General features: G+C 72.0%; 47 protein-coding genes (1 of these 47 running past the window's edge). 25 read left to right on the plus strand and 22 right to left on the minus strand.

All coding sequences use genetic code 11. The annotated features are described in order from the left end of the window. Positions 1–441 precede the first annotated feature (441 nt). Positions 442–1224: a hypothetical protein gene (locus ACGFRF_RS14725; RefSeq protein WP_393739760.1), complete on the plus strand. Its 783-nt coding sequence runs from the start codon at positions 442–444 to the stop codon at positions 1222–1224. 72 nt (positions 1225–1296) lie between these two features. Here ACGFRF_RS14725 and ACGFRF_RS14730 read toward each other — a convergent pair whose 3' ends face one another. After that, positions 1297–2643 (minus strand): tetratricopeptide repeat protein, encoded by a 1347-nt coding sequence (locus tag ACGFRF_RS14730; protein WP_393739762.1) that lies wholly within the window; start codon positions 2641–2643, stop codon positions 1297–1299. A 111-nt stretch (positions 2644–2754) separates the two neighbouring features. Between ACGFRF_RS14730 and ACGFRF_RS14735 the strand changes: the two genes are divergently transcribed. Next, positions 2755–2964, plus strand: a complete 210-nt coding sequence (locus ACGFRF_RS14735; protein ID WP_393740163.1) for a hypothetical protein — start codon at positions 2755–2757, stop codon at positions 2962–2964. A gap of 247 nt (positions 2965–3211) precedes the next feature. Then, positions 3212–5203, plus strand: coding sequence for an Ig-like domain repeat protein (locus tag ACGFRF_RS14740; RefSeq protein WP_393739764.1), 1992 nt, complete (start codon positions 3212–3214; stop codon positions 5201–5203). 14 nt (positions 5204–5217) lie between these two features. On the opposite strand, the gene ACGFRF_RS14745 is transcribed toward ACGFRF_RS14740, so the two are convergent. After that, entirely contained in the window at positions 5218–6297 is a 1080-nt protein-coding gene (locus ACGFRF_RS14745) for a hypothetical protein (protein ID WP_393739765.1), read from the minus strand. A 92-nt stretch (positions 6298–6389) separates the two neighbouring features. Further along, positions 6390–7541, minus strand: coding sequence for a PP2C family protein-serine/threonine phosphatase (locus ACGFRF_RS14750; protein WP_393740144.1), 1152 nt, complete (start codon positions 7539–7541; stop codon positions 6390–6392). 151 nt (positions 7542–7692) lie between these two features. Between ACGFRF_RS14750 and ACGFRF_RS14755 the strand changes: the two genes are divergently transcribed. Both ACGFRF_RS14755 and ACGFRF_RS14760 read left to right on the plus strand, forming a co-directional pair. After that, positions 7693–8175 carry a hypothetical protein gene (locus tag ACGFRF_RS14755; protein ID WP_393739766.1) on the plus strand — a complete coding sequence of 161 codons (483 nt, stop codon included), beginning with the start codon at positions 7693–7695 and terminating at the stop codon, positions 8173–8175. A gap of 242 nt (positions 8176–8417) precedes the next feature. Then, entirely contained in the window at positions 8418–9341 is a 924-nt protein-coding gene (locus ACGFRF_RS14760) for a hypothetical protein (protein ID WP_393739767.1), read from the plus strand. Here ACGFRF_RS14760 and ACGFRF_RS14765 read toward each other — a convergent pair. Beyond that, complete coding sequence (locus tag ACGFRF_RS14765) at positions 9241–10587, minus strand: PLP-dependent aminotransferase family protein (RefSeq protein WP_393740145.1); 1347 nt, start codon at positions 10585–10587, stop codon at positions 9241–9243. The two genes, ACGFRF_RS14760 and ACGFRF_RS14765, sit on opposite strands and share 101 nt — an antisense overlap. A gap of 88 nt (positions 10588–10675) precedes the next feature. Here ACGFRF_RS14765 and ACGFRF_RS14770 point away from each other — a divergent pair, with 88 nt between their 5' ends. The 6 genes from ACGFRF_RS14770 to metG (ACGFRF_RS14795) all read left to right on the plus strand — a co-directional run bounded on the left by ACGFRF_RS14770 (position 10676) and on the right by metG (ACGFRF_RS14795) (position 19685). Continuing rightward, a complete protein-coding gene (locus ACGFRF_RS14770) occupies positions 10676–11458 on the plus strand; it encodes an alpha/beta fold hydrolase (protein ID WP_393739768.1) in 783 nt (260 codons plus the stop codon). Positions 11459–11474: 16 nt separating this feature from the next. Then, positions 11475–12431 (plus strand): endonuclease/exonuclease/phosphatase family protein, encoded by a 957-nt coding sequence (locus tag ACGFRF_RS14775; protein WP_393739769.1) that lies wholly within the window; start codon positions 11475–11477, stop codon positions 12429–12431. A 60-nt stretch (positions 12432–12491) separates the two neighbouring features. After that, positions 12492–14435, plus strand: coding sequence for an FUSC family protein (locus ACGFRF_RS14780; protein ID WP_393739770.1), 1944 nt, complete (start codon positions 12492–12494; stop codon positions 14433–14435). Positions 14436–14506: 71 nt separating this feature from the next. After that, entirely contained in the window at positions 14507–16246 is a 1740-nt protein-coding gene (locus ACGFRF_RS14785) for a VWA domain-containing protein (protein ID WP_393739771.1), read from the plus strand. 129 nt (positions 16247–16375) lie between these two features. Further along, positions 16376–18091, plus strand: a complete 1716-nt coding sequence (metG, locus tag ACGFRF_RS14790; protein ID WP_393739772.1) for a methionine--tRNA ligase — start codon at positions 16376–16378, stop codon at positions 18089–18091. Positions 18092–18098: 7 nt separating this feature from the next. Further along, on the plus strand, positions 18099–19685 hold the full coding sequence (gene metG / locus ACGFRF_RS14795; protein WP_393739773.1) for a methionine--tRNA ligase: 1587 nt from the start codon (positions 18099–18101) through the stop codon (positions 19683–19685). Positions 19686–19794: 109 nt separating this feature from the next. On the opposite strand, the gene ACGFRF_RS14800 is transcribed toward metG (ACGFRF_RS14795), so the two are convergent. Continuing rightward, the gene (locus ACGFRF_RS14800; protein ID WP_393739774.1) at positions 19795–20142 is read right to left on the minus strand and encodes a DoxX family protein; all 348 of its coding nucleotides are present in this window, start codon (positions 20140–20142) and stop codon (positions 19795–19797) included. Between the two features lie 194 nt (positions 20143–20336). Here ACGFRF_RS14800 and ACGFRF_RS14805 point away from each other — a divergent pair, with 194 nt between their 5' ends. Both ACGFRF_RS14805 and ACGFRF_RS14810 read left to right on the plus strand, forming a co-directional pair. Further along, positions 20337–21032, plus strand: a complete 696-nt coding sequence (locus ACGFRF_RS14805; RefSeq protein ID WP_393739775.1) for a nucleotidyl transferase AbiEii/AbiGii toxin family protein — start codon at positions 20337–20339, stop codon at positions 21030–21032. An 89-nt stretch (positions 21033–21121) separates the two neighbouring features. Continuing rightward, the gene (locus ACGFRF_RS14810; RefSeq protein ID WP_393739776.1) at positions 21122–24238 is read left to right on the plus strand and encodes an FG-GAP-like repeat-containing protein; all 3117 of its coding nucleotides are present in this window, start codon (positions 21122–21124) and stop codon (positions 24236–24238) included. Positions 24239–24307: 69 nt separating this feature from the next. Here the strand turns inward: ACGFRF_RS14810 and aspS are convergent, their stop codons facing one another. Continuing rightward, a complete protein-coding gene (aspS, locus tag ACGFRF_RS14815) occupies positions 24308–26071 on the minus strand; it encodes an aspartate--tRNA ligase (protein ID WP_393739777.1) in 1764 nt (587 codons plus the stop codon). 171 nt (positions 26072–26242) lie between these two features. Here aspS and ACGFRF_RS14820 point away from each other — a divergent pair, with 171 nt between their 5' ends. Further along, entirely contained in the window at positions 26243–28450 is a 2208-nt protein-coding gene (locus ACGFRF_RS14820) for a SpoIIE family protein phosphatase (RefSeq protein ID WP_393739778.1), read from the plus strand. On the opposite strand, the gene ACGFRF_RS14825 is transcribed toward ACGFRF_RS14820, so the two are convergent. The 4 genes from ACGFRF_RS14825 to ACGFRF_RS14840 form a co-directional block, all read right to left on the minus strand. Further along, positions 28345–29466 carry an AI-2E family transporter gene (locus tag ACGFRF_RS14825; protein ID WP_393739780.1) on the minus strand — a complete coding sequence of 374 codons (1122 nt, stop codon included), beginning with the start codon at positions 29464–29466 and terminating at the stop codon, positions 28345–28347. The two genes, ACGFRF_RS14820 and ACGFRF_RS14825, sit on opposite strands and share 106 nt — an antisense overlap. Before the next feature lie 80 nt (positions 29467–29546). Further along, positions 29547–30524, minus strand: coding sequence for a pirin family protein (locus ACGFRF_RS14830; protein ID WP_393739782.1), 978 nt, complete (start codon positions 30522–30524; stop codon positions 29547–29549). A gap of 123 nt (positions 30525–30647) precedes the next feature. Continuing rightward, positions 30648–31136: an SseB family protein gene (locus tag ACGFRF_RS14835; RefSeq protein WP_059250115.1), complete on the minus strand. Its 489-nt coding sequence runs from the start codon at positions 31134–31136 to the stop codon at positions 30648–30650. Between the two features lie 47 nt (positions 31137–31183). Continuing rightward, on the minus strand, positions 31184–31612 hold the full coding sequence (locus tag ACGFRF_RS14840) for a calmodulin-binding protein (protein WP_393739784.1): 429 nt from the start codon (positions 31610–31612) through the stop codon (positions 31184–31186). A 300-nt stretch (positions 31613–31912) separates the two neighbouring features. Here ACGFRF_RS14840 and ACGFRF_RS14845 point away from each other — a divergent pair, with 300 nt between their 5' ends. From ACGFRF_RS14845 to ACGFRF_RS14855, 3 genes are all read left to right on the plus strand, one after another. Beyond that, positions 31913–33739, plus strand: a complete 1827-nt coding sequence (locus ACGFRF_RS14845) for an acyl-CoA dehydrogenase (RefSeq protein WP_393740147.1) — start codon at positions 31913–31915, stop codon at positions 33737–33739. A gap of 86 nt (positions 33740–33825) precedes the next feature. Further along, positions 33826–35124, plus strand: coding sequence for a M18 family aminopeptidase (locus tag ACGFRF_RS14850; RefSeq protein WP_393739786.1), 1299 nt, complete (start codon positions 33826–33828; stop codon positions 35122–35124). Between the two features lie 66 nt (positions 35125–35190). Continuing rightward, the gene (locus ACGFRF_RS14855; RefSeq protein ID WP_393739788.1) at positions 35191–35445 is read left to right on the plus strand and encodes a DUF6458 family protein; all 255 of its coding nucleotides are present in this window, start codon (positions 35191–35193) and stop codon (positions 35443–35445) included. A 12-nt stretch (positions 35446–35457) separates the two neighbouring features. On the opposite strand, the gene ACGFRF_RS14860 is transcribed toward ACGFRF_RS14855, so the two are convergent. After that, positions 35458–37281, minus strand: a complete 1824-nt coding sequence (locus ACGFRF_RS14860; protein WP_393739790.1) for a thioredoxin-like domain-containing protein — start codon at positions 37279–37281, stop codon at positions 35458–35460. Between the two features lie 19 nt (positions 37282–37300). Next, positions 37301–37687 carry a cupin domain-containing protein gene (locus ACGFRF_RS14865; protein WP_393739791.1) on the minus strand — a complete coding sequence of 129 codons (387 nt, stop codon included), beginning with the start codon at positions 37685–37687 and terminating at the stop codon, positions 37301–37303. A 51-nt stretch (positions 37688–37738) separates the two neighbouring features. Here ACGFRF_RS14865 and ACGFRF_RS14870 point away from each other — a divergent pair, with 51 nt between their 5' ends. Next, entirely contained in the window at positions 37739–38749 is a 1011-nt protein-coding gene (locus ACGFRF_RS14870; protein WP_393739793.1) for a GlxA family transcriptional regulator, read from the plus strand. Here ACGFRF_RS14870 and ACGFRF_RS14875 read toward each other — a convergent pair. Next, on the minus strand, positions 38726–39238 hold the full coding sequence (locus tag ACGFRF_RS14875; RefSeq protein WP_393739795.1) for a hypothetical protein: 513 nt from the start codon (positions 39236–39238) through the stop codon (positions 38726–38728). The genes ACGFRF_RS14870 and ACGFRF_RS14875 overlap by 24 nt on opposite strands. A gap of 55 nt (positions 39239–39293) precedes the next feature. Between ACGFRF_RS14875 and ACGFRF_RS14880 the strand changes: the two genes are divergently transcribed. Beyond that, positions 39294–39788 carry an LURP-one-related/scramblase family protein gene (locus ACGFRF_RS14880; RefSeq protein ID WP_393739797.1) on the plus strand — a complete coding sequence of 165 codons (495 nt, stop codon included), beginning with the start codon at positions 39294–39296 and terminating at the stop codon, positions 39786–39788. Here ACGFRF_RS14880 and ACGFRF_RS14885 read toward each other — a convergent pair. Then, positions 39785–40609 (minus strand): carbon-nitrogen family hydrolase, encoded by an 825-nt coding sequence (locus ACGFRF_RS14885; protein WP_393739799.1) that lies wholly within the window; start codon positions 40607–40609, stop codon positions 39785–39787. The genes ACGFRF_RS14880 and ACGFRF_RS14885 overlap by 4 nt on opposite strands. A 223-nt stretch (positions 40610–40832) precedes the next feature. Here ACGFRF_RS14885 and ACGFRF_RS14890 point away from each other — a divergent pair, with 223 nt between their 5' ends. Further along, complete coding sequence (locus tag ACGFRF_RS14890; RefSeq protein WP_393739801.1) at positions 40833–41657, plus strand: maleylpyruvate isomerase family mycothiol-dependent enzyme; 825 nt, start codon at positions 40833–40835, stop codon at positions 41655–41657. A 213-nt stretch (positions 41658–41870) separates the two neighbouring features. Then, a complete protein-coding gene (locus ACGFRF_RS14895) occupies positions 41871–42629 on the plus strand; it encodes an SAM-dependent methyltransferase (protein ID WP_393739803.1) in 759 nt (252 codons plus the stop codon). 159 nt (positions 42630–42788) lie between these two features. Here the strand turns inward: ACGFRF_RS14895 and ACGFRF_RS14900 are convergent, their stop codons facing one another. Continuing rightward, positions 42789–44087, minus strand: a complete 1299-nt coding sequence (locus ACGFRF_RS14900; RefSeq protein ID WP_393739805.1) for a nitrate/nitrite transporter — start codon at positions 44085–44087, stop codon at positions 42789–42791. After that, positions 44084–44758, minus strand: coding sequence for a GntR family transcriptional regulator (locus tag ACGFRF_RS14905; RefSeq protein ID WP_393739807.1), 675 nt, complete (start codon positions 44756–44758; stop codon positions 44084–44086). The genes ACGFRF_RS14900 and ACGFRF_RS14905 overlap by 4 nt, the downstream gene beginning before the upstream one ends. Positions 44759–44945: 187 nt before the next feature. Here ACGFRF_RS14905 and ACGFRF_RS14910 point away from each other — a divergent pair, with 187 nt between their 5' ends. Next, positions 44946–45848 (plus strand): D-alanyl-D-alanine carboxypeptidase family protein, encoded by a 903-nt coding sequence (locus ACGFRF_RS14910; protein ID WP_393739809.1) that lies wholly within the window; start codon positions 44946–44948, stop codon positions 45846–45848. A 429-nt stretch (positions 45849–46277) separates the two neighbouring features. Here ACGFRF_RS14910 and ACGFRF_RS14915 read toward each other — a convergent pair whose 3' ends face one another. From ACGFRF_RS14915 to pdhA, 3 genes are read right to left on the minus strand one after another with little or no spacing between them, the layout of a single operon-like run. Beyond that, a complete protein-coding gene (locus ACGFRF_RS14915; RefSeq protein WP_393739811.1) occupies positions 46278–47681 on the minus strand; it encodes a dihydrolipoamide acetyltransferase family protein in 1404 nt (467 codons plus the stop codon). Between the two features lie 10 nt (positions 47682–47691). Then, a complete protein-coding gene (locus ACGFRF_RS14920) occupies positions 47692–48669 on the minus strand; it encodes an alpha-ketoacid dehydrogenase subunit beta (protein WP_393739813.1) in 978 nt (325 codons plus the stop codon). Between the two features lies 1 nt (position 48670). Further along, positions 48671–49912: a pyruvate dehydrogenase (acetyl-transferring) E1 component subunit alpha gene (gene pdhA, locus ACGFRF_RS14925; RefSeq protein WP_393739815.1), complete on the minus strand. Its 1242-nt coding sequence runs from the start codon at positions 49910–49912 to the stop codon at positions 48671–48673. A gap of 581 nt (positions 49913–50493) precedes the next feature. Here pdhA and ACGFRF_RS14930 point away from each other — a divergent pair. Further along, positions 50494–51510 carry a phosphotransferase gene (locus tag ACGFRF_RS14930; protein WP_393739817.1) on the plus strand — a complete coding sequence of 339 codons (1017 nt, stop codon included), beginning with the start codon at positions 50494–50496 and terminating at the stop codon, positions 51508–51510. 69 nt (positions 51511–51579) lie between these two features. On the opposite strand, the gene ACGFRF_RS14935 is transcribed toward ACGFRF_RS14930, so the two are convergent. Beyond that, positions 51580–53211 (minus strand): protein kinase, encoded by a 1632-nt coding sequence (locus tag ACGFRF_RS14935; RefSeq protein ID WP_393739819.1) that lies wholly within the window; start codon positions 53209–53211, stop codon positions 51580–51582. A 343-nt stretch (positions 53212–53554) separates the two neighbouring features. Here ACGFRF_RS14935 and ACGFRF_RS14940 point away from each other — a divergent pair, with 343 nt between their 5' ends. Then, entirely contained in the window at positions 53555–55177 is a 1623-nt protein-coding gene (locus ACGFRF_RS14940) for a protein kinase (protein ID WP_393739821.1), read from the plus strand. A gap of 185 nt (positions 55178–55362) precedes the next feature. On the opposite strand, the gene ACGFRF_RS14945 is transcribed toward ACGFRF_RS14940, so the two are convergent. Continuing rightward, complete coding sequence (locus ACGFRF_RS14945; protein WP_393739823.1) at positions 55363–55902, minus strand: bacterial proteasome activator family protein; 540 nt, start codon at positions 55900–55902, stop codon at positions 55363–55365. A gap of 174 nt (positions 55903–56076) precedes the next feature. On the opposite strand from ACGFRF_RS14945, the gene ACGFRF_RS14950 reads away from it, so the two are divergent. After that, positions 56077–56808, plus strand: coding sequence for a hypothetical protein (locus tag ACGFRF_RS14950; protein ID WP_393739825.1), 732 nt, complete (start codon positions 56077–56079; stop codon positions 56806–56808). A gap of 16 nt (positions 56809–56824) precedes the next feature. Here the strand turns inward: ACGFRF_RS14950 and ACGFRF_RS14955 are convergent, their stop codons facing one another. Continuing rightward, positions 56825–57671, minus strand: the 3' portion of a protein-coding gene (locus ACGFRF_RS14955) for an NAD(P)H-quinone oxidoreductase (RefSeq protein WP_393739827.1). Its footprint extends 134 nt past the window's final position; only the last 847 of its 981 coding nucleotides appear in the window; the start codon falls outside the window, past its right edge; it ends in the stop codon at positions 56825–56827.

Raw genomic sequence — 57671 nt, forward strand, 5'->3', positions numbered from 1 at the left:
CGGCACGGGCGGGCCGTCCACCATCCACAGGGCGGGGCGTCCGACACCGGCACGGGCGGGCCGTCCACCATCCACAGGGCGGGGCGTCCGACACCGACACGGGCGGGCCGTCCACCATCCACAGGGCGGGGCGTCCGACACCGGCACGGGCGGGCCGTCCACCATCCACAGGGCGGGGCGTCCGACACCGGCGGTAGTGCAGGTCGAAACGGGCGGGCTGGTGGAAGTCGATCTGCACGGTGGACGGGGTGGACTCGGCGGGTCCGCGATCTGGACGTCGATCTCGGGGCCGTAGAAGGCGGCCTTCCGCGTTCTCCGCAGCGGCTCACCCGGACGGACCCGAGCGCTGGTGAGGCGGTCGGGGCGGTGGTGCCGTGAGAGGCAGGCATCCCACCGGCCCCCACCGGCCCTCACCGGTACGCAGCCCAGGAGGCACCCCCCATGACCGCCGCGATACGCCCCCGTGGCCTCCTCCTCTCCCTGATCGCCGCCGGCCTGCTCGCCGTCGGCGGTTGCGCGGCCCTCGGTCTCCGGCATCCGGCGACCGCGCCGCACCCGCTCCCGACGATCGACCGGCCGAGCCCGACGCCCAAGGCGTCCGCGCGGCCCGACGGTTCCTCGCTCAGCGACGAACAGGCGCAGGCCGCGCTCATCACCGAGTCCGACCTGGGCGCCCCCTGGACCGCGACGCGCGGTGCGGCGACCTGGCGGGACGGGCTGCTGAAGGCGGCCACCACGGCCGGGGAGTGCCAGCGGCTGCTGGACGCCCTCTACAGCGACGAACTCCTCGGCGGCCCCGCCCGTGCGGCCGTCGGCCTGGACGACGCCGACACCGACGCCCAGCTGCGCTACCAGATCGGCGCGCGCCGTCCGGTGGACGTCGACGCCGCGCTGTCCTGGCTGCGGACGATGCCCGTGCAGTGCGCCCGGTTCACGGCCACCACCGAGACCGGGATGGAGGAGGACGTGCAGGTCGTCGACGCCCCGCTGCCCGAGGTCGGGGACGCGCGCCAGGGTCTGCGCATCAGTATCGCCACCATGACGTCCGACGGGGACGAGTACCTGCTCACGATGGACCTGGCCGCCGTCCGGGTCGGTGACGACTCCTTCGCCCTGACCAACGCCGGCCTCGGCGACGTGCGAAACGAGGCGACCCAGGCCGCCGTCCAGATCGGCGCGCTACGCCTGACCGACATCCGCAAGCAGGGCCGGGCCCAGGTCTGACACGAGGGGCCGCACCGGCGCGGCCCCGCGCCGCGGCAGGGGTTGCCCGCACGGCGCGAGCCGGCGGCCGGTTCAGGTCAGGGGTGGCTGGGCCGGGGCCGGGCCCAGGGTGGTGGTGCCCGGGGCCGTGCGGTGGCCGAGGCCGGTGCGGTAGGCGTCCAGGGCCGCCTCGACACGGCCGGTGCGGCGCAGCAGGTCGCCCAGGAGGCGGCACAGGTCGGCCAGGTCCCCGGCGGCGCCCGCGCGTTCCAGGAGGCTGAGCGCGCGGACGTAGTGCTCCTCGGCCGCCTCGGTGTCCCGGGTGTCCTCGGCGATGATGCCGAGGAGCCGGTGGGCGGCGGCGGCGTGCACCGCGCCGCGTTCGGAGGAGAAGTCGCCCAGGACGCCCTCCAGCAGTTCGGCGGCCTCGGCGGACTTGCCCCGGCGGTGCAGTACGTCGGCCAGTTCGACCGCGGCCTGGCTGCGGTAGAGGGCGGCCCGGGTCTCCGAGAGCATGGCGAGCGCCTGGCGCAGCTCGTCCTCCGCACGCTCCAGCTCGCCGTCCTGGGCGTAGACGTAACCGCGCATCCAGTGGCAGTTGGCCAGCTCGGTCCGCAGCTGGAGCTGGCGGTACAGCTCGGCCGCCTTGGCGAGGGAGGCGTCGGCCTCGGCGACCCGGCCCTCGGCGAGCAGGGTGCGGGCGACCGAGCGGTGCATCCGGGCGATCAGCGCGGGATCGGCGGCCCGCGGGGCGAGCGCGAGGGCGAACTCGGCCGCCTGGGCGGCGCGCGCGTGGGCGCCCATGTCCATGTACGGGCCGATGACGCTGGCGTAGAGCAGCAGGAGGGCGTCGGGGTCGTGCAGGCCGCCGCGGTTGAGTTCGTCGAGGGTGGACTCGAGCAGGTAGACGGCGTAGCGGAGTTCACCGGCCAGGTAGTGGGAGACCGCCCGGCCGCGCACCGCGGGCACGCGCACCGGCAGCGACTCGCCGGCCAGGCGTTCCTCGGCCCGCTCGAAGCACTCGCGCGCCCTTCCCAACTCGCCGGTCTCCAGGGCGCATTCGCCGAGGCCGAGCAACGCGCCGGCCTGCTCGCCGCCGAGCCCATGCGTCTCGGCCTCCGTGAGCAGCGCCGTGTACTGCGCGGCGGCCTCCTCGGCCCTGCCGTCGGCGAGGACGCGCTGCGCCTCGGTGAGCCGCAGCCGCAGGTCGGTGGCGAGGTGGGCGGGCCGGCCCACGGCCAGTTCCTCGAAGGCCACCCCGAGCCGGCCGGCGATGTGCCGGAGCGCCTCGTCGGAGGCCCGCACCCGGCCCGCCTCCAGAGTGGAGATGTAGGCCGGTGTGTACGCGGGTTCCGCGAGTTGCCGCTGGGTGAGCCCGCGCTGGGCGCGCAAGCGCTGCACGCGCCGCCCGATGACCTCCGGATCGTCCCGTTCCCGCATCCCATGGCTCCCAACTCGCCTGGCGCCTCTTGCCGTTCGGCGCGCGCAGCCCCTAGGTTAAACGGCGGATTAAGCCTGCTTAATACGCCGCTGTCGTATTGCGAGGTCGCCGTGCCCGGACGTACATCCGCACCCTACGGACGCCCCACCCCCGAACTGGCCCCTTCCCGACTTCGCGCGGGCGGGGGCACCCCCGCCGCCCGGGGCGTCGCCGCGGCCGTGATCGCCGCGGCGGCCCTGATCCTCGCGGCGAACGCCGGCCCGGCCCGCGCGGCGGACACCATGCCCGCGACCACGGCCGTCCAGCACGTCCACCGCTGACCCGATCCCCCGAGACGCTCTCGGCCGTCCGAGCGCCCCCCTTCGCGCCCGATCCGTCCGCCGTTGCCCCGGGTGTCCGCACGCCCGGTCTCGGGGGCACTCGCCTTTTTGTCAGTGGCATGACTTAGTCTTCCGGATCTAGTCTTCACTCATCCGCCACAGACGGCTCACAGGGGACTCACGCATCGACGTGCCCGCGTGGCGCTCATCTCTTCATTCGTTCCTGGGGGTTCGAATCAGCGTGCGTATGCGCACTCTCACGGCTGCCACCACCCTGGCGGTCCTCTTCAGCTCGGCCGCCCTCACCGCCACTCCGGCGTTCGCCGACACCAGCAGGACCCTGCCGGTCAAGTCGGCGGGCGACATCGTGGTGGACGGCGTCCACCAGCGGGTCTTCGTCAGCGACCCGTACCAGGGCAAGGTCGTGGCCACGGACTACAGCGGCGCCGTGGTCGGCTCGGTGATGTCCCTGCCGGGCGTCACCGGCCTCCAGTTGTCCGCCGACTCGGGCACGGTGTACGCGGCCTCGCCGGGCGCGGACGCGATCGTGGCCATCGACACGACGACGGTGACGGAATCCACCCGGTACGCGACCGGCGACGGCACGGACCCGGCCCACCTCGCCCTGGCCGGCGGCAAGCTCTGGTTCGGCTACGGCACCACCGAGCACGGCCACATCGGTTCGCTGGACCTGTCGGGCCCCGAGCCGGTGGTGAGCCTGGACCAGGACCCCGACACCGACTATCCCGGCGCCCCGCTGCTCGCCGCCACGCCCGGCGCCCCGAACACGCTGGCCGCTGCGGCCCCGGAGTACTACGGCTCCTGGCTCGGCGTGTACGACGTCGCCAACGGCACCGCCACGCGCACCGCCCGCTACGGCGGCGGGGGTGCCGGCCTCGGCTCGACGTCCGACCTCGCCCTCACGCCCGACGGGAGCCGCCTGATCACGGCCAACCCCGGCAACCAGCACCACGTGTGGCAGACCTCGGACCTCACCCCGCTGAGCGGCTACACCACCGAGTACCACCCCAGTTCGGTGGCGATCGCGGGCGACGGCACGCTCGCCGCGGGTACCAACGCCCCGTACGACCCGTCGCTGTACATGTTCAACCCGGGCACCACGAAACCGGTCCGCGAGTACACCTGGCCCGACACCGACGACATCAGCGGCTACGACGAGCTGGGGAACGCCAACCTCGCCTGGGAGCCGGGCACGGGCGCGGGCCGGCTGTTCGCACTGACCCACAACTACAACAGCGTGTACACGCTCCGGGTCCTGACGGACTCCACCAAGTCCAAGCCGGTGCTGACGGTCGACGCCCCCACCACCGCCACTCGCGCCAAGTCGCTCACCGTCAAGGGCACGCTCACCGCGACGTTGCCGCTCCCGGCCGGCACAGCCCTGCGGGTCACCCGCACCGACCTGGAGTCGCCGAAGGGCAAGTCGCTCGGCACCAAGCCCCTGGGCAGCGGTGGGAAGTTCTCCTTCACCGACACCCCGCCGGCCGGCGGCAAGGTCAGGTACACGGTGACGTACGCCGGCGACGCCCGGCACACCACCGCCCAGGCGTCCGACTCCGTGGACGTCTCGCGCGCCAAGGCGACGCTCACGGTCAACAACAACGGAAAGGTCTACTCGTACGGCCAGGACGTGAAGTTCACGGCCCACCTCGGGAAGACCTACAAGAACCGCACGGTGGAGATCTGGGCCGACCCGTTCGGCTCCGACAAGCCGAACAAGCTGGTGAAGTCCGGCAAGGTCAACTCCGACGGCAACCTGTCCGTCACCCTGGACCTGAAGCGGGACACCAAGGTCACCGCGAAGTTCGCCGGCGACTCCCGCTACAAGCCCGCCTCCGCCGCCGCCACGGCCGGCGCCAAGGTGAGCGTGTCCACGTCGGTCGGCAACCACTACAAGTCGACGTACACGTGGGGCCACACGTACTACTTCTTCCACAAGTCCAAGAACCCGCTGATCACGACGAAGATGTCGTACTACAAGGGCCGCAAGCAGAAGTTCGAGTACGAGGTGTACTACCAGGGCAGCTGGTACCCCGGCGACCCGGCCTGGTTCGCGCTGGGCTCCGACGGCGTCTCGAGGGTGCAGATCACCGGCGACCACGGCCAGGACGTCGGCTGGCGCTTCCGGGTCCGCTCGTCGTACGTCAACAGCTCCTCCGGTGACATCGTGAACTCCACGACGCACGGCGCCTGGAAGTACTTCACCTTCACCAAGTAGAGCCCGGCAAAGGCCTACTGAGCGGCCTGGAGCTGCCGCAGCTGCCGCTGGACGTTCTCCAGCGCGCCGCTGCGGCGCCCCGGCACCCTGAGTCTCAACTCCGCGAGTGCAGGCCCGAGTTCACGGGCCCGCGCCGCGTCCTCGATACGGCCCCACTGGTGGTGGGCACGGTCCACGGCCGCCTCCACGGCGGGCGCGTCCGTGGCCTGACCCGCGGCCAGCCGCACGCCGGCGACCCCCAGCCAGGCCCGGCAGCTGCGCACCGCGTCCCCCGCGAACATCGCGAGGTCAGCCCGGACCTCGGTCCAGTGCAGGGCGTCCTCGGAGGCGGGCCCGTGCGCCTGTACGGCGGCCAGCTCGTAGCGGGCGGCGATCGTGTCCGCCTCGGCATGCCGCCCGGCCTGGACGGCGGCACTGATGGCGGCGTGCGGATCGACCGCCGCGGGACCGGGGGTGAAGCCCCCGCGGTGGGACAGCAGCAGGTTCCCCGCGGCTTCCTCCGGGATCCGGGCCAGCGCCTGCTGGTGCACCACCTCCAGCGGCGGCCGGTGCCCGCTCCTGAGCAGCGTCGCCACGGCCTTCATGTACGACGGTTCGGCGGGGCCCCGCCGGCCGGTCGCCCGCGCGGGAGCGATGCGACCGTGAACGGCGGTGGTGGGGCCGCAGTCCAGCCCGCGCTCGGCGACGTACCGCCAGGCCTCCGCGTCCGCGTGCAGGTCCACCACGAGCGCGGTCTGCGCGGCGGAACGCAACCGCAGCTCCTCGCGGATCCAGTGCCAGGGCAGCGCGGTGTAGCGGACCGTGGCCGCGGTGGTGCGGGCCAGCGCCAGGTGCGGCAGCCGCTGGCGGCGGTCCAGGTGGAGCTGTCCGGTGACGTACACGGTGAGCGGGCCCGGGGCGGCCGCGGCGGCACGCAGCCGGGTGAGGACGGCCTGCGGCTCCAGCGGATCGGCCAGTTCCACCACGTTGGCCGTGTCGGTGCCGGACAGCACGGCCGGGGCGACGGCGGCGAGCACCGGCAGCACACCGGCCGCGTCCACCAGGCGCCCCCGGCCCAGCGGCGCGGCCGCGAGCAGCAGCACGGTTCCGGGCATCGGTCCTCCCCCTGTAGGCCCCGCGGGTCCGTGGACCCCGTGGATCCGCTCTCCAGCCAGCACCGTAGCCGCTGCTGCTGCAAAGCCGCGCCTCAGGTCTGCAAACGTCCCCGTTCGAGGGCTTCGCCCGCCTCCCGCATCCGCCGCACCGCGAAGACCGTGGTGTCGTCCTCCAGCCGGCCGCCGCTGTGCCGCAGCACGCCGTCGCGGACCCGGCGGACCAGGCGCCGGGGTTCGGCGCCGCGCGGGTCGGCGGTGACGGCGCGGTCGATGTCCCGGACGAGCGGGTAGAAGACGCCGGGCCCGTCGCGGGCCTCGGTCACCCCGTCGGTGACCAGCAGCAGGGTCTCGTCCGCTCCGAGCGGCAGGCGGTGCACCGGCGGCAGGCCGCCCGCCAGCTCGGCGAGGCCGAGCGGGACCCCGTCGCCGCTGGGCAGCTCGCGGACCCCGTGCGGGCCGACGGCGAGCGGGGGTTCGTGGCCGAAGTTGACGACCTCGATCGTGTCCAGGGCGTCCTCGGGGAAGCCGATCAGGACGGCGGTGGCGAAGCGGTCGCCGTCGTGCCGGCCGAGCGCGGTGGAGTGCAGGCGGTGCCGGAGCATCCGTGTCTCCAGGCGTTCGGCGACGGTCGCGAGGGCCGGCTCGTGGTAGCCGGCCTCGCGGAAGGTGCCGAGCAGCGCGGCGGCGGTCTCCACGGCGCCCAGGCCCTTGCCCTGCACATCGCCGACGAGGACGCGGGCGCCGTGCGGGCTGGGCTGGATGTCGTAGAAGTCGCCGCCTACCCGGGCGTCGACGTCGGCGGCCAGGTACACCCCCGCGTGCTCCAGACCCGCCCAGGGGGCCGGCAGCGGGCGCAGCACGGTACGGCGGGTGGTCTCGGCGATGTCCCGGATGTGCAGCGTCTGCCGTTCGAAGCGCACCCGCACGACGGCGGCGAGGGTGGCCAGCAGACCGCCGACGGCCACCAGGACGAAGTCGGCGAGGCCGGCCTGGTACTGCTCGGGCCAGGCGCTGTCCACGGCGACGTACGTCACGACCGACACCAGGCTGAAGGCGGCCGTCGTCCACACCCCGCAGATCGCGGCGGCGATGCCCGGGACCAGGACGATCCAGGTGATGATCCGGAACCGCTCCGGGGTGCTGAAGTCGACCAGCACGACGCCGGCGAGCAGCAGCAGGGGCACCAGCCAGGCGATGCTCCGGCCGCGCACCCGCAGCAGCCGGCGCCGCCGCGCGTACTCCATCTCCGTCACGGCGGGCAGCCCTCCATGTCCATCAGAGAAGCACGGGAGAGAACGGCACGCATCCGGGCACTCGTCACTCTCCTGGCCGACTTGCCAGGCCGTGCCCCCCGGTGTGCCCTGGAAGCGGGGGCAAGGAGAGAGGAGTGCTCTCATGTCCCGAACGGCACCCGCCTCCGGCGGTATGCCCCGACCCGGCCGCACGCCCGTGGCGGAGGGCCGGGCGACCGATGTGAGCCGCCGTACGCCCGACGTCTTCGACGCCCGCACCCACGCGATGGCCCGGATCGGCGTCCCCGTCGTGCTGGGCCTGGTCTACGGCTTCTGGGTCGCGGCCAACAACCGCGGCGGCGACGCCATCACCGGCTGGAACCTGCTGCTCGGGTTCGGCAGCGCGCTGGTGTTCGCGGTGGTCTGCATGGCGCTGCTGATGCTGGCCCCGCGGATGTCGCGGGAACTGCACGCGCTGCTGTGGACGGCGTTCGTCGGCTGCGCGTTCGGCTTCGCCTACAGCCAGACCGACAAGACGGTCCTCAGGTCCGTACTGATGTCGCTGGTGGTGTCGGGAGCCACGTTCGTCGTGTTCTTCTACCGCTATTACACGCGCGAGGACGCGTTCGGGCGCCGGATCCGCTGAGCGTGACGGTGCGCGCGTGGGCCCCGGCCGCTTCGGCCGGGGCCCACGCGCTCCCCTGTTCCCTGCACCTCACCAATCCCCCCAGCACCAGGAAACACCCGTTCGGGTGATCCCTCCACCGGAGACCGGGGTCCCCGGCGGCGCCACGGGGCGGGGCCCGCTGTCACCCGTTCGGCACGGAATTCCGCCCGGTTGCACTCCTTCCGGTCGCAGGACGGCCCCGGGCGCCCTTGCCTGGAAGCGTGTCCCCACGCCTCAGGAGCGCCCTGTCGGCCGTACTCATCGCCCTGTCCTGCCTTCTCGTGCCGTTCGGCGCGCTGGCTGCCTGGGCGGCGTACGGGCTCGCCGACACGGGCCGGTACGTGACCACCATGGCCCCGCTCGCCACCGACCCGGACGTGCGGGAGGCCGTCGCGGACACGGTCGGTGAGGGCATCCTGCGCGCGGTGGACCAGCACCTGGACGTCCGCCCGCTGCGCGGGTCCGTCCGTCCGTTCGTGCACGACGCGGTGCGCTCCTTCACCCATACCGAGGCGTTCCGGGTCGCCTGGGACACCGGCAACCGGGTCACACACGACGCGGTCCTGCGCGCGCTGCACGGGGAGGACACGCGTGATGTCACCGTCGACCTGGCGCCCGTCACCGCCCAGGTCAAGCGCCAGCTCACCCTCGATCATGTGCCGCTCGCCCAGCGCATCTCGGTGGAGCACACCGCGGTCGCCGTGCTGCCGGCGGACGACCTGGTCAGGCTCCGGAAGGGGTTTCACGTGCTCGAAGTCGCCGGCTTCTGGCTTCCGGTGGCGGCCGTCGCGTTCGCCACCGCCGGGATCGGCCTGGCCGTCCACCGCCGCCGGGCCGTCGTAGCGACCGCGCTGGGCACGGCCCTCGGCGGCGCCCTGCTCGTCCTGGCCCTCGCCGTCGGCCGCCGGCTGACCCTCGCCGACCTGCCCGCCGACATGCCCCACCCGGCCGTGGGCGCCGTCTACGACGCCCTCACCGGCACCCTGCGCACGGTCGCCTGGATCCTGCTCGGCCTCGGGCTCACCGTCGCCCTCACCACCTGGCTCACCCGCCGTCTGCGGCCGGCCCGCTCCGCGCGACGGCGGCGAGGGTCGCCAGCGCCCGCCTCAACGCCGGCTCAAGCACCGACGCGAGCCCGAGCCTGACCGCGTCCGGCGTCCGGGCGGAGCCGACCGAGAAGGCCGTGCCCGGAGTGACCGCGATCCCGTGCGCCCGCGCGGCGGCCGTGAAGGTGTCCGCCCGCCACGGCGCGGGCAGCTCCCACCAGGCGAAGTAGGCCGCCGGATCGGACCGTACGGCGAACCCGGCCAGTTCCTCGGCGACCAGCCGCTGCCGGTGCCGCGCGTCCCGCCGCTTGGCCGCCACCAGCCGGTCCACGGTCCCGTCCGCGATCCACCGCACGGCCGCCTCCAGCGCGAACCCGCCCGCGCTCCACCCGCCGGACCGGACGGCCCGCGCCACCTCCTGGTCACGTCCCTGCGGTACGACGACGAAGCCGACCGTCAGCCCCGGAGCGACCCGCTTGGACAGCCCGTCGACGAGGTGGACGAGCCCCGGCGCGAGCGCGGCGAGGGGGGGTGTGCCGCCCCCGTGCAGAAAGGACCAGATCCGGTCCTCGACCACCGGTATCCCCAGCCTGTGGACGGCATCGGCCAGACGCTCGAGCCGCTCGGCGCCGATCGTCCGGGAGGTGGGGTTGTGCAGGGTCGGCTGGAGATAGAGGGCGGACAGGGGGGCGGTGCGGTGGACGGCGGCGACGGACTCGGGCAGCGGGCCCTCCTCGTCCGTCGCGAGCGGGACCAGGACGATGCCCAGGCGGCCCGCGATCTCCTTGACCAGGGGATACGTCAGCGGCTCCACCCCCACCCGGCCGCCGGGCCGTACCAGGGAAGCCAGGGTCGCGGCGATCGCCTGGCGGGCGTTGCCGGTGAACAGGACCCGCCCGGCACCGGAGCGCAGACCGCCCTGGGCCAGCAGGGAGGCCACCGCCTCGCGGGCGGCCTGGGTGCCCGCGGCCGCGGCCGGCCGCAGCGCCTGCCCCAGCGCGTCCGGCCGCAGCAGCGGCGCGAGGGCCGGGGCCAGCAGCTCCGGCTGGCCCGCCGCGGTGGGGTAGTTGAGTTCCAGGTTCACGGGCGCGGCACCGGCCGCCTCGGCCAGCGTGTGCCCCGGTTGCCCGTCCGGCTCGGTGGCCCGCACGAACGTGCCGCGCCCCACCTCGCCCACCACCAGCCCCCGGCGGACGAGTTCGGCGTACACCCGCCCGGCCGTCGAGGGCGCGATCCCGTGCCGCCGGGCGAACGCCCGCTGCGGTGGCAGCCGTTGGCCCGGCGGTAGCCGCCCGCCGCTGATGTCGTCGGCGATCCGGTCGGCGATACGCCGGTAGTCGTCCATCTGCCCCCTGTCCGTACCGGTGCCCACGATTGCACCGAGAGCAAAGATCTTATTGCACCGAGGAGTTGGGGGACCTAGGGTCTCTTCCATGCCCCCCTTCCTCGCATACGAGGACAAAAGCCCCGGAACATCGAACCGGGTCCCCCTCGTCCTCGTCCACGGCCACCCCTTCGACCGCACGATGTGGCACCCGCAGCTGACGGAGTTCTCCACCGGCCGCCGCGTGATCGCCCCCGACCTGCGCGGCTACGGCGCCTCCCCCGTCACCCCCGGCACGGTCCCGCTCTCCCGCCACGCCCGGGACATCGCCGCCCTCCTGGACTTCCTGGAGGTGGACACCTTCGCCCTCGCCGGCCTGTCCATGGGCGGCCAGATCGCCATGGAGTGCTACGACCGCTTCGGCGACCGGATCCGCGGCCTGGTCCTCGCCGACACCTTCCCGGCCGCGGAGACCCCCGAGGGCAAGCGGGGCCGCAACGCGATGGCCGACCGGCTGCTCACCGAAGGCATGCGGGGCTACGCCGACGAGGTGCTGGAGAAGATGGTCGCCCCCTACGCGCACCCCGACGTCAAGGCACACGTCCACCGCATGATGACGGCCACGTCCCCCGAGGGTGCCGCGGCCGCCCTGCGCGGCCGGGCCGAACGCCCCGACTACCGGGACCTGTTGACCAGGGTGCGGGTGCCGGCCCTGGTCGTGGTCGGCGCCGACGACACCTACACACCCGTCCGTGACGCCGAGGCGATGCACGCGGCCCTGCCCGACTCGCGGCTGCACGTCGTCGAGGGCGCCGCCCACCTGCCCAACCTGGAGCGGCCGCAGGAGTTCAACCGGGTGCTGACCGATTTCCTGGCGCGGCTGGACGGGTGATCGTAGGCTCGCTCCCGTGACCCGACACGGCGGACGCAGGCTCGGCGCCTGGTGTGCCGGACTGCCGCTGGCCGCCGTGAGCGCGGTCGTCGGCTGCCGGGTGGCCGACACCGACGGCATCACCCCCGTACCCCAGCTCCTCGCCTTCCTGCCCTGGCTGCTCCTGCCGACCGGCTTCGCCCTGCTCTGCGCGCTGCTCGCCCGGTGGTGGACGGGCCTGGTGTGGGGCGTCGTCGTCCTCGGCCTGCTCGCCTGGTACCTGGAGCCGTACGGCACCACCACCGAGCCCGGCGGTCCGCCCCTCGCCGCCGTCCGTGTGCTCACCTCGAACGTCGAGTTCGGCCGGGGCACCCCCGCCCTGATGCCGGTCATCCGCGACCGGCGTCCGGACGTGGTGTTCGTGCAGGAGTGCGAGTACACCTGCCAGACCACCCTGGAGAGCGGCTACGCGGACGCCTACCCGTACCGGCAGGCGGTGCGCGCGGCCGGCTCCCACGGCTCCCTGATCCTCAGCCGCTTCCCGCTCCAGCCGGCCGAGGGCGTCGACGGCACCATGGGCATGCCCGGCGCCGTCGCCGACGTGCGCGGCCATGCCGTACGCCTCCAGCTCGCCCACCCCATGCCCCCGCTGCCCAGCCAGCTCGGCCTGTGGCGCCGCGAACTCGGCCGGCTCCGCGCCTTCGCCGCGGCGGACAAGGACAGGCCCACCATCGTCGCGGGCGACTTCAACGCCTCCCAGGACCACGCGGCCTTCCGCCGCATCCTGGACACCGGCCTGACCGACGCGGCCCGCCTGGCCGGCCACGACCGCGCCCCCAGTTGGCCCTCGCGCACCGCCTCCGTCATCGGCGCCCAGATCGACCACGTCCTGCTCTCCCCGGACTTCACCGCGACCGGCGCCCACTTCCTGCGCCTGACCGGCACTGACCACCGCGCCCTCATCGTCGATCTCACGCTCCACCAGCGCGAATGAGCCGGACCGGCCACCTCCGCACCCCGGGGCCGGCCGGACCGAAGCCGTCATAATGGGCACATGCCCCGAGAGTTCCCGATCGGCCTCACCCCTCCCGACTGGCTGGTCCGGAACCTCCAACCCCAGCAGGCGCCCGTCAACCGGGCCGCCGTCGCCCGCGCCGCCGTCGCCATGGCCCTGCCCCTGGCGATCGGCCTCGCGGCCGGCCGCCCGGCCTACGGCGCGCTCGCCTCCATAGGCGCCCTGTCCGGTGTCATCGGCGACACCGCCGACGCCTACCGCATGCGCATCCTCAACATCGCCGTCCCCCAGTTCTTCGGCGCCGTCGGCGTGACGCTGGGCACCCTGGCGTACGGGCACGGCTGGTACGCGGTCGCCGCCCTCACCGGGGTCGCGCTGCTGTCCGGCATGATCTCCACGATCGGCGCGGTCGCCTCCGTCTCCGGCCTGCTCCTGCTGCTGAACTGCGTGATCGGCGCGGGCCTCCCGCTCCCGTCCCCCTGGTGGCTGGCCCCGGCCCTCACGACCGGCGGCGGCCTCCTCGTCCTCCTGCTCGCCCTGCTGGCCTGGCCGTTGCGCTCGGGCGTCCCCGAACGCGCGGCGGTCGCCGCCACCTACCGCACGGCCGCGGCCCTCCTCTCCGTCTCCGGCACGGACCACACCGAGGAATACGACGAGGCCCGCCGCGCCGTCACCCAGTCCCTGAACCAGTCCTACGACCTGATCCTGGCCCGGCGCGCCCGCCACCACGGCCGCAGCCGCGAACTCACCCGCCTGCTGGCCCAGTTGAACGCGATCATCCCGGTGGTCGAGGCGGCCCCCGCGGCCCACCTGGCGGGCCGGCCCCTTCCCCCGCAGATCCCCGAGTCCGTCCACCACCTGGCCGGGGCCGTCGAGACGGGCTTCACCGGCCCGATAGCCCTGGACCTCCCCCTCCCCACCACGGAGACGGCCCGAGCGGTGGACCACGCCCTGCGCCACACGGCCGAGGTCGTCACGGCCCCCGACGTCGACCCGCGCGGCATCGACGACCGCCTCGGCCGCCCTGCCGCCCTCGGCGTCCGCACGGCCCGCGCCGCCCGCAACGTGACCCTCTCCGCCAACTCCTGGCGCTACGGCCTGCGCCTCGCGGTCTGCATCGGCATCGCCCAGGCCCTCGTCTCCCTGATCCCCGTACCGCGCTCCTACTGGGTGGCCCTGACCATCACCTTCGTCCTGAAACCCGACTTCGGCTCGGTCTTCTCCCGCGCCCTGCTGCGCGCCCTGGGCACGGTGGCCGGCCTGCTGATCGCGGCGGTGGTCCTGGCGGAGGTGCCCCACGGCTGGTGGGACGTCGCGGTCATGTTCGTGCTGGCCCCCCTGATCCCGGCGCTGACCCCGCGGGGCTACGGCTACCAGACGGCGGCCATCACCCCGGTGATCCTGCTGCTCTCCGACATCCTCAACCGCCAGGGCACGGCACTGCTGCTCCCCAGGCTGACCGACTCCCTCCTCGGCTGCGCGATCGCCCTGACCGCCGGATACCTGCTGTGGCCGGAGAGCTGGCACACCCGCGTCGGCGACCGGCTGGCGGATGCGGTGGCGGACACGGCGGCGTACGTGGAGACGGCCTTCGCCACCGGCTCCGACCCGGCCGCCCGGGCCCGCATGCGCCGGCGCCTCTACCGCGACCTCTCCGCCATCCGCACCGAGTTCCAGCGGGCCCTGACCGAACCGCCGCCGACCGGTCGGCGCGCCGCCGCCTGGTGGCCGCTGGTCGTCGCCGTGGAACGCATCGTGGACGCCACGACAGCGGCCCACGTCCGCGTCCGGCACGGAGCCGCGCCCCCGTCCACGGCCGAGACCGCCCAGGTCACCCTGCAACTGCGGGAACTGTCGGAGGGGGTACGGAACGCGGAAACGCTGATCGCCGTGCGCACCGACCTCACCGGTCCGGCGGGCAGCGTCCTTGAGCCGCTGCGCCAGGAGGTGGCGGCGGCCCGGTCTATCGCGTCGCCACGCTGAGCGCTTCGCTAACCTTACGTGTCCGTCCTGGCCAGGGATTGACGGGCATCAACTCACGAAGGGTTGCGCACATGGGCATTCTCACTCTCCTGCGGAACGCATTCGGCCGCTCACGCAAGGCACGAGCCACCGAGCCGGAGGGTACGGACGTCCTCCCCACGCAGCCCGCGGCCGGGGAAACCCCGACGACCACCGGGGAAACCCCGACGACCCCGGAAGGCGCGGCCCCGGAGCCCTCCGTCTCGGCAACCCCCACCACGGAACACGCCGTCTCCCCCGAGCCCCGCCCGGAGATCCCCGAGCCCCGCCAGGCGACCCCCGGGGAACACGACCTCGTGGCAGCGGCCTTCAACAACGTGAAGGTCCCCCGCCCCTCGGAACCGACAGACCCGAACACCCCCACCCCCGAGCCGAAGACAGAGGCAGAGACCGGGGCAGAGGCAGAGACCGGGGCTGAGTCAGAGACCGGGGCTGAGTCGGAGACCGGGGCAGAGGCAGAGACCGGGGCAGAGTCGGAGACCGGGGCAGAGGCAGAGACCGGGGCTGAGTCGGAGACCAAGGCCGAGGCTGAGCCCAAGACTGAAGCCGAGGCGGAGCCCGAGGTGAGGCCCGAGGCTGAGGCCAAGGCGGAGCCCGAGGCGGAGGCCAAGGCGAACGCTGAGGCCGAGGCGGAGAAGAAGTCTGAGGCTGAGCCCAAGACTGAAGCCGAGGCGGAGGCCAAGGCTGAGCCCGAGGCGGCGCCCGAGGCTGAGGTCGAGAGCGAGTCCGTGCCGAAGGCCGAGGAGAGCGTTTCGGTCGAGGAGGTCGAAGAGAAGGCCGAGCCGACGACGGAACCGGAGCCGACCGAGACCGTGGCGGCGGAGCCGGCACAGCCGGTGACGGAGCCCGAGCCGACGGCCGACGAGTCCGCCGCACCGGCGGCCGAGGAAACAGCCGTCCCGCAAGCCGCCGACGGCGAGGACGCCCCACAGGGGCCACCCGCAGCCGACGACGAGACCCGCACGGGTGGTGCGGGTGGGAACACGGACGCCGAAGGCGAAGCCGAGGCGACACCGGCACAGAAGCCGGAGGCAACCGCACAGAAGCCGGAGGCAGACGTACCGGCGACGCTCAAGCCCGCCACCACCCTCGCCAAGGTCAAGTCCCACGCCCCCTCCCTCGCCGCCGCCTACAAGGCCGCCGCAGCCGCCCTCAAGAAGACCGACCTCACCGGCACCCGAGCCAAGCTCTACCTCGTGCTCGACCGCTCCGCGAGCATGCGCCCGTACTACAAGGACGGCTCCGCCCAGGCCCTCGCCGACCAGACTCTCGCCCTCGCCACCCACCTGGACCCGGAGGCCACGGTCCACGTCGTCTTCTTCTCCACGGAGGTGGACGGCACCACGGACCTCACCCTCACCCCGGACCACGAGACGAAGATCGACGACGTCCACGCCGGCCTCGGCCGCATGGGCCGTACCAGCTACCACGCCGCCGTAGAGGCCGTAGTCACGCACTACGAGAAGCACGAGAAGAACGAGGACCCCCGCACCAAGGACGAAACCCCCCGCACCCCCGCCCTCGTGATCTTCCAGACCGACGGCGCCCCGGACGCGAAGACCCCCGCCACCCAGGCCCTCACGGCGGCAGCCGAGTCGCACCCCGCCCTCTTCTTCTCCTTCGTCGCCTTCGGTGAGCACGACAACAAGGCCTTCGACTACCTCCGCAAGCTGAAGACCGGCAACACGTCCTTCTTCCACGCGGGCCCCACCCCCCGCGAGCTGACGGACGCGGAGCTGTACGAGGGCGTACTCGCCACCTGGCGCCCGTAGCGGAGCACAACGGCCCGTGACCACCCCCGGCCGCCCCTTCCCACACTGCAGAACGGGAAGCGGGCGGCCCACCCGTCTCCGCTACCATTTCAAGGTTCGTAAAACAACCCGACCTGGGAGCAGCCCGCGATGGCTCGACACCTCATCACCAGCGCCCTTCCGTACATCAACGGGATCAAGCACCTGGGCAACATGGTGGGGTCCATGCTCCCGGCGGACGTGTACTCCCGGTACCTCCGCCAGCGCGGCCACGACGTCCTGTACATCTGCGCCACCGACGAGCACGGCACCCCCGCCGAGCTGGCCGCCAAGGAGCGGGGCCTCGCGGTGGACGAGTTCTGCGCCCAGGCCCACGACGCCCAGAAGACGGTCTACGACGGCTTCGCGCTGGCCTTCGACTACTTCGGCCGCAGCTCCTCCCCGGAGAACCGCGAGATCACCCAGCACTTCGCCCGCAAGCTCCACGAGAACGGCTTCATCGAGGAGCGGGCGATCCGCCAGGTGTACTCCCCGGCCGACGGCCGCTTCCTCCCGGACCGCTATGTCGAGGGCACCTGCCCCCACTGCGGCTACGACAAGGCCCGCGGCGACCAGTGCGAGAACTGCACCCGCGTCCTGGACCCGACCGACCTGATCGACCCGCGCTCCGCGATCTCCGGCTCCACGGATCTCGAGGTCCGCGAGACCAAGCACCTCTTCCTGCTCCAGTCGAAGCTGCAGCACGAGGTCGAGGCGTGGGTGGCCCGGCACGAGGAGGACTGGCCGCAGCTCGCCTCCTCCATCGCCCGCAAGTGGCTGAACGAGGGCCTGCACGACCGCGCGATCACCCGTGACCTGGACTGGGGCGTCCCGGTGCCCGCGGACACCTGGCCGGAGCTGGCGGCCGAGGGCAAGGTCTTCTACGTCTGGTTCGACGCCCCGATCGAGTACATCGGCGCGACGAAGGAATGGGCGGACCAGGACCCGGAGAACCGCGACTGGAAGTCCTGGTGGTACGACGTCGACAACGACGTCCGCTACACGGAGTTCATGGCGAAGGACAATGTCCCCTTCCACACCGTGATGTTCCCGGCCACCGAGCTGGGCGTGCGCGAGCCGTGGAAGAAGGTCGACTACGTCAAGGCGTTCAACTGGCTGACGTACTACGGCGGCAAGTTCTCCACCTCGCAGAAGCGGGGCGTCTTCACCGACCAGGCCCTGGACGTCCTGCCCGCCGACTACTGGCGCTACTTCCTGATCGCCAACGCCCCCGAGTCGGACGACGCGTCCTTCACCTGGGAGCACTTCACCGCCACGGTGAACAAGGACCTGGCCGACACCCTCGGCAACTTCGTCAACCGGGTGCTGTCCTTCTCCCGCAAGCGCTTCGGCGACGAGGTGCCTGCCGGCGGCGAGCCCGGCGAGGCGGAGGCGAGGCTCGGCGAGGAGATCGCGGCGCTCCTCGCGGAGTACGAGTCCCACCTGGAGTCCCTCCAGTTCCGCAAGGCCGCGGCCGCCCTGCGCGCCCTGTGGTCGGCCGGCAACTCCTACCTGGAGGAGAAGGCCCCTTGGCTGGAGATCAAGACCGACAAGGACGGCGCGGCCCTCACCCTGCGTACGGCGATGAACCTGATCCACCTGTACGCGGTGGTCTCCGAGCCCCTGATCCCGGCCACGGCGGCGGCGATGCGCGGCGTTTTCGAGCAGGTGGACGACACCGCGACCTGGGTCACCGCGGACGCGGCGAAGGCCCTGGCCGCGGTCCCGGCCGGCACCCCGTTCACGGTCCCGCCGGTGCTGTTCGCCAAGCTCACCGACGAGGATCTGGCCGCTTACAAGGAGCGCTTCGGCGGCGAGGAAGGCTGACCGCACCATGTCGTCGTACTACGTCACCACCCCGATCTACTACGTCAACGACGCACCCCACCTCGGCCACGCGTACACCACCGTGGCCGGGGACGTGCTCTCCCGCTGGCACCGCCAGCGCGGCGAGCGCGTGTGGTTCCTGACCGGCACCGACGAGCACGGGCAGAAGATCCTGCGCACGGCCGAGGCGAACGGAGTCTCCCCGCAGGAGTGGGCGGACCGGCTCGTCACCGAGTCCTGGCGGCCGCTCTGGGAGCACCTGGAGATCGCCAACGACGACTTCATCCGCACCACCGAGGCCCGGCACACCGCCCGCGTCCAGGAGTTCGTGCAGGACCTGTACGACAAGGGACAGATCTACAAGGGCGGGTACGAGGGCCCGTACTGCGTGGGCTGCGAGGAGTACAAGCTCCCCGGTGAACTCATCGACGGGGAGGGCGAGTTCGCGGGGCAGAAGCTGTGCCCGATCCACCGGAGGCCGGTGGAGATCCTCAGCGAGGAGAACTACTTCTTCCGGCTGAGCGAGTACGGCGAGAAGCTCCTCGCCCACTATGAGGCCCACCCGGAGTTCATCCAGCCCGAGTCGGCGCGCAACGAGGTCGTGAACTTCGTCCGCCAGGGGCTGACCGACCTCTCCATCTCCCGCTCGACCTTCGACTGGGGCGTCCCGGTGCCGTGGGACGAGAAGCACGTCATCTATGTGTGGGTGGACGCGCTGCTCAACTACGCCACGGCCGTCGGCTACAACGAGAACCCGGAGAAGTTCCAGGCCACCTTCCCGGCCGATGTGCACCTGGTCGGCAAGGACATCCTCCGCTTCCACGCGGTGATCTGGCCCGCGATGCTGATGGCGCAGGGGCTGCCGCTGCCCGGGCGGATCGCGGCCAACGGCTGGCTGATGGTCGGCGGCGAGAAGATGTCCAAGTCCAATCTGACCGGCATCAAGCCGCAGGACCTCACCTCGCACTTCGGCGTGGACGCCTACCGCTGGTACTTCCTGCGCGCCATCGCCTTCGGCCAGGACGGCTCCTTCTCCTGGGAGGACTTCACCGCCCGCTACACCAGCGAACTCGCCAACGACTACGGCAACCTGGCCTCCCGGGTGGCGGCCATGGTCGGCAAGTACTTCGGCGGCACCCTGCCGCAGGCCACGGCCGTCGGGGAGGCGGAGAACGCCGTCCACGAGGGCCTGGCGAAGGCGGTCGCGGAGGCGGACCGGCGCATCGGTGACGAACTCGACTTCCAGGGCGGCATCCTGGCCGTCTTCGACTTCGTCAAGCAGGTCAACGGCTATCTCACCGAGCAGGAGCCGTGGAAGGTCGCCAAGGACGATTCCGCCGAGGGCCGGGCGCGGCTCTCGACCATCCTCTACACGGCGGCGGAGGCCCTGCGCGCCGTCGCCGTCCTCCTGCACCCGGTCATGCCGGAGACCTCCCGGAAGCTGTGGGACTCGCTGGGCGCCGAACCGGTGCTCGGCGCCCTGGCGGACCAGCGGATCGGTCAGGCCGGTGACTGGGGCAGGCTGCCGGCCGGTGTCACGGTGACCAAGGGCGCGGTGCTCTTCCCGCGCCTGGAGGACAAGCCGGCCGGGTGAGGCTGTTTCAGGACGCCGGCGCCGGTCGTGCCGGCCGGCTCCGTGGGCAGGTTCTTCGCGGACGTCCGCAGGCCCGCGGTGAGCGTCGGCGTCCCGTTCACCGTCGTCCTCACGCCAGGGAAGCGAGGACGAGCGCCCCGACCACCGGGACGGCGTAGACGAGCGGGAACGGGATGTGTGCGTACCAGCGGGCCCGTGCCACGGTGACGGCGGCCCCGGCGAAGTAGAGGACCAGGCCCACCCCGGCCGACACCCCGACCACCGGCACGAACAGCCCGGCCACCAGTCCGAGGGCCCCAGCGGTCTTGGCCAGCCCCAGCCAGGTCCACCACGCCCGCGGCACCGCGTAGTCGTCGAGTGCCTTCACGATCCAATCGGCCCGCAGGAGCAGCACGGTGCCGGAGAACCCGGCCATGGCGGCGGCGAGCAGGGTGACGGCGATGGAGGCGATACGCATGACAGGCTCCTGCGGAGGGCTCGGTCGAGATGCGGACACCCCTCTGAACCCGCTGCGGGACCGCGTGTGACAGGAAGCGGGACGTTTTTTCGAGCGACGTGTGCACCATCGGCCCGCTGGGCGAGCGCGGCCCGGGGGACACCGGCGCGGGGCGCGCGCGTACGCCCCGCCCGTTCTGGCAAAGTACCGGTGTCGTGAACCTCCCCGAACCTCACCGGCGGCTCCTCGCGGACGTCGTCACGGCGGGCAGCCCGTACGGGCTGGTCCTCGCCGGTGGATACGCCCTTCAGGCGCACGGTCTGCTGGAGCGCCCGCACGCCGACCTCGATTTCGCCACGGAGAGTTCCGAGGCGATGGACCGGATCGCCGGTGCCGTCGGCGCCGCCCTGGAGGCCCGGGGCCGGCAGGTGCGCGTCGGGCCCGTCAGCGTCCGCACCGCGCAGTTGACCGTGACGGACCCGCCGACCGGCGAACCCTGCGCCCTCGCGCTGCACAAGGAGGCCTTCTGGCAGCCGCCGCAGCTCACCGCGTACGGCCCGGCCCTCTCCCTGGAGGACGCCGTCGGCACGAAGATCCGCGCGCTGTACGACCGGGGCGCGGCCGTCGACCTCATCGACGCGCGGGCCGCCGCCGCCCACTTCTCCCTGCCCGACCTGGAGGAACTGGGCCGCCGGCACGCCCACGACCCCTTCGACCTGCCCACCCTCCAGTCCCGGCTGACCGGCACGGACTTCTACGCCGACCGGGAGTTCCGGCGCTACGGGCTGGACGACGCGCACCTCACCGCGCTGCGCGCCTGGGCCCAGCACTGGTCCGACGACATCGCCGAGCGGTTGCTGGAGGACGGCGCGTCCCCGGACGAGGAGCCCGATCCCGGCGCCGCCGAGTGAGTTCCCCCGGTTCATCAAGGCCGGTAAAAGGGCTGGTAAAGTCCGCTCACTTGGCGGGGGCGGGGGCCCTCGCGGGGAGGGAATCTCACGTGGGCAGACACGCCCCGAGACGGCGCGGCCTGGCAGCCGCCGTCTCCTCGTTCGCGGTCGCCGTGGCGACCGTATCCGTCGCCGTCCTGCCGGAGGGCGGCGCCTCGGCCGATCCGGCCGCCCCGGCGGCCGGCACCACCGAGATCACACTGACCGACCCCGCCTCCACGCGTCCGCGTACGGACCGGCCGCTCGTCGCCGGCGGGAGCGGATTCCTGCACCGGCAGAGCGGGATCTCCGGGCTGCTGTGGACGGACTACTCCGACGGCACGACCGCGGTCGTGGGGACCGCGGACGGCGCCTACCCGCCCGCGGGCTCCTGCGCGAGCCTGGGCTCGACGACCTGCCCGGAAGCCTGGTACGGCTCCGACGGTGACCTGGTCGCGCTGCCGTCGGCCGGGTCGGTGGCGCTCTGGGACCCGGCGACGCGGACGACGTCGTCCTTCGCCTCCGACCAGCCGTACCGGGGGCTGGCCGGGCAGACCGTGATCACCGAGCGGGCGCTGCACGACCGTGTGGACGGGGCGTGGCGCTCCCGTGCCCTCTCGCCCGCCGGGCTGCGCGTCACCTCGGGCGCGATCAAGACCGCCGACGCGCACGGCGCGCTGTTCCAGGTGGACACGGACCTTTACTACCTCGACGTCGACTCGGCCGTCGCCACCGAGGCGTTCAGCGGCGTGAGCGCCCGCCCGGTCACCGTGCAGAGCGACGACCGGATCGGGTGGTACGAGTCCGGCTCCGGCGACCTGCACCTCAAGCCGCGCACCGACCCGGGCGGCACCGAGCAGGTGATCGACCTGCCGGCGCCCACCGCCCTCCTGGACGGCGCCCCGGTCCTCGTCGGCGACTGGCTGCTGCTGCCCCTGCACACCGGAACCGGCACCAGCGAGCTGACCGCCGTGTCCCTCACGGACGGCTCGTCGCACACCCTGCTGGCCAAGGCCGGCCCGTACGCGGTCCGTGCCTCCGGCCACGGCGCCCTCGTCACGGGCGGCACCGACGCCACCGACTGGTGGGTGCGGCGGGTCGTCCAGGGTGCGGACGGCTCGCCGACCGTGGAGAAGGTGGCGCAGGTCCCGGCCCTGGAGAACACCAAGACGGGTATCGCGCTCAGCCGGGGCAGCCTGCGTGTCGCCGAGGACAACCCGAGCAGCGCCTCGGACACCACCTCGGTGCGCACCCTCACCACGAACGGCGGCGCCGAGCTGACCGCGTCCGAGGCGAAGACCGGTGACTCGGTCAGCTCCGTGTGCCCGTACCCGGGCGCCACCTGCTCGGTGCTGTGGGGCAACAGCGGCACCGATCCCGAGGACGTCTTCCTCGGCACCTACTACGACGGCGACGAGGGCGGCAGCGGCCTGGAGAACGCGGACCGGCTGGTCGCCATCGGCGACGAATGGTCCAGCAGCCACCTGGAGTTCCACACCGCGGGCGGCTCGATCGTGGACGTCTCCGACGGCTACGCGGTCTACGACTCCGGTGGTGCCGCCCCGATGCAGTACGTCGGCGAGTTCGGGCAGGGGCAGAAGCTGAAGCGGTCCGTGCGCGCCGCCGCGCTGAACGGCTCGACGCTGTGGAGCGCCACGACCACCGTCGGCAAGCTCACCTCGTACAGCCTCACCGCGGGCAGGACACTGGCCACGGTCACCGTGCCGCGTCTCGGCTGTGTGCCGAGCGAGCTGCAGGCGGCGGGCCGCTGGGTGTACTGGGCGTGCGGTGACGGCTCGGCCCGTGTGTACGACACCAAGGCCGGTACGTCCCGCGCGGTGGCCGGCGGTGACGTGCTGCTCGGCGACGGCTTCACCGTCCGACACGACCACGGCGCCGGCACCCTGGTGCTGACCGAGGCGGCCACCGGCGCCACCCGGGTGATCGCCTCCGCCGCGTCCGACACCGGCCTCGCCGCGGACCGCCGCTTCAAGTGGACCGTGGACGAGTACACGGGCCTGGTCGCCTGGACCGACCTGTACGAGCGGACGCACATCGCGACCACCGGCATCACCCCGTCGGCCGTGACGTCCTTCGAGACGGAGACCGAGAGCTATGTGGAGCCGGGCTCGACGGCCCACTGGACCCATGTGTCGCTGTCCCGTCCGGTCAGCTCCTGGTCCCTGACCTTCACCTCGGTGCAGAGCGGTGCCACGGGCAAGGCCACCCGCGTCTTCACCGGCGGCGCGGCCTCGTCGCAGGTGTCGGTGAACTGGAACGGCAGGACGGCGAGCGGCACCCCGTTCCCCAACGGCCTGTACACCTGGTCCCTCAGGGCGACCGGGCTCGGCACGACCGGTCCGGTCACCGTGACCTCCGGCAAGGGATTCCTGGGCCGCGGCTCCGCCGTGCGCCACGACTTCGGCAGCCCGGACGGGCCGGACGGACGCGGCGACCTGCTCACCCTGAACTCCTCCGGCGGGCTCACCTACCAGACCGGCACCGGAACCGGGAAGTTCGGCGAGAAGATCAGCGGCAGCGGCTGGGCCACCAGCGTCAAGGCGATCCCGTTCGGCGACCTCAGCGGCGACCGCTGCAACGACGTCCTCGTCCGGCTGAGCAGCGGGGCCCTGCGCCTGTACAAGCCGGGCTGCGGCAGGGCCGTGACCCCGAAGACGTCGTACACGACCCTCGCGAGCAGCGGCTGGACCCAGTACGACGTGCTGACCTCCCCCGGTGACCTCTCCGGCGACGGCCGCCCGGACCTGGTCACCCGCAACGCCTCCACCGGCACCGTCTATCTCCACAAGGGCACGAGCGGCGGCACGCTGGCGGCCCGCGTGAAGCTGTACGACAACTGGAAGGGCTACAAGAAGGTCATCGGTGCGGGCGACCTGAACGGCGACGGCATCGGCGACCTCCTGGCCCAGGACAAGGCCAACACCCTCTACCGGTACAACGGCAAGGGCAACGGCACCTTCGCGGCCCGCGTGAAGGTGTTCAGCGACTGGGGTGCCTCGTACAACGCGGTCGTCGGCGTCGGCGACCTCACCGACGACGGCAAGGCCGACCTGGTCTGCCGCGACTCCAGCGGCAACGTCTACCGCAACAGCGGCGACGGCAAGGGCTCCTTCGGCGCCCGCACGAAGATCGCGACGGGCTGGCGCGGCTACAAGACCCTGTCCTGACCCAGGGGCGAGAGGGCACGCAGAAGGGCTCGGAACCGGCAGCGGTTCCGAGCCCTTTCCGTTCGCGGCCTACTTCGGCTGCGGCTTCCGTACGGACAGGTGCAGCTCCTTGAGGCGGGACTCGTCCAGCTCGGTCGGGGCGCCCATCATCAGGTCCTGGGCGTTGCCGTTGAGCGGGAAGGCGATCGTCTCGCGGATGTTGGGCTCGTCCGCGAGGAGCATCACGATGCGGTCCACGCCGGGGGCGATGCCGCCGTGCGGCGGGGCGCCGAAGCGGAACGCGCGGAGCATGCCCGCGAACTTCTCCTCGACGGTCTCACGGTCGTAGCCCGCGATCTCGAAGGCTTTGAGCATGATCTCCGGCTCGTGGTTCCGGATCGCGCCGGAGGACAGCTCGACGCCGTTGCAGACGATGTCGTACTGCCAGCCGAGGATGTCCAGCGGGTCCTGGGTCTCAAGGGCCTCCAGACCGCCCTGCGGCATCGAGAAGGGGTTGTGGGAGAAGTCGATCGCGCCGGTCTCCTCGTCCTTCTCGTACATCGGGAAGTCGACGATCCAGCAGAAGCGGAAGACGCCCTCCTCGAAGTGGCCGGACCGCTTGGCGGCCTCCACCCGGACCGCGCCCATGATCTTCGAGACCTCGTCGTACTCGCCCGCGCCGAAGAAGACGGCGTGGCCGGGGGCCAGGGAGAGGCGCTTGGTCAGCTCCGCGACGTTCGCCTCGGTGAGGAACTTCGCGATCGGGCCGGAGAGCGAGCCGTCCTCGGCCACGCGCACCCAGGCCAGGCCCCGGGCGCCCTGCTCCACGGCGTACTCACCGAGCTGGTCGAAGAACTTGCGGGGCTGCGCGGAGACGTCCGGCACCGGCAGCGCGCGCACGTGCTTGCCGGCGAACGCCTTGAACTCCGAGCCCTCGAAGACATCGGTGATGTCCACCAGCTCCAGCTTGGCGCGCAGGTCCGGCTTGTCGGAGCCGTACTTCAGCATCGCCTCGCGGAACGGGATGCGCGGGAAGGGGGAGGTGACGTGCCGGCCGCCGCCGAACTCCTCGAACAGCTCCGTCATCAGCTTCTCGATCGGCTGGAAGACGTCCTCCTGCTCGACGAAGCTCATCTCGACGTCGAGCTGGTAGAACTCGCCCGGCGAGCGGTCCGCGCGGGCGTCCTCGTCGCGGAAGCAGGGCGCGATCTGGAAGTAGCGGTCGAAGCCGGAGATCATCAGCAGCTGCTTGAACTGCTGCGGGGCCTGCGGCAGCGCGTAGAACTTGCCCGGGTGCACCCGGGAGGGGACCACGTAGTCGCGGGCGCCCTCGGGGGAGGTGGCGGACAGGATCGGCGTGGCCATCTCGTTGAAGCCCATCGCGGCCATCTTCTGGCGCATGGCCGAGATGACCGCCGTGCGCAGCATGATGTTGCGGTGCATGCGCTCGCGGCGCAGGTCCAGGAAGCGGTACTCCAGGCGCCGCTCCTCGTTGACCCCGTCCTCGGTGTTGATCGTGAAGGGCAGCGGGGCGGCCGCGCCGAGCAGCTCCACCTCGGCGACCTCGACCTCGATCTCGCCGGTGGGCAGGTCGGGGTTCACGTTCTCGGTTCCACGTGAGACGACCTGGCCGTCGACGCGGACCGCGGACTCCTTGGAGATCTTGTCCAGGGCCTCGTACGCGGGGGTGCCGGGGCGGGCGACCAGCTGCGTGATGCCGTAGTGGTCGCGCAGATCGATGAAGAGGATGCCGCCCAGGTCGCGCCGATTGTGCAGCCAGCCACTCAGCCGGACGTCGGTGCCGACGTCAGAGGCGCGGAGCTGGCCGCAGGTGTGGGACCTGTACCGATGCATCGTCGTTCATCGTCCTTCGTTCGTGGATGTGCCGGGGGGCTCTCCCCGGCGGGAACGGGCACGGGGCCCGGACCCATCAAGGGTACCGGGCACCCCAAGATCGGCTCCCCACCCTTACGGTCCGCCCGTCCACGGTGGCGGGTATCGATCAGACCTTCTTAAAGTGGGGCAATGCGCACAGGCGAGCCCCTGCCGTCCGTCGGTGACGTCCTCGCCGCCCTCGCGACCGGGCTGTGGCACTGGGACACGGCCACCGGACTGGTCACCGTGGACGCGGAGGCGGCGCGGCTGCTCGGGTTGCCCGCGGAGCGGACCACGCTCACGGAGTCCCAGACCCGCGCCCGCCTCCACCCCGAGGACTGGAACGAGATCACCGGGGTCGTGCCGCTCGCGGTCGACGAGGGCACGCTCGCCGAGGTGCGGATCCGGATCATGGACGAGCGGGGGCAGGTGATACGGGTCGTCCGCAGCCGTTCCAAGCCGTCCTTCGACCCCGACCGGAGGACCTACGAACTCGTCGGCACCCTGCAGGAGGTCACCGAGCCGGTCCCGGGCACGGCGGCTGCACGCAACGCGGTCACCGGGGACTGGCGGCGCTCCCGCGAGGCCTTCCTGCTGGACGCGGGCCGGGCCCTGGCGGAGGCCCGGTCCACGGCGGAGGTGCTGCGGGTGGCGGGCGGCCTGTCGATGCCGGGGTTCTCCCCGGACGGGCTCGTGGTGTTCGGGGTGGAGGGCGACTGGCTGACGATCATCGGCCACCACGGGCACCAGCCCGGCGACATCCGGCCCTTCTCCCACATGCCGCTGGCCGCCGACTACCCGGCGGCCGAGGTGGTGCGCACCGGACGCGCGGTCTACCTGTCCTCACCGGAGCAGTACGAGACCCGTTACCCGGCGACCTGGCCGCTCGTCCGGCACTTCGGCCGCCACTCCTGGGCCTTCCTGCCGCTGACGGTGGCCGGACGCACGATGGGCGCCTGGATGGCGGCCTTCACCTATCCGGTGGCGTTCACGCCGGACGAGCGGGCGGTCCTGGCCACGGTGGCCCGGATGCTCGCCCAGGCGCTGTCCCGCGCCGGTGCCGCGGAGTCCGAGCGGGAGCTGACCGAGGGCCTGCAGCGCTCCATGCTGCCGTCGCTGGGCCCGGAGATCCCCGGCATGCGGGTGGCCGCCCGCTACATCCCGACCGGCGGCGGACTGCAGGTCGGCGGCGACTGGTACGACATGATCCCGCTGCCCTCCGGCCGCTTCGCCCTGGTCGTCGGGGACGTCCAGGGCCACGACGTCCGCGCGGCCGGGCTGATGGGCCAGCTCCGCATCGCCCTGCGCGCCTACGCCTCCGAGGGCCACCGCCCGGACGCCGTCCTCTCCCGCGCCTCCCGCTTCCTGCACGGCATCACGCACGGCTCTCGCGACGAGCACCCGTCCGACCTGCGCTTCGCGACCTGTGTGTACGTGGAGGCCGACCCGGCGACCGGGCTGCTGGAGATCGCGCGCGCCGGCCATCCGGACCCGGCGATCCGGATGGCCGACGGCACGGTGATGATGCGGCCGACGGCGGGCGGGCTGCCGCTGGGCATCGACCCCGACGCGGACTACCCGACCACCGGGTTCGCCCTCGAGGCCGGGGAGACGCTGATGCTGTGCACCGACGGCCTGATCGAGACCGGCGGGCACGACATGGAGAGCGGCTGGCGGCGGCTGCGCGCGGTCCTGGAGGAACACCAGGGCGATGTGGAGACGCTGGCCGACGCGTTGGTGCAGGCGGTGCACGGGCCGACCTCGCACCACACCACCGGCCCGCTGGCCGACCGCCGCGAGGACGACATCGCGCTGCTGCTGCTGTGCCGGGCCGGGGACGGCTGCCGCTGGGACGACACCCTCACCGAACGGCCCAAGGTGCGGCGCACCCTGCTGTCGGTGGCGCAGGACGAGCCGGACCGGATCGCCGAGGCACGCCACCACCTGCGCGAACTGCTCCACGACTGGCTCTGCGCCGAGCAGGTCGACTCGGCGGTGCTGCTGGTCTCCGAGATGGTCACCAACGTCCTCGTGCACACCGACGCCGACGCGCTGCTGCTCGCCGAGGTGACCGGGGACGGCGACCGGCGACGGCTGCGGGTGGAGGTCACCGACGCGGGCGACGACCTGCCCCACAAGCGCCGCCCCGGAGAACTGGCCTCCTCCGGCCGCGGCCTGATGCTGATCGAGCTGCTCGCGGACGCGTGGGGGGTGGACCCGCGGGGCAGGGGCAAGAGCATCTGGTTCGAGCTCTACGAGCCGGACGGGGCGGGGGGCGTGTCGGGGGGTGTGTCGGAGGGCTTGGCAAGGGGATCGGACCCAGCCCCACCCGACGGCCCGGCCCCCGGCGCCGCGTGACGCCCCCTCAGCTCCTGTACGACCCCGAAGGCGGCCGCGGTCAGCGGCACCGCGAGCAGCATGCCGAGGATGCCGGCGACGGAGGCGCCGGCGGTGATGGCCAGCAGCACCACGGCCGGGTGCATCTGCACGGTCCGGCTCTGGATCACCGGTTGCAGCACATGCCCCTCCAGCACCTGCACCGCCAGCACCACGCCGAGCGCCCACAGCGCGATGACGACACCCCGGTCGGCGAGGGCGACCAGCACGGCCACCGCGCCGGAGACGAAGGCGCCGAGGTAGGGGATGTAGGCGCCGACGAAGACGAGCGCGCCGAGGCCGATCGCGCCGGGCACCTGCAGGATCAGCAGGCCGACGGTGATGCAGAGGGCGTCGATGAGGGCGATGAAGGTGGTTCCGCGCATGAACCCTTCGACCGCTCGGAAGGCCCGCCGGGCGATGGCCTCCACGGTGTCGGCGGTGCCGCCGGGCGCGCCGGCGCGCAGCGCCTTCAAGGCCCGGGGGGAGTCGCGCAGGAAGAAGAAGACGAGCAGCAGCGCGAGCACGGCCACCGCGATGCTCTCGGCGACGACACTGACCCCGCTGATGACGTTGGTGGCGGCCGTGGCGCCGAACTTGCGCAGCAGCTCGCCGGAGTTGGCGGCGAGATCGTCGAGACCGGTGCCGGCGGCCCCGAAGTGCCGGGAGACGCTCTTGGCGGCGGTCCTGAGCGAGGCGATGATCTCGTCGCCGGTGTCGATCAGCGCGGCGACGATGATGTACACGGCTCCGCCGACGACGGCCAGGACGGCGACGCAGGTGAGCCCGGCCGCCACGGACGCCTGCACCCCGGCCCGCACGAGCCGCCGGTACAGCGGCCCGAGCAGCGCGGTGCCCAGCAGCGCGAGCAGCACCGGCGTGACGGCCGTGCGCAACTCCGCGCACAGCCGCACCCCGACCCACCCCACCCCGGCCGCGAGCAGCAGCACGGCACACCAGGCGGCGAACCGGCGGACGGGGTCGGGCAGCAGCGGCACGCCTCCAGCCGATCACGGCCGCCGGCGGCTGTCCTGCCGCACGCGGCCGGGCGGGTGAGCCTCGGCCGCACGGGCTCCCGTCAGGCCCGCGGGCCGCTCTCCGTCATGCCGTGCACGGCGGGGACGGTGCCCAGGCGGCCCTTCTGGAAGTCCTCGAAGGCCTGCATCAGCTCGTCCTTGGTGTTCATGACGAACGGGCCGTAGTGGGCCATCGGCTCACGGATCGGCTGTCCGCCCAGCAGCACGACCTCCAGGTCCGGGGTGTGGGAGTCCTGCTTGTCGTCCGCGCGGACCGTCAGCGAGGAACCGGCACCGAAGACGGCCGTCTGACCGACGTGGATCGGACGGCGCTCCGGGCCGACGCTGCCGCGGCCGGCGAGGACGTACGCGAGACCGTTGAAGTCCTCGCGCCAGGGCAGCGTGACCTCCGCACCCGGCGCCACCGTCGCGTGGATCATCGTGATCGGCGTGTGGGTGATGCCGGGACCGGCGTGCCCGTCCAGCTCACCAGAGATGACCCGCAGTAGCGCGCCGCCGTCGGGCGTGGTGAGCAGCTGGACGTTGCCGCCGCGGATGTCCTGGTAGCGCGGGGCCATCATCTTGTCCTTGGCGGGGAGGTTCACCCACAGCTGCAGGCCGTGGAAGAGACCGCCGGACACGACGAGGGACTCCGGCGGCGCCTCGATGTGCAGCAGGCCCGAGCCGGCCGTCATCCACTGGGTGTCGCCGTTGGTGATGGTGCCGCCACCGCCGTTGGAGTCCTGGTGGTCGAAGATGCCGTCGATGATGTAGGTGACGGTCTCGAAGCCACGGTGGGGGTGCCAGGGGGTGCCCTTGGGCTCGCCCGGCGCGTACTCCACCTCGCCCATCTGGTCCATCATGATGAACGGGTCGAGGTGGCGGTAGTTGATGCCGGCGAACGCGCGGCGCACCGGGAAGCCCTCGCCCTCGAAACCGCTCGGGGCGGTCGTGACGGCGAGCACGGGGCGTGCCACGGCGTCGGCGGGAGCGGTCACACGGGGCAGCGTCAACGGGTTCTCGACGGTCACTGCGGGCATGGTCGGTACCTCCTTGGTACGCCCACTTTAGTTGAGCGTTGAACTTCTTGCCAGCCGTAACGGAGAAAGCCCGGAGGGAATTCCCTCCGGGCTCCCGGCTCCGGGGTGCGCGGGCCGCGCGGTTCAGCCGCCGCCGTACATGCGGCGCATCGCGAAGTCGACCATCTGCTCGACCGCCTTGGCGTCGAACACCATCCGGTGCTCGCCCTCCATGTCCAGGACGAAGCCGTAGCCCGTCGGCAGCAGGTCGATCACCTCGGCTCCGGTGATGACGAAGTACTTCGACTCCTTGCCCGCGTACCGGCGCAGCTCCTTCAGCGAGGTGAACATCGGGATCACCGGCTGCTGGGTGTTGTGCAGGGCCAGGAAACCGGGGGTGTCGCCGCGCGGGCAGTACACCTTCGACGTGGCGAAGATCTGCTGGAAGTCCTCGGCGGACATCTGCCCGGTGGTGAAAGCGCGCACCGCGTCCGCGAGCGAGGGCGGGGACGGCTCCGGGTAGAGCGGCGGCTGCTGGCCGTACCCGCCGACACCACCCGGCATCTGCTGCTGCGGCGGGGCGTACTGCTGCTGGGCAGCTCCCCCGTCCATGGGCTGGCCGTATCCGTACATGGGCGCAAGCGTACCGAGCCGCCTCACCGCCCCGCCGCCCGAACGGCCTACGGCGCCGGGACCTCACGCGTCAGCCGGGAGGTCCAGGGGCAGAAGACGAGCCCGGGCAGGAAGGCGCCGCCCGCCTCGTCCAGGTGGTCCTCGACATAGGGGAGGGTGGCGTCGCAGACCTCGATGGCGTAGTCGAAGAAGTCCACGGTCTCCGGGTTGTAGTGGTAGGACCACCGCGGGTTGTACGGGGCCGTGCGCTTGACGATCCGTCCGACGAGATGGGGACGCTCGTGCGTCGCGCCGCTGAGCAGCGCCCGGGCGTGCTGGATCTTGGCCGGGTCGTCGAGCCGGACGATCGCCGTCTCCCGTGTGATGTCGGTGAACTCGAAGTAGGCGGGGCCGGCCGCCCGGGAGGGCTGGGCCAGCCCGACGGTGAGCATCGCCGCCGCCACCAGGCCGCCGAACCGGGTCAGGAGTCGTCGCATGAGTGCCTCCGAGCACAAGAAGGGAACGCTCGATCACAGACCGTAGCGAACTAGTTACGCACAGCACCCTGAACGGAGGCATGGATTCACCCGGACGGCCGAGGCGCACAGGGGCTTTCAAGAGGGCGATCGAGGGGGCATTCGCGGCGGCGGCGTCATCGGCGCTTGAGACGCGTCACAGATGACCGGATCAGGCTTGCGTCTTATTACCGGCGGGTAGCATCATCGGAGCTACTTGTTGGTACGTGAACTAGGTGCGAGGAGCAAGTGCCTCGCCGATCCCTCTACGGAGCCGTCGCCATGGGGCACTACAAGTCGAATCTCCGCGACATCGAGTTCAACCTCTTCGAAGTACTGGGGCGCGACAAGGTGTACGGCACCGGCCCGTTCGAGGAGATGGACGTCGAGACCGCCAAGAGCGTCCTCGAGGAACTGACCCGCCTCTCGGAGAACGAGCTGGCCGAGTCCTTCGCCGACGCCGACCGCAACCCGCCCGTCTTCGACCCGGAGACCAACACCGCGCCCGTCCCCGAGTCCTTCAAGAAGAGCTACCAGGCCTTCATGGACTCCGAGTACTGGCGGCTCGGCCTGCCCGAGGAGATCGGCGGCACCACCTCGCCCCGCTCCCTCATCTGGGCCTACGCCGAGCTGATCCTGGGCGCCAACCCCGCCGTGTGGATGTACTCCTCGGGCCCGGCGTTCGCCGGCATCCTCTTCGAGGAGGGCAACGAGGTCCAGAAGCACATCGCCAAGATCGCCGTCGAGAAGCAGTGGGGCTCCACCATGGTGCTCACCGAGCCGGACGCCGGCTCGGACGTGGGCGCCGGCCGCACCAAGGCGGTCCAGCAGGAGGACGGCTCCTGGCACATCGAGGGCGTGAAGCGCTTCATCACCTCCGGTGAGCACGACATGTCGGAGAACATCCTCCACTACGTGCTCGCGCGTCCCGAGGGCGCCGGTCCCGGCACCAAGGGCCTGTCCCTCTTCCTCGTGCCGAAGTACCTCTTCGACTTCGAGACCGGCGAGCTGGGCGAGCGCAACGGCGTCTACGCCACCAACGTCGAGCACAAGATGGGCCTGAAGGCCTCCAACACGTGCGAGATGACCTTCGGCGACCAGCACCCCGCCAAGGGCTGGCTGATCGGCGACAAGCACGACGGCATCCGCCAGATGTTCCGCATCATCGAGTTCGCCCGCATGATGGTCGGCACGAAGGCGATCTCCACCCTGTCGACCGGCTACCTGAACGCGCTGGAGTACGCCAAGGAGCGCGTCCAGGGTCCGGACCTGGCGAACTTCATGGACAAGACCGCGCCGAAGGTCACCATCACCCACCACCCCGACGTGCGCCGCTCGCTGATGACGCAGAAGGCGTACGCGGAGGGCATGCGCGCCCTGGTGATGTACACCGCCTCCGTCCAGGACGCGATCCAGGTCAAGGAGGCGAACGGCGAGGACGCCTCCACCGAGCACGCCCTCAACGACCTGCTCCTGCCGATCGTCAAGGGCTACGGCTCCGAGAAGGCCTACGAGCAGCTCGCCCAGTCGCTGCAGACCTTCGGCGGCTCCGGCTTCCTTCAGGAGTACCCGATCGAGCAGTACATCCGGGACTCCAAGATCGACACCCTCTACGAGGGCACCACGGCGATCCAGGGCCAGGACTTCTTCTTCCGGAAGATCGTCCGCAACCAGGGCGCCGCCCTGAACTCGCTCGCCGAGGACATCAAGAAGTTCCTGGCGCTCGGCACCGGCGGCGAGGAGCTGGCCGGCGCCCGCGAGCAGCTGGCCAAGGCGGCCGTGGAGCTGGAGGCCATCGTCGGCCTGATGCTGACCGACCTCGCGGCCACCGAGCAGGACACCAAGAACATCTACAAGGTGGGCCTGAACACCACCCGCCTGCTGCTGGCCTCCGGTGACGTCGTCGTCGGCTACCTGCTGCTCAAGGGCGCCGCGATCGCCGCCGAGAAGCTGGCCACGGCCTCGGCGAAGGACAAGGCGTTCTACACCGGCAAGATCGCCGCGGCGAAGTTCTTCGCGGCGAACGTCCTGCCGGGCGTCACGCTCGCCCGCAAGGTCGCCGCGACCGTCGAGCTGGACCTGATGGAGCTGGACGAGGCCGCGTTCTAGACGTTCCGGACGTCCCCGTCGTTTCCCCGCACGGGCCCGCTCCCCTTCACCGGGAGCGGGCCCGTGCACGTCGTTAAGGTGAACCCATGAGCGCAGCAGCCCGCTTCGACCGCGGCCACACCGACGATCTGATGACCTTCCTCGCGGCGAGCCCCTCGCCGTACCACGCCGTGGCGAACACCGCCGAGCGGCTGGAGAAGGCCGGATTCAGGCAGGTCGCCGAGACGGACGCCTGGGACGGTACGAGCGGCGGCAAGTACGTGCTGCGCGGCGGCGCGATCGTGGCCTGGTACGTCCCCGAGGGCACCGACCCGCACACACCGTTCCACATCATCGGCGCGCACACCGACTCCCCGAGCCTGCGGGTCAAGCCGCGCCCGGACAGCGGGGCGCACGGCTGGCGCCAGGTCGCCGTGGAGATCTACGGCGGCCCCCTGCTGAACTCCTGGCTGGACCGGGACCTGGGGCTGGCAGGCCGGCTCACCCTGCGCGACGGCTCCACCGTGCTCGTGAACGTGGACCGGCCGCTGCTGCGCGTGCCCCAGCTCGCCATCCACCTGGACCGTTCGGTCGCCACCGAGGGACTCAAGCTCGACAAGCAGCGGCATCTGCAGCCGGTGTGGGGCCTCGGCGACGACGTGCTGGAGGGCGACCTGATCGCCTTCCTGGAGCAGGAGGCGGGGCTCGAGGCGGGCTCCGTGGCCGGCTGGGACCTGATGGCGCACCCGGTGGAGCCGCCGGCGTACCTGGGCCGGGACCGCGAACTGGTCGCCGGCCCGCGCATGGACAACCTGCTGTCGGTGCACGCGGGCGCGGCCGCCCTGGTCGCCGCCGCGACCTCCGGTGCCGCGCTCACCCGCATCCCCGTGCTGGCCGCCTTCGACCACGAGGAGAACGGCTCCCAGTCGGACACCGGCGCCGACGGCCCGCTCCTGGGCACGGTGCTCGAACGCTCGGTGCTCGCGCGCGGCGGCTCCTTCGAGGACCGGGCCCGCGCCTTCGCCGCCACGGTCTGCCTGTCCTCCGACACGGGCCACGCCGTCCACCCCAACTACGCCGAGCGGCACGACCCGACGCACCACCCGCGGGTCAACGGGGGCCCCATCCTCAAGGTCAACGTCAACAACCGCTACGCCACGGACGGTTCGGGCCGCGCGGTGTTCGCCGCAGCCTGCGAGAAGGCGAACGTCCCCTTCCAGACCTTCGTCTCCAACAACTCCATGCCGTGCGGCACCACCATCGGCCCGATCACCGCCGCCCGGCACGGCATCCGCACGGTCGACATCGGCGTCGCGATCCTCTCGATGCACAGCGTCCGTGAACTGTGCGGTGCCGAGGACCCGTTCCTGCTGGCGAACGCGCTGACGGCCTTCCTGGAGGGCTAGTTCGGACCCCGCCGGGTACCCGGACGGCACCGGAGATTCCGGAACCTGAAGGGGAGGCGAAGCCTCATGGGGCTCGGCGGATGCATCATCCTCATAGCCGTGGGGGCCATCCTCACGTTCGCGACCGACTGGCACATGCAGGGCGTCAACCTCACGGTCGTCGGCCTGATCCTGATGGCCGTCGGCCTGATCGGCGTCGCGACGTTCAGCGGAATCGCGCGACGCCGCCGGGTCGTGGTCCCGCCGACGACACCCGTCGTCGAGGAGACGCCGCACCACCACCACCGCGGCGAGGGCTACACGGACGGCTACGGCGTCTGACGTGACGCCCGCCTACCGCTCGTCCAGCCCCGCCAGAACGAGCGGCAGTCGCCTCGCCGCGCCCTCGGCGAGGCGCACCGGGACGCCCCAGTCCTGCTGGTGGACGTGGCAGGCGGGGTATGCGTTGGCAGGGTCGTCGTCGCAGGAAGCCGCCATCGCGGAGACGTGCAGGACGCCCTCCGTGACGGCCGGGTTCAGCTCCAGCTCGCGGGTCAGGTCCGTGTCCGCTCCCTCGCCCTCGAGCAGCAGCTCGGGCGGGGTCGAGGAGACCAGCAGACGGGTCGAGGGGCCGTACCGCGTGTCCAGCTTCTGGCCCGCCGGTGCCTGGAAGATCACGTCCAGGCGGAGGGTGCCCGGGGCGACCTCGGTCGCGGCCCGCCGGGTGCGGTGGGCGACCGACTCCACCCGGACCGCCTCCTCGGGCAGGCGCAGCCGGGTCAGCCGGTGCCGGGCGGACTCCACCACCACGATGTCCTCGCCGACGAGGACGGCGTCGCTGGGCTCGCGCAGATCGGTGGCGAGGGTGGTGACCTCGCCGGTGGCGGGATCGTAGCGGCGCAGGGCGTGGTTGTAGGTGTCGGCGACGGCGACCGAGCCGTCCGGCAGGGCGGTGACGCCCAGCGGGTGCTGGAACAGTGCCTGGCCGGCGGCGCCGTCCCGGTGGCCGAAGTCGAACAGGCCCGTGCCGACGGCGGTGTGGACGTGTCCGTCCGGATCCACCCAGCGCAGGGCGGAGGTCTCGGAGTCGGCGAGCCACAGCCGCTCAGCGGTGGCGGCGAGACCGGAGGGCTGGGCGAACCAGGCCTCGGGGCCGGGCCCGTCCACCAGGCCCTCGTTGGTGGTACCCGCGGCCACGGCGACGGTCCCCGCGACCGGGTCGTACGTCCACAGCTGGTGGACGCCCGCCATGGCGATCCACACCTTGCCGCCGAAGACCGCCACGTCCCACGGGGAGGACAGGTCCGTCTCACGCGCCGGACCGGACGTCGGCGATCCCTGCCACCACTGCTTCCCGGTGCCCGCCAGGGTGGTCACACCACCCGTGGCGAGGTCGACACGGCGCAGGGCGTGGTTGACGGTGTCGGCGACGACCACGGACGCGCCGTCCTCCAGGAGCGCGAGGCCCTGCGGCTCGTTGAAGGAGGCCGCCTCGGGGCCGCCGTCCGAGAAGCCGCGCGTGCCCGAGCCGATGCGCCGTACGACGGTCTCGGCGTCCTCGGCCAGTTCCACCAGCTGATGCCGGGTGGTGTCGCTGACCAGGAGGTTCCCCGACGGCAGGAGCAGGGCCTTGCCCGGGAAGCGCAGGGTCGTCGGCTCCGGCTCCGGCGGCACGTACGGGCCGTCGCCGCGGCGCAGGGTGCCCTTCGCCGCGTGCTCGGCCTCCAGCTCCTCCACCAGCCGCTCGATGGCGTGCACATGACCCTCGCCCGCGTGCTGGGCGACGACGTACCCCTCGGGGTCGATCACCACGAGCGTCGGCCAGGCCCGCACCGCGTACTGCTTCCAGGTGGCCAGCTCCGGGTCGTCCAGCACCGGGTGCTCCACGCCGTAGCGCTCCACCGCGTCCACGACCGCCCGGTGGTCGGCCTCGTGCACGAACTTCGGCGAGTGCACTCCGATGACCACCACCGTGTCCCGGTGCTTCTCCTCCAGCTCCCGCAGCTCGTCCAGGACGTGCAGGCAGTTGATGCAGCAGAAGGTCCAGAAGTCCAGGACGACGATGCGTCCGCGCAGGTCGGCCAGCGTGTACTGCTTGTCTCCCGTGTTCAGCCAGCCGCCCTTGCCAGTCAGCTCGGGGGCGCGGACGCGGGCGCGTCGGGGTGCGGAGCGGGTCATGGCTCCAAGGGTGCCACGGTCAGGAGAGGGCATGGCCCGTGGTCGCGTCCACGTGGGCGGGCACCTCGTCGTGCCGGTCGCCGACGCTCAGGGTACCGGTGGGCTCGAAGACCAGGATCTCGGTGGGCACGGGCGCGTACGGCTTGTGCTCGGTGCCGCGTGGGACGGTGAACACCGCGCCCTTGGGGAGGACTACCGTGCGCTCGCCGGCCGGTTCGCGCAGGCCGATGTGGAGTTCGCCGTCGAGGACCAGGAAGAACTCGTCGGTGTGCTCGTGGACGTGCCAGAGGTGGTCGCCCTCCACCTTGGCCACGCGGACGTCGTAGTCGTTGACGGTGGTGACGATGCGGGGGCTCCACCGCTCGGCGAAGGAGGCGAGGGCCTTGTCCAGGCAGATCGGTTCCATGGGCTCATCGTGTGGCTGTCGAGGCCCGCGTACGAGTGCTAGAAATCGCATATGCCGCAACGATCCTCTCAAGCCCCGCACCGGGTCGCCGTGATCGTCGACGCGGGCACCAACCCGTTCGAGGTCGGCGTCGCCACGGAGCTGTTCGGGCTGCCCCGGCCGGAACTGGGCCTGACCGGGCCCCTGTACGACGTGACGCTGTGCACGCCCACCCCCGAGGTGCGGATGAACCACGGGTTCTTCGCCATGAGCGGTCTGCCCGGCCTGGAGGCGGTGGACGGGGCCGACACCCTGATCGTGCCCGGGCGCCCGGACAACGTCGTGCCGCGCGGTCCCGAGGTCCTGGCCGCGATCCGCCGCACGCACGCGCGTGGCGCCCGCGTCGTCAGCTTCTGCACCGGCAGCTTCGCTCTCGCCGAGGCCGGGCTGCTGGACGGCCGCCGGGCCACCACCCACTGGATGTGGGCGGACACCTTCCGGGAGCTGCATCCGAAGGTGCTGCTGGAGCCGGACGTGCTGTTCGTCGACGAGGGCGACGTCCTCACCGCCGCGGGCAGCGCGGCCGCGCTCGACCTCGGCCTGCACATCTGGCGCCGCGACCACGGGGCCGAACTGGCCAACGCCGTCTCCCGGCGCCTCGTCTTCGCCGCCCACCGCGACGGCGGGCAGCGCCAGTTCGTGGAGCGGCCGGTGCCGGACGTGCCCGACGAGTCGCTCGGCCCGCTGCTGGCCTGGGCGCAGGAGCGGCTGGGCGAGCCGCTGACGGTCGCCGACCTGGCGGCCCGCGCGGCGGTCTCCCCCGCCACCTTGCACCGCCGCTTCCGCACCCAGCTGGGTACGACCCCGCTGGCCTGGCTCACCGGGGAACGGGTGGCGCTGGCGTGCCGGCTGATCGAGCGGGGCGAGGAGCGGCTGGACGTGGTCGCGGCCCGCAGCGGCCTGGGCACGGCGGCCAACCTGCGGTCCCGTCTGCGGCGCGAGACCGGCCTGAGCCCGTCGGACTACCGGCGGCGCTTCGGACCGGCGGGGGGTGTCCTGTCACCGGGGGGTGCGGGACGGTGAGCCGGGACCAGGGGGCGCGGACGGTGCGGTCTCCTCGGCCCGGAGCTGGTTGAACCATGCGTCCGACACCGCCTCGGGGACCTTCGTCGTCAGGCCGCCCTCCTTGGTGAAGGCGAGGCCCCCGTGATAGTCGCCGCCGCCGCAGCCGTCGGACTGGAAGACGAGCCGCGCGTCGGCGGACGCGTCGATCACCGGGCGGGCGGCGCCCTCGCGGGTGACCCGGAAGCGGATCGGGCCGGAGCGCGGGTCCACGTCGTGGGGCAACGGCAGACGCACGTCGGTGACGCCCTCCCGCCGCAGTTCGCCCTTCGCGCACCTGCCCCGCGCGCACAACGCGTAGGAGGCGCCGTCGAGGCCGCCGTACCCCTCGTGGACGAACAGCACGCCCACGCCGGCTTCGGTTCCGACACCCGCGCAGACCTCCGCGCGGGAGCACCCGGACACGGCCGCCAGCACGGCGCACATCCCCGTCAGGACACGCAACCGCATCCGCCCCTCCTTCTGGCTCCGTGACGATCACCCCGTGCCGGGGAACGGTATCCGCATGAGATTCCTCGTACGCGACCGCATCCTCGGCATCGGCGACGACTGGTGGATCGAGGACGAGCACGGCCGGAAGGTGTTCCTCGTCGACGGCAAGGCGATGCGGCTGCGGGACACCTTCGAGCTCAAGGACACCGAGGGGCGGGTCCTGATCGACATCCACCAGAAGATGTTCGCGCTGCGCGACACGATGGTGATCGAGCGGGACGGCGAGGGCCTGGCCAGGATCAAGCGCAAACGGCTGTCCCTGCTGCGCAACCACTACCGGGTCTCCCTGGTCGACGGCACCGAACTGGACGTCAGCGGGAAGATCCTGGACCGGGAGTTCGCCGTCGAGTACGACGGCGAACTCCTCGCGGTGATCTCCCGGCGCATGCTGCACGTCCGGGACACCTACGGCGTCGACGTCGTACGGGACGACGCCGATCCGGCGCTGCTCATCGCGGTGGCGGTGTGCGTGATCCACCTGGCGGAGAAGGAGGGGGAGGAGGACTAGTCCTCGTGCCGGGGTGGCTCCAGACCCAGCACCCGGTCCTTCAGGGCCGGGAACTGCTCGCGGGTGGCCGCCACCTTCGCCGGGTCGAAGTCGACCGTGAGGATCTCCTCGCCCGGTCCGGCCTCGGCGAGCACCTCGCCCCACGGATCGACCACGATCGAGTGACCCGCCTGCGGAACTCCCGCGTGCGTCCCGGCCGTTCCACAAGCGAGCACGAACGCCTGGTTCTCCACCGCCCGCGCCTGAGCCAGCAGCGTCCAGTGCGCGCGTCGCCGCTCGGGCCAGCCCGCCGGGAGCACCAGCACCTCGGCGCCGGCGTCGACCAGTGCGCGGAAGAGTTCGGGGAAACGGAGGTCGTAGCAGGTGGCCACGCCGAGGGTGGTCCCGGGCAGCCGGACCGTGACCAGGTCCCGGCCCGCGCCCATCAGCACGGCCTCGCCCTTGTCGAAGCCGAAGCGGTGGATCTTGCGGTAGGCCGCGGCCAGCTCACCGGAGGGGGAGAAGACGAGAGAGGTGTTGTAGAGAGGGCCGTCCTCCGCGGCGGAGCCGCTGTCGGGTGCCGCGCGCTCGGGGATGGACCCCGCGTGCAGCCACACGCCCGCGTCGCTCGCCGCCTTGGCCAGCGCCTGGTAGGTGGGTCCTTCGAGCGGCTCGGCCTCACGGCCGAACTCCTCGTAGGCGAAGGCGCCGGTGGTCCACAGTTCGGGCAGAACCACGAGGTCGGCACCGGCCTGTTCCCGCACCAGCGCGGCCACACGCTGCCGCCGGGAGTCGACCGATTCGTCCTCGTCCACGGCGATCTGGATCAGCGAGGCGCGCACACTACCACCGTCCTGGCATTCGAGTCGTCCACACGGGCCTACGATCGTCACACGAAAGCACTGCCGGGGTGCCTCACAGCAGCGTAACTTGGGGGTCCTCCCTGTTCGAGCCCAGCCGAGAACGTGGGGGAGGCCCAAGACACCCGCCGAGTGCAGCCACCGCCCGCTGGCAACGCCGCCACACAACCTGCCCGTGTACCGACCGCCGAGGGGTCCCGTTCCCGTGAGTCTGCATCCCACCCTCCAGCCCTACGCCGATGCCTGGACGCACTCCATCGAAGCGATATCCGAGATGGTGCAGTCACTCGTCGACGGCGAGTGGAACCGGCGGACCCCCTGCCCCGGCTGGTCGGTGCGGGACATCGTGTCCCATGTGATCGGCATGGACTGCGAGATGCTCGGTGACCCGCGCCCCATCCACTCCCTGCCCAGCGACCTCTTCCACGTCACCACCGAGCACCAGCGCTACATGGAGATGCAGGTCGACGTCCGCCGCCACCACACCGCGCCGGAGATGACGGCCGAGCTGGAGTACACGGTCATCCGCCGCAACCGCCAACTGCGCAACGAGTCCCGTGACCCCGGCACCGCGGTGCGTGGCCCGCTGGGCAAGGAGATCACCCTCGAACAGGCCTATCGCGCCCGAGCCTTCGACGTGTGGGTGCACGAACAGGACCTGCGCACGGCCCTCGGCCGCCCCGGCAACCTCGACTCGCCGGGCGCGTACGTCGCCCGGGACGTCCTGCTGGAGGCGCTGCCCAAGGTCGTGGCGAAGGACGCGGAGGCGCCGCGCAGTTCGGCGATCGTGTTCGACGTGCACGGACCGGTCGAGTTCCTGCGCACGATCCGCGTCGACATCCAGGGCCGCGGCACGCTGGAGACCGCCCCCGCCCTCGGCCCCGCCGCCACCCTCAGCCTCGACTGGGAGACCTACGTCCGCCTCGCCTGCGGCCGGGTCACCCCGGAGTCGGTCGCGGACCGGGTGAAGACGGAGGGCGACCAGGACCTGGCCGCGGCGATCCTGCGCCACTTCACGGTGACGCCGTAGCGAAGCCGGGCGACAGTGCGGCCGGTCTTCTCGCCGACCGGTCTTCTGGTCGACTCTCCTTCCCGCCGGCCGGGCTCCTCGCCGACCGGTCACCTGGCCGACCGTCCTCCCCGCCGACCGGGTTTCCGGCCCACCGGTCACCTGGCCGACCGCCCCTCCGGCCAGCCGGAAACCAGTGGTGGGCGGGTGGGGGAACCGCCTAACGTCCCCGCCATGACCGACACCCCGCACCCGCCCCGCCTGAGCCGTCTCACCTTCCACGGCCCCCTCTCCGAGCCCCGCGCCGACAGGATGGTCCAACGGCTCGCGGCGACCCGCCCCCACACCGTGCTGGACATCGGGTGCGGCTGGGGGGAGTTGCTGCTCCGCCTCCTGGGCGCCGTACCGGGCGCCAAGGGCACCGGAATCGACGTCAACGGTGAGGATCTGGCCCGGGCGCGGCGCAACGCCGAGGCGCGTGGACTCGCGGACCGGGTGGAGTTCGTCGAGGAGTCGGCCCTCCGGACGCGGCGCGGGCCCGCCGACGTGGTGCTGTGTCTCGGCGCGAGCCAGGCGTTGAGCACCGCCGAGTCACCCACCCTCGAGGCCCTGCGCGAGCTGCGCCGGCTGGTGACCGACGGCGGGCGCGTGCTGCTCGGCGAGGGCTTCTGGGAGCGCCCGCCCACCGCGGCCGAACTGTCCGGCATGTGGCCGGGCGCCACCCCCGCCGACCACTACGACCTCGCGACCCTCCTCGACCTGGCCGTCGAGGCCGGCTTCCGGCCGGAGTGGACGGAGACGGCCGGAACCGAGGAGTGGGAGGAGTTCGAGTCGGCGTACCAGGCGGACGCGGAGGTCTGGCTCGCCGGGCACCCGGAGCATCCGCTGGCCGCCGAGACCCGGGAGCGCCTGGACCGGCACCGGGGACAGTGGATGAGTTACCGGGGCGTCCTCGGACTCGCCTACCTCACCCTCGTCCCCACGGCGATCTGACACCCCCGACACCCACCTGCCCGCACAGCCCCGAGCGGCGAAAAGCCCCTCGCGACGCGTGCGTCTGCCGCGGGTAGCCGCCGGCGGTGGGAAGCCCCACGGGTCGGCCGGCTGCTCGGCCTACGGGAAACGGCTGGTGCGTGGGTGGGCGGACACGGCTCAAGCCGCGGGCACGTGCACCGTCTCCACGCGGCTCGCCACCAGCCGCTCCCGCTCCCGGCGGGCCGCCCGGCCGCGCAGCCGCAGGATCTGGCTGACGCCCAGCGCCTGCAGGACGAAGACCGCGGAGAAGGCCACGGTGTAGTCGTCACCGGTGGCGTCCAGCAGCACGCCGATCGCGAACAGCGTCGTCATGGAGGCGACGAAACCACCCATGTTGGTGATGCCGGACGCGGTACCCTGCCGCTCGGGCGGGTTGGCCGGCCGGGCGAAGTCGAAGCCGAGCATCGACGCCGGACCGCACGCGCCGAGCACCGCGCACAGCACCACCAGCAGCCACATCGGCGCGTGCTCCCCCGGGTAGGTGAGCGTCACCGCCCACAGCAGCGCGGTCGCCCCCACCGTGCCGAGCGCCAGCGGCAGTCGCGCCGCATGGTGCCGGGCGACGATCTGGCCGTAGACGAGCCCGATCACCATGTTGGACAGCACGACCAGGGTGAGCAGTTCACCGGCCGTGGCCCGGCTGAGCCCCTGCGCCTGGACCAGGAAGGGCAGGCCCCACAGCAGCAGGAACACCATCGCCGGGAACTGGGTCGTGAAATGCACCCACAGGCCGAGACGGGTGCCCGGCTCCCGCCAGGCCGCGGCGATCTGCCGGCGGACGTAGGCGGCCCCCTGGTGCGGGGACGGCTCGGGTTCGTACCCCTCCGGGTGGTCCTTGAGGAAGAGCAGCGTCAGGACCAGGACGACCACGCCGGCGAGCGCGCTGCCCGCGAACGCCGGTGTCCAGCCGATGCCGTGCAGCAGCCGGGCCAGGACCAGGGTGGAGACCAGGTTGCCCGCCATGCCGACCAGGCCCGCGAGCTGCGCGACCATGGGCCCGCGCCGGGCCGGGAACCAGCGGGTGCCCAGCCGCAGCACGCTGATGAAGGTCATCGCGTCCCCGCAGCCGAGCAGCGCCCGGGAGGCGAGCGCGGTGCCGTACGAGGGGGAGAAGGCGAAGCCCAGCTGCCCGGCCGTGAACAGCACGGCGCCGATGCTCAGCACCTTCTTGGTGCCGAGCCGGTCGACCAGCAGGCCGACGGGTATCTGCATGCCGGCGTAGACCAGCAGCTGGAGGATCGAGAAGGTCGACAGCGCGGAGGCGCCCACATGGAAGCGGTCGGCCGCGTCGAGGCCGGCGACGCCCAGCGAGGTGCGGAAGATGACGGCGACGAAGTAGACGGCGACGCCTATGGACCACACGGCGACGGCGCGGCGGCCGCCCGGCGGATCGCCTGGAAGGGTGGTGTTGGTCACCGGACCTCACCCCGCGCGAGGTGCGAGAACCAGCTCACGTGCCGGTGCACGACCGCGACGGCCGCCTCCGCGTCCCCGGCCCGCAGCGCCTCGAGGATCTCCTCGTGCTCGGCGAGGGTCTTGGCGATCCGGTCGGGGTGCGAGTGCATGACGGCGACGCCCATCCGCAACTGGCGGTCGCGCAGCTGGTCGTACAGCCGGGAGAGGATCTCGTTGCCGCCGCTGCGCACGATCTCGGCGTGGAAGCAGCGGTCGGTGACCGCGGCCGCGGCCAGATCGCCGGCGGCGGCCTGCGCCTTCTGCTGCTCCAGCAGCTCCGTCAGCCGCTCCAGCAGGACCGGCGGGGCGGGTACGGCCTTGCGGGCCGCGTGCTCCTCCACCAGCAGCCGGGTCTCCACCACGTCGGCGATCTCCTGCGCCGAGACGGGCAGCACCAGAGCGCCCTTCTTCGGGTAGAGCCGGATCAGGCCCTCGGCCTCCAGCCGTAGCAGCGCCTCCCGGACGGGTGTGCGCGAGACGCCGACGGCTTCGGCCAGCTCACCCTCGGTGAGGAGGGTTCCGCCTTCGTAGCGGCGGTCGAGGACGCCCTGCTTGACGTGGGCGTAGACGCGGTCGGCGGCGGGTGGCTGCTTGAGGGTCTGGTGCGGGGTCTGCTGAACGGCCGTGTTCATGCCGACAGGATAGATACAACACGCACGCATGCGAGAGCGTCGTCCACCATGCGGACGTGATGAAAATCCCCCGCAGCACTCGCACAACCTTGTGTGCTACTTACATGTCTCACACGTGCGGCCATGCTCTTGCCACCTCAACTAGGCCGCACTTCAGGGGCATTCACGACAATCGGGGTATCTCACTTTGATTACCGGCATTAAGGGCACCCGCATCCGCAGAGCTGCTGCCGTCGCCGTCACCTCCGGCGCGCTGCTCGCCACCGGGGCTCTCACCGCGGCGCCCGCGCAGGCCGTCACCGCGCCCTCGATCGTGGCCAAGGGCGGCTACGTGATGAACAACGCGAACGGTTCGTCGCTGTACACCAAGGCCGCCGACACCAAGCGGTCCACCGGTTCCACCACCAAGATCATGACCGCCAAGGTCGTGCTGGCGCAGTCGAACCTCAATCTCGACTCCAAGGTGACGATCCAGAAGGCGTACAGCGACTACATCGTCTCGAAGGGCGCCTCGTCCGCCCATCTGATCGTCGGCGACAAGGTCACCGTCCGCCAGCTGCTGTACGGGCTGATGCTGCCCTCCGGCTGCGACGCGGCGTACGCGCTCGCCGACAAGTTCGGCACCGGCTCGACGCGGGCCGCGCGGGTGACGTCCTTCATCGGCAAGATGAACACCGCCGCCAAGAACCTGGGTCTGAAGAACACGCACTTCGACTCGTTCGACGGCATCGGCAACGGCTCCAACTACTCGACGCCGCGCGACCTGACGAAGATCGCCAGCAGCGCGATGAAGAACTCCACGTTCCGCTCGATCGTCAAGACGAAGGCGTACACGGCGAAGACCATCACCAAGACGGGCAGCACCCGCACGATGGCCACGTGGAAGAACACCAACGGGCTCCTCAGCAGCTACAGCGGCACCATCGGCGTGAAGACCGGCTCCGGCCCCGAGGCCAAGTACTGCCTGGTCTTCGCCGCGACCCGGAACGGCAAGACGGTCATCGGCACCGTCCTCGCCTCCACCTCCATCACCCAGCGCGAGACGGACGCGAAGAAGCTCCTCTCCTACGGCTTCACCAGGCTCGGCTGACACCGAGCGTGACACGGGCCCGTCGCGGAAAGCGGCGGGCCCGTTCTGTTGCGCGGGACGGCTGCCCGGTGGGCCCCTCCCCCTCGAGAACCCCGCCGAACTGCTGCGCCGCTACCGCGACCTGGCCCGGCATCACACCCACTGCACCAAGCACCGCAAGCCCAAGGAGAACCCGCCCGCGCCGCAGGACCACGGAGGCGACGGCGTGCCGGAGCATCCCGAGCCGCCGCGGCTCCAGCAGCGGCACACGGCACTGCGGCGGGAACAGGCCGCCCAGGCGCTGGAGCAGCGCCTGCCACCGGCTCCGCCCGGACCCGGAGCCGGCTGGGCTTCGGTAGGAGACCTGAGAGGGCACCGACCGTGGCACGAAAGCCGGCACCGCTGGAGGGGAGGGCCACGCACCCGGCCTCGAGTGCGCGGCCCCTCGGCTCATGCCCAGGTGATCAGGCGCTTCGGCTGCTCCAGGATCGCCGCCACGTCCGCCAGCACCTTGGAGCCCAGCTCACCGTCGACCAGGCGGTGGTCGAAGCTCAGCGCCAGTGTGGTGACCTGGCGGGGCTTGACCTTGCCCTTGTGGACCCACGGCTGGAGCTTGATCGCGCCGACCGCCAGGATCGCCGACTCGCCGGGGTTGAGGATCGGCGTGCCGGTGTCGACGCCGAAGACGCCGACGTTGGTGATGGTCACCGTGCCGCCCTGCATCGCGGCCGGCGAGGTCTTGCCCTCGCGGGCCGTCGACACCAGTTCGCCCAGCGCCTGCGCCAGCTGCGGCAGCGTCTTGGCGTGGGCGTCCTTGATGTTCGGCACGATCAGACCGCGCGGAGTGGCCGCCGCGATGCCCAGGTTCACGTAGTGCTTGAGCACGATCTCCTGGTTCGCCTCGTCCCAGGACGCGTTGATGTCCGGGTTGCGCTTGATGGCGACCAGCAGGGCCTTGGCGATGAGCAGCAGCGGGTTCACCCGCAGGCCCTGCATCTCCTTGTCCTGCTTCAGCTCCTCGACCAGTTTCATGGTGCGGGTCACGTCCACCGTCACGAACTCCGTGACATGCGGCGCCGTGAACGCCGAACCGACCATCGCCGCCGCCGTGGCCTTGCGCACGCCCTTGACCGGGATGCGGGTCTCCCGCGCGCCGTCGTAGGTCACCGCGGCTGCGGGGGCCGGGCGGGCCGCGGCGGGGGCCTGCACCACCGGCTCGGGAGCGGCCGTGGGCGTGGCCGCCGCGTGGACGTCCTCGCGGGTGATGACGCCGTCCGGGCCGGACGGGATGATCGCGGCGAGGTCGACGCCGAGGTCCTTGGCCAGCTTGCGCACCGGCGGCTTGGCCAGCGGGCGGGACTTCTCCGTGACCGGGGCGGGGCCGTGGCCGTTCAGCTCCGCCTGGATCGCCTGGGCCGGCGCCGGGACGGTGACCTCGGGACCCCTGCGGGGGCGGCGCTTGGTGGCGGAGGTGGACACGCCGTATCCGACGAGGACCGGCTGGCGGCCCTCCTTCTTCGGCTCCTCGACCGGCTGGGCGGGCTTCTCGGGCTCCGCCTGCGGCTGCTCGGTGGGGGCCTCCGCCGCCGCGCCGCCCGCCACGTCCACCGTGATGATGGCCGTGCCCACGTCCACCGTGGTGCCTTCCGGGAAGCGCAGCTCACGGACCACGCCGTCGTACGGGATGGGCAGTTCGACAGCCGCCTTCGCGGTCTCGACCTCGCACACCACCTGGCCGTCGGTGACCGTGTCACCGGGCTGGACGTACCACTTGAGGATCTCGGCCTCGGTGAGTCCCTCACCGACGTCCGGCATCTTGAACTCGCGTACGGACGCTTCCGTCATCGTCGTCACGACCCTCTCCTCAGTACGCCAGCGAGCGGTCGACGGCGTCGAGCACGCGGTCCAGGTCCGGCAGGTACTCCTCCTCCAGCCGCGCCGGCGGGTACGGCGCGTGGTAGCCGCCGACCCGGAGCACCGGGGCCTCCAGGTGGTAGAAGCAGCGCTCGGTGATCCGCGCGGCGATCTCCGCGCCCGAGCCGAAGAACACCGGCGCCTCATGCACCACGACCAGCCGGCCGGTCTTCTCCACCGACGCCTGGATCGCGTCGAAGTCCAGCGGGGACACCGAGCGCAGGTCCAGGACCTCCAGGGACTTGCCCTCCTCGGCCGCTGCGGCGGCGACCTCCTGGCAGAGCTTCACCATCGGGCCGTAGGCGGCCAGGGTGAGGTCGCTGCCCTCGCGGACGACCTGGGCCTTGTGCAGCGGGGCCGGGATGGCCTCGACGTCGACCTCGGCCTTGTCCCAGTACCGCCGCTTCGGCTCGAAGTAGATCACCGGGTCGTCGCTCTGGATGGCCTGCTGCATCATCCAGTACGCGTCCGACGCGTTCGACGGAGAGACGATCTTCAGGCCCGCCACGTGCGCGAACAGCGCCTCGGGGGACTCGGAGTGGTGCTCGACCGCGCCGATGCCACCGCCGTAGGGGATGCGCACCACGACCGGCATCTTCACCTTGCCCAGCGAGCGGGCGTGCATCTTCGCGAGCTGGGTGACGATCTGGTCGTAGGCCGGGAAGACGAAACCGTCGAACTGGATCTCCACCACCGGACGGTAGCCGCGCAGGGCCAGGCCGATCGCGGTGCCGACGATGCCGGACTCCGCCAGCGGGGTGTCGATGACCCGGCTCTCGCCGAAGTCCTTCTGCAGGCCGTCCGTCACGCGGAAGACACCGCCGAGCTTGCCGACGTCCTCGCCCATGACGAGGACCTTGGGGTCGGCGTCCAGGGCACGGCGCAGCGACTCGTTGATGGCCTTGGCCATCGCCATCTTCTCGGCCATGTCAGTGACCCCCTTCAGCGTCCGCGAACGACGCCTGGTAGGCGGCGAACTGGGCTCGCTCCTCGTCGACGAGCGCATGCCCGTCCGCGTACACGTTCTCGAAGATGGCGAAGCGATCCGGGTCGGGCATGGCGCGGACCACTTCGCGCACTCGCTTGCCCAACGCCTCGGACTCGGTCTCGAGTTCCGCGAAGAATCCCTCGTCCGCGTGGTTCGACGCCTCCAGGTACCGGCGAAGGCGCAGGATCGGGTCCTTCGCCTCCCAGGCGGCCCGCTCCTCGTCGCCCCGGTAGCGGGTGGGGTCGTCGGAGGTGGTGTGGGCGCCCATGCGGTAGGTGAACGCCTCGACCAGGGTGGGGCCCTCGCCGTTGCGGGCGCGCTCCAGCGCCCACTTCGTGACCGCCAGACAGGCCAGCACGTCGTTGCCGTCCACCCGTACGCCCGGGAATCCGAAGCCCTGCGCACGCTGGTAGAGCGGCACGCGGCTCTGCTTCTCGGTGGGTTCGGAGATCGCCCACTGGTTGTTCTGGCAGAAGAACACCACCGGCGCGTTGTAGACCGCGGAGAAGGTGAACGATTCGGCCACGTCGCCCTGGCTGGAGGCGCCGTCGCCGAAGTAGGCGATGACGGCCGAGTCCGCGCCGTCCTTGGCGACGCCCATCGCGTAGCCGGTGGCGTGCAGCGTCTGGGAGCCGATGACGATCGTGTACAGGTGGAAGTTGTTGCTGTTCGGGTCCCAGCCGCCGTTGTTGACGCCGCGGAACATGCCGAGCAGGTTCGTCGGGTCGACCCCGCGGCACCAGGCGACGCCGTGCTCGCGGTAGGTCGGGAAGACGTAGTCGTCCTCGCGGGTGGCCCGGCCGGAGCCGATCTGGGCGGCCTCCTGGCCCAGCAGCGAGGCCCACAGGCCCAGCTCGCCCTGGCGCTGCAGGGCGGTGGCCTCGGCGTCGAAGCGGCGGGTGAGCACCATGTCGCGGTACAGGCCGCGCAGCTCCTCCGGGGTGATGCCGGCGACGTAGGCGTCGTACTCGGCGTTCTTGACCCGTTTGCCCTCGGGGGTCAGAAGCTGCACGAGTTCGGTTTCGGTGCTCTTCTTCGCGGTGCTGCGGGTGGTGCGCGTGGTGCGCTTGGTGCCGGTGGCTCCGGTCGCGTCGCCGGTCGTGCCGGTCTTGCTGCCGGTGGTGCCGGCCTTGCCTGCGGCGCTGCGTCGCGGCTTGCGCGCGGCACTGCTGTCCACGGTCACGTGTGCTCCTCCGTCGGTCCGGCCCCCGGGGTTGCCGGTAGGCCAGTGCGGCTCACCTGTTGTCGACCACCGGGCACGGGGTGGGTGCCACTCGGCCGGGAACAGGCGTGACAGGTGCCCCGGCGAGCGCCCTGCAACCATCACGTTACCCAGTGCTCCACATTTCTGTGAAACCTCACCTGACCTGCGATTTTGCTTGGATTTCCAAGTAAATCGAGGAGGCCGGTAAGCGTGCTGGTCACAGCCTTGCTCGACGCCGGAGCATCCGCACGTTATCCCGCTCACCCAGGTCACGGGAAGAGTTTGTGTCCGAGCGGGCTCCGTGCCAGGAAGACGGAAAAGTCAGGGTATTTCCTGGGCCGGTGAATTCTTCATACGTCTGACGAATTAAGGGGCGCGATCGAGCGAGCCCCGCTCGCACACCCGACCGCCCGGGCACCTGACCGTCGATCCGGAGTTCGTCACGGTACAGCCTGTGACCGAAAGCGACCGACGGCGACTGTCTGTGATAAGCCCCAGCTCACGGGGGCTTTTCGTGCCCTAGCATCTGGCGCGTGCCGCGCTCTTGTGTACCACCCCTCGTGCCCCACGCGCCCCCTCTCGGCGCCCTGCTGCGCCTGTACGCCGCCGGTACTGCCCTCACCTGTGAGCCGGTCGACCAGGGTCTGCTCAACCGCGGCTACCGGCTGTGCACCACCCGCGGCCGCTACTTCCTCAAGCACCACTTCGACCCCGACACCGCCGACCCCGCCGCCATCGAGCGCCGGCACCGGGCCACCCAGCGCCTGGCCGACCTCGGCGTGCCGGTCGCCGTGCCGCTCGCGCACCGCGAGGGCCGCACGGTCGCCGTCGTCGGCGGCCACGCCTACGCCCTGCACCCCTGGATCGACGGCAGGCACCGCCACGGCGGCCAGCTCACGCGCGGGCAGAGCGCCCGCCTGGGTGCGCTCCTGGGCGCCGTGCACGCCTGCCTGGAGCGCGTGATGCCGCCCAAGGGGCGCACCCGCCCGGCCACGAGTCCCCATCCCGTGGAGAGCGCCGACCCGGCCGACACCTTCGCCCTCATCGACGACCTGCTCGCCCACGTCCGCCGCCAGCGCCCCGCCGACGCCTTCGACGAGCTGGCCCGGCACCGCCTCCTGGAACGCCGCGCCCTGCTGGAGCAGTACGCGGACCGGCGCCCGCCGCGCGGTGGCCCGGTGGGCTGGGTGCACGGCGACTTCCACCCGTTCAACCTGCTCTACAAGGACGACGCCCCGGCCGCCATCGTCGACTGGGACCGGCTCGGTGTGCAGCCCCGCGCCGAGGAGGCCGTACGCGCCGCCGCGATCTTCTTCGTGCGGCCCGCGGGCGCGCTGGACCTGCCGAAGGTGCGGGCGTACGCGCGCGCGTACCGGCGCGCGGCCCGGGCCACGCCCTCGGAACTGGCGGCGGCCGTGCACCGGGTGTGGTGGGAGCGGCTGAACGACTTCTGGATGCTGCGCTGGCACTACGAACGCGGTGACACGCGCGCGGACTGCCAGTTCCCGGCCGCCTCCGCGCTCGCGGTGTGGTGGACGCGCGAGTACGAGGCGGTGTGCGACGCGTTCGTGCGGTGAGCCGGGGCGACCGGGACGCGACGGGTCAGCAGGTCACAGCGGTGCCGGCCCGGTCGCCGTGGGTGTCCCTCAACCGGCGGTCTCGCCCGTGCCGCCGTCGGCCGTGGTCCCGACGGTGGTGCCCAGCGTGGTGCCCGTGTCCGTACCGCCCTCGGTGGTGCCCTCGTCCGTACCGCCGTCCGTGGTGCCCTCGTCCGTACCGCCGTCCGCGGGGTCCGTGGGCTGCGACTGCGAGGTCTGCGGGTCGGACGGCTCGTCGCTCGGCTCGGAACTGGCCGACTGGGACGGCGTGTACGACGGGGTGTACGACGGGGGCCAGTCGGAGCCGGTGCCGCCCGTGTTCGAGTCGGTGTCCGTGGAGGGGTCCGTGGGCTGGTCCGTATGGTCGTCGGTCGGGCTCGCGGAGGGCGATTCGTCCTTCGTGTTCTTGGAGTGCGTCGTCGTCGGCTTGGTGTCGGTCCCGTTGCCGCTGCCGCCGCCGACGCCGCCCTTGAGCGCCAGCGCGACGCCCGCCGCGATCGCGATGACCGCGAGGACGGCGAGGATCCACAGCTTGCCGCGTCCGCTGCCCTTGTTGCCGTGCCCCTCGAAGCCGCCGTCGTCGCCGCTCCCGTACCCGGTGGGCAGGATCGGCTGCGGGATCTGCGCGGTGCCCGCGCCGAAGTCGCCGGGGTGCTGCATCGCGGTCGTCCCGGCGAAACCGCCCGCCGGGGTGTGCCGGCCGTCGTGCGTCTCCACCGGGCCCGTGTTCCAGGTGCCGGTGTGGCCACCCTGGTCGTACAGCATCTGCAGGCCGTACTGGACCAGGCCGCGCATCTCCTCGGCCGTCTGGAACCGGTCGTCGGGCTCCTTGGCGAGGGAGCGCATGACCAGGCCGTCCAGCTCCGGCGGGCAGCCGTCGGAGACGCCGGAGGGCGGGGTCGGGATGTCCTGGACGTGCTGGTAGACCACCGACAGCGGGGTCTCGCCGGTGAAGGGCGGCCGCAGGGCGAGGAGTTCGTACAGCAGGCAGCCGGTCGCGTACAGGTCGGAGCGGTGGTCGACGGCCTTGCCGAGCGCCTGCTCGGGGGAGAGGTACTGCGGGGTGCCCATGACCATGCCGGTCTGCGTCATCGTCGTGGACGCGCCGTGCAGGGCGCGGGCGATGCCGAAGTCCATCACCTTGACGGCACCGCTGTGGGTGATGATGACGTTGGCTGGCTTGATGTCACGGTGCACGATGCCGTGCTGGTGCGAGTAGGCGAGCGCCTCCAGCACCCCGGAGACGATGATCAGGGCCTGCTCCGGGCCCGGCGCCTCGGCGTTCATCAGCAGGTCGCGGATGGTGCGGCCCTCGACCAGCTCCATCACGATGTACGGCACGGACTGGCCGCCCACGTAGTCCTCGCCGGAGTCGTACACGGCGACGATCGCGTGGTGGTTGAGGCCGGCGACCGACTGGGCCTCGCGGGTGAAGCGGGCCTTGGAGACCGGGTCCTCGGCCAGGTCGGCGCGGAGCAGCTTGACCGCGACCGTACGCCCCAGGCGCACGTCCTCGGCAGCGAACACCTCGGCCATGCCACCCCTGCCGAGCCGGTGCGTGAGCCGGTACCGGCCGTCGCCGACGAGCCCTCCGTTGCCCCACATCTCCGGCGTGTCTGACATGCCGCCGCCAGTCGCCTCGGGGTCGGACGGGCCCTGGGCGCTGTGCGTCTGTGCCATCGGTCCTCGCCGTCGTTTCTGCCCGCGGTGCGCGCGGTGTTGTTACGGTCTCCGTCGGCCACGCTACAGCCTTCGCGGTGGCCTCCGGTCCGGATCCGGAACCGGGACCGCCCCGAGACGGACCGGCCATGAAACCTCTAGCACGCGCTCTCGTGCAAATTCTGTGCACCGGTCGTACGCCGCGAGTAACGCTTGCGCGACGCTTCTTTCGCGTACGGTCACGGAACGGGCACCGAGCTTGACGTGTCAGTGCCCTCGGGCAGACTTGGCCGGGAATGACACATTCGATCAAGGCCTGTTCGCTGGGCGACGGCGCCGGACGGCCAGTGGGGGACGCGGAGAGATGAGCCAGGACGGCGCACACGGCCGGTACGCGGGGCAGGCGCTGGCCGGTGGCCGCTACCAGCTGCGCGACTTGCTCGGCGAGGGCGGCATGGCCTCGGTGCACCTGGCGTACGACGCCGTGCTGGACCGCCAGGTCGCGATCAAGACGCTCCACACCGAGCTCGGCCGCGAGCAGGCCTTCCGCGAGCGCTTCCGCCGCGAGGCCCAGGCCGTGGCCAAGCTCACGCACACCAACATCGTCTCCGTGTTCGACACCGGCGAGGACGATCTGGGCGGTATGGCGACGCCGTACATCGTCATGGAGTACGTCGAGGGCCGCCCGCTGGGCTCGGTCCTGGAGGCGGACATCCGCCGGCACGGCGCGATGCCGGCCGACAAGGCGCTGAAGATCACCGCCGATGTGCTCGCGGCGCTGGAGATCAGCCATGAGATGGGGCTGGTCCACCGCGACATCAAGCCGGGCAACGTGATGATGACCAAGCGCGGTGTCGTGAAGGTCATGGACTTCGGCATCGCCCGCGCCATGCAGTCCGGCGTCACCTCGATGACCCAGACCGGCATGGTCGTCGGCACCCCTCAGTACCTCTCGCCCGAGCAGGCCCTCGGCCGCGGCGTGGACGCCCGCTCGGACCTGTACTCGGTCGGCATCATGCTGTTCCAGCTGGTCACCGGGCGGCTGCCGTTCGACGCCGACTCCCCGCTGGCGATCGCGTACGCGCATGTGCAGGAGGAGCCGGTGGCTCCGTCCTCCATCAACCGCGCGCTGCCGCCCGCGGTGGACGCGCTGGTCACCCGCGCGCTGAAGAAGAACCCGAACGAGCGTTTCCCGACCGCCGAGGCCATGCGCTCCGAGTGCCTGCGCGTCGCCGCCTCCGTCCAGCCGGGCGCGCCGAGCATCGTGCCGGGCGCCGGGCCGGTGCAAAGCGGCTCGGGCGTCGGCTCCGCGGTGTTCCCGCCGGTCGGCCAGACGACCCCGCCGCCCACCGGGCCGGTGCAGACGCCGTACCAGCCGAATCCGTACGGCCCGCAGACGCCCGCGCCCGCCCCGGGCTACGGCTACCCGCAGCAGGGCGGCTACCAGACACCTCCGGTGGGCTACGGCCCGCAGGCCGCCGCGACCCCGCCGTACACGATCTCGCCCCAGTCGGGCGGGCGGCCCTCCGGCAGCGGCGGCAGGAGCACCAAGCCGGTGGTCATCGGCTCGGTCGCGGTGGCGCTCGTCGTGGTCGTCGGTGTGGTCGTCGCGCTGACGCTGCGTGACAACGGCGGCGGCGACCAGCGCGGCAGCGGCGGCGCAAGCGCCTCGCAGTCCGCCACCCACAAGGCGGGCTACCGCGGTCCGGACACCTCCCGGCGGATCGAGAAGGACAAGTGCACGGATCCGCAGGAGTCGTACGACGATCCGGACAAGATCCAGCTGCCCGACTTCCGCTACAAGGACATCAACTCCGTGAAGGAGTGCCTCCAGGCCGCGGGCTGGGACTGGGGCATCAAGGAGCAGAACGAGAACACCTGGGGCGACGGCACCGTCATCGACCAGTTCCCCTCCGAGGGCACGGATGTCGACCCCAAGGACCTCGGCAAGATCGAGCTGAGCGTCTCGACGGGCAATCCTCAGTAACCCGTCCTCCTCCGCACGCGAAAAGGGCCCGGCGGTCGTCCGCCGGGCCCTTTTCGCATGCCGTGGTGCAGTCGGAGGGACCCTGACAACAACGGCCCGCCTGCGAGAACGGCCCGCTCACAGGAACGGGCCGCTCACAGGAACGGGCCGCTCACAGGAACGGGCCGCTCACAGGTACGGGCCGCTCACAGGTACGGGCCGCCCGAGCGGCCGCCGGTGCGGGGGTCGTCGCCGCCCTCGTGGCCGGTCATGCCCGGCGGAAGCGCGCGGCGCATCTGCTCCAGCTGGGCCCGTGCGGCCATCTGCTGGGCGAACAGCGTCGTCTGGATCCCGTGGAAGAGGCCCTCCAGCCAGCCCACCAGCTGTGCCTGCGCGATGCGCAGTTCCGCGTCGCTCGGGGTCACGTCGTCGGTGAACGGCAGGGACAGCCGCTCCAGCTCCTCGACCAGTTCCGGGGCCAGGCCGTCCTCCAGCTCCTTCACCGAGCTGGCGTGGATCTCCTTCAGCCGCGCCCGGCTGGCCTCGTCGAGAGGAGCCGCGCGCACCTCCTCCAGGAGTTGCTTGATCATGCTGCCGATCCGCATGACCTTGGCCGGCTGCTCCACCTGCTCCGTCACCGGGATCTCACGGGAGTCCTCGTCGCCGCCTCCGAGTGCCATCCCGTCCTGACCCACGACGAGGATCTGGGGGTTCTCGGTCGACCGTTCGTTCCTCGGCATCTCCATGCCGCCATTCTCTCGCACGCGTACACCTCATCACCGTCGTGCCCCCTCATGGGGGTGATCCACCGTTTACACCCGTCGGCCCAACCCGAAATGCCCTGTCCCTCATTGAATGTGAGGCTTGTTCCCGTCCGTTATCCATCGGTCACGGCACCTGGGCTCCGGGAGGTCACCGACGTGGCTTCATGGCTGCGACTCACGCTCCGCTGCGTACGGCTGCTGCTCGTACTCACGGCGGCCCTGCCGGTCCACGGCGCCGTCGCCGTGTACGGCACCGCCCTCGCGTACGCCGCCGAGCCCGACGCGGCGTCCCTCTCCACCGGCGGACGCCCGGCCCGGTCGGCCCAGTCGGTCCGGCCGGTCCGGCCGGACCGCGAGCGCCCGGGTCGTTCCTGGCACGAGCACGCGGCCCGTCCGGGCCCGGGGCGGCCTCACCAGGGCTCCCCCGCCGCCGGCGCGTGGGCCGCCCCGACACCGTCCGACTCCACGTCGCCCTCCGCGTCCTCCTCCGCCTCGGACCGCCCCTCCCACCCCGTCACCCAGCCGTCGCGGGCGGGGAGCCGGCCCGGAGAGGGAAGGATGCGGCCGGGACGACCGGACGGCCCCGCGGCCGAGGTGGAAGGCGACGACGACACCGCGCCCACCGAGCCTCCCGACACCGCCGACGAACCGGAGGAACCGGAGACCGCGGACGTCCCGGGCGGGACGCCGGGCGCCTCCCCGCCGCCCGAGGAGGCCGGTCTGCAGCCCACGCGGCCTCCGCAGCGGCCCGCCGCCCAGCAACCCGTCCAGCAGGGCGAAGCCCCCACCGAGCCGGTCCTGCGGATCCTTCCGCTGGGCAGCGGGCTGGTCCTCATCGGCCTGGGTCTGGGACTGGCACTCCTGGGGTTCAGACTGCGCAGGAGCTGACCCGCCCCGCGCCGCGCTACGGCGCGACCAGCAGCACCTTGCCGATGTGGTCGCTCGCCTCCAGCACCCGGTGCGCCTCGGCCGCCTCCGCCATCGGCAGCTCGCGGTCCATGACCGGGCGGACCTGCCCGGCGCCGAGCAGGGGCCACACATGGTCGCGCACGGCCGCCACGATGGCCGTCTTCTCGCCGAGCGGGCGGGCGCGCAGCGAGGTCGCGCTGATCGCGGCCCGCTTGCTCAGCAGTGTGCCGATGTTCAGCTCGCCCTTCACACCCCCCTGCATGCCGATGATCGCGAGGCGTCCGTTGACGGCGAGGGCCTGGACGTTGCGGTCCAGGTACTTGGCGCCCATGTTGTCGAGGATGACATCGGCGCCCGCACCGTCGGTGGCCTGCCGGATCTCGGCGACGAAGTCCTGCTCGCGGTAGTTGATGAGGACGTCCGCGCCCAGCCGGGCGCAGTAGTCCAGCTTCTCCTTGGTCCCCGCGGTCACCGCCACCTTGGCGCCGGCGGCCTTGGCGAGCTGGATCGCCATGGTGCCGATGCCGCTGGAGCCCCCGTGCACCAGGAGTGTCTCGCCGGGGCGCAGGTGCGCGACCATGAACACGTTGGACCACACGGTGCAGACCACCTCGGGCAGCGCAGCCGCCTGCCGGAGGTCGACGCCCTCGGGCACGGGCAGCAACTGTCCGGCCGGTACCGCGACCTTCTCGGCGTAGCCGCCGCCCGAGAGCAGCGCGCACACCTCGTCACCGACGGCCCAGCCGGACACTCCGGGGCCGAGCGCGGCGATCCTGCCGGAGCACTCCAGGCCGGGGTAGGGGGAGGCGCCGGGCGGCGGGTTGTAGGAGCCCTGGCGCTGC

Source organism: Streptomyces sp. NPDC048521 (assembly GCF_043199855.1).
Lineage (GTDB): Bacteria > Actinomycetota > Actinomycetes > Streptomycetales > Streptomycetaceae > Streptomyces.

Bases quoted from the DNA above. Each gene is read 5' to 3' on its own strand.
- ACGFRF_RS14725 (WP_393739760.1), top strand. From the start codon at position 442: ATGACCGCCGCGATACGCCCCCGTGGCCTCCTCCTCTCCCTGATCGCC.
- ACGFRF_RS14730 (WP_393739762.1), bottom strand. From the start codon at position 2,643: ATGCGGGAACGGGACGATCCGGAGGTCATCGGGCGGCGCGTGCAGCGC.
- ACGFRF_RS14740 (WP_393739764.1), top strand. From the start codon at position 3,212: ATGCGCACTCTCACGGCTGCCACCACCCTGGCGGTCCTCTTCAGCTCG.
- ACGFRF_RS14745 (WP_393739765.1), bottom strand. From the start codon at position 6,297: ATGCCCGGAACCGTGCTGCTGCTCGCGGCCGCGCCGCTGGGCCGGGGG.
- ACGFRF_RS14750 (WP_393740144.1), bottom strand. From the start codon at position 7,541: ATGGAGTACGCGCGGCGGCGCCGGCTGCTGCGGGTGCGCGGCCGGAGC.
- ACGFRF_RS14755 (WP_393739766.1), top strand. From the start codon at position 7,693: ATGTCCCGAACGGCACCCGCCTCCGGCGGTATGCCCCGACCCGGCCGC.
- ACGFRF_RS14765 (WP_393740145.1), bottom strand. From the start codon at position 10,587: ATGGACGACTACCGGCGTATCGCCGACCGGATCGCCGACGACATCAGC.
- ACGFRF_RS14770 (WP_393739768.1), top strand. From the start codon at position 10,676: ATGCCCCCCTTCCTCGCATACGAGGACAAAAGCCCCGGAACATCGAAC.
- ACGFRF_RS14780 (WP_393739770.1), top strand. From the start codon at position 12,492: ATGCCCCGAGAGTTCCCGATCGGCCTCACCCCTCCCGACTGGCTGGTC.
- ACGFRF_RS14785 (WP_393739771.1), top strand. From the start codon at position 14,507: ATGGGCATTCTCACTCTCCTGCGGAACGCATTCGGCCGCTCACGCAAG.
- metG (WP_393739772.1), top strand. From the start codon at position 16,376: ATGGCTCGACACCTCATCACCAGCGCCCTTCCGTACATCAACGGGATC.
- metG (WP_393739773.1), top strand. From the start codon at position 18,099: ATGTCGTCGTACTACGTCACCACCCCGATCTACTACGTCAACGACGCA.
- ACGFRF_RS14800 (WP_393739774.1), bottom strand. From the start codon at position 20,142: ATGCGTATCGCCTCCATCGCCGTCACCCTGCTCGCCGCCGCCATGGCC.
- aspS (WP_393739777.1), bottom strand. From the start codon at position 26,071: ATGCATCGGTACAGGTCCCACACCTGCGGCCAGCTCCGCGCCTCTGAC.
- ACGFRF_RS14820 (WP_393739778.1), top strand. From the start codon at position 26,243: ATGCGCACAGGCGAGCCCCTGCCGTCCGTCGGTGACGTCCTCGCCGCC.
- ACGFRF_RS14830 (WP_393739782.1), bottom strand. From the start codon at position 30,524: ATGCCCGCAGTGACCGTCGAGAACCCGTTGACGCTGCCCCGTGTGACC.
- ACGFRF_RS14835 (WP_059250115.1), bottom strand. From the start codon at position 31,136: ATGTACGGATACGGCCAGCCCATGGACGGGGGAGCTGCCCAGCAGCAG.
- ACGFRF_RS14840 (WP_393739784.1), bottom strand. From the start codon at position 31,612: ATGCGACGACTCCTGACCCGGTTCGGCGGCCTGGTGGCGGCGGCGATG.
- ACGFRF_RS14845 (WP_393740147.1), top strand. From the start codon at position 31,913: ATGGGGCACTACAAGTCGAATCTCCGCGACATCGAGTTCAACCTCTTC.
- ACGFRF_RS14850 (WP_393739786.1), top strand. From the start codon at position 33,826: ATGAGCGCAGCAGCCCGCTTCGACCGCGGCCACACCGACGATCTGATG.
- ACGFRF_RS14855 (WP_393739788.1), top strand. From the start codon at position 35,191: ATGGGGCTCGGCGGATGCATCATCCTCATAGCCGTGGGGGCCATCCTC.
- ACGFRF_RS14860 (WP_393739790.1), bottom strand. From the start codon at position 37,281: ATGACCCGCTCCGCACCCCGACGCGCCCGCGTCCGCGCCCCCGAGCTG.
- ACGFRF_RS14865 (WP_393739791.1), bottom strand. From the start codon at position 37,687: ATGGAACCGATCTGCCTGGACAAGGCCCTCGCCTCCTTCGCCGAGCGG.
- ACGFRF_RS14870 (WP_393739793.1), top strand. From the start codon at position 37,739: ATGCCGCAACGATCCTCTCAAGCCCCGCACCGGGTCGCCGTGATCGTC.
- ACGFRF_RS14875 (WP_393739795.1), bottom strand. From the start codon at position 39,238: ATGCGGTTGCGTGTCCTGACGGGGATGTGCGCCGTGCTGGCGGCCGTG.
- ACGFRF_RS14880 (WP_393739797.1), top strand. From the start codon at position 39,294: ATGAGATTCCTCGTACGCGACCGCATCCTCGGCATCGGCGACGACTGG.
- ACGFRF_RS14895 (WP_393739803.1), top strand. From the start codon at position 41,871: ATGACCGACACCCCGCACCCGCCCCGCCTGAGCCGTCTCACCTTCCAC.
- ACGFRF_RS14905 (WP_393739807.1), bottom strand. From the start codon at position 44,758: ATGAACACGGCCGTTCAGCAGACCCCGCACCAGACCCTCAAGCAGCCA.
- ACGFRF_RS14920 (WP_393739813.1), bottom strand. From the start codon at position 48,669: ATGGCCGAGAAGATGGCGATGGCCAAGGCCATCAACGAGTCGCTGCGC.
- ACGFRF_RS14935 (WP_393739819.1), bottom strand. From the start codon at position 53,211: ATGGCACAGACGCACAGCGCCCAGGGCCCGTCCGACCCCGAGGCGACT.
- ACGFRF_RS14940 (WP_393739821.1), top strand. From the start codon at position 53,555: ATGAGCCAGGACGGCGCACACGGCCGGTACGCGGGGCAGGCGCTGGCC.
- ACGFRF_RS14945 (WP_393739823.1), bottom strand. From the start codon at position 55,902: ATGGAGATGCCGAGGAACGAACGGTCGACCGAGAACCCCCAGATCCTC.